The sequence below is a fragment of the Laedolimicola sp. genome, assembly GCF_051972735.1.
Taxonomy (GTDB): Bacteria; Bacillota; Clostridia; order Lachnospirales; family Lachnospiraceae; genus Laedolimicola; species Laedolimicola intestinihominis.
The window spans coordinates 1-47,027 of record NZ_JBOKYU010000015.1; the positions used below are offsets into that span (position 1 = coordinate 1).

The 47,027-nt window shown below is 49.3% G+C and carries 45 protein-coding genes, 3 pseudogenes and 1 riboswitch; of the genes and pseudogenes, 19 read left to right on the forward strand and 29 right to left on the reverse strand.

The genetic code is table 11. The features are described from left to right. From ACTRC3_RS05365 to ACTRC3_RS05380, 4 genes and pseudogenes are all read left to right on the forward strand, one after another. Window positions 1–316 (forward strand): TetR-like C-terminal domain-containing protein (locus tag ACTRC3_RS05365; protein ID WP_440322095.1); only part of this gene is annotated, 316 nt, incomplete at its 5' end. Window positions 317–439: 123 nt separating this feature from the next. After that, window positions 440–535, forward strand: a pseudogene (locus ACTRC3_RS05370) (class B sortase); the annotation flags it as partial. A gap of 102 nt (window positions 536–637) precedes the next feature. Next, the gene (locus ACTRC3_RS05375) at window positions 638–1,078 is read left to right on the forward strand and encodes a helix-turn-helix domain-containing protein (protein ID WP_440322097.1); all 441 of its coding nucleotides are present in this window, start codon (window positions 638–640) and stop codon (window positions 1,076–1,078) included. 16 nt (window positions 1,079–1,094) lie between these two features. After that, the gene (locus tag ACTRC3_RS05380; RefSeq protein WP_440322098.1) at window positions 1,095–1,310 is read left to right on the forward strand and encodes a PF20097 family protein; all 216 of its coding nucleotides are present in this window, start codon (window positions 1,095–1,097) and stop codon (window positions 1,308–1,310) included. A gap of 122 nt (window positions 1,311–1,432) precedes the next feature. Here ACTRC3_RS05380 and ACTRC3_RS05385 read toward each other — a convergent pair. Further along, window positions 1,433–1,546: pseudogene (locus ACTRC3_RS05385) on the reverse strand (sporulation transcriptional regulator SpoIIID); the annotation flags it as partial. A gap of 111 nt (window positions 1,547–1,657) precedes the next feature. Beyond that, window positions 1,658–1,754: riboswitch (purine riboswitch) on the forward strand. 21 nt (window positions 1,755–1,775) lie between these two features. Here ACTRC3_RS05385 and ACTRC3_RS05390 point away from each other — a divergent pair. After that, the gene (locus ACTRC3_RS05390; protein ID WP_178038243.1) at window positions 1,776–3,143 is read left to right on the forward strand and encodes an NAD(P)/FAD-dependent oxidoreductase; all 1,368 of its coding nucleotides are present in this window, start codon (window positions 1,776–1,778) and stop codon (window positions 3,141–3,143) included. 26 nt (window positions 3,144–3,169) lie between these two features. Further along, on the forward strand, window positions 3,170–3,913 hold the full coding sequence (locus tag ACTRC3_RS05395; protein ID WP_440322101.1) for a TraX family protein: 744 nt from the start codon (window positions 3,170–3,172) through the stop codon (window positions 3,911–3,913). A gap of 48 nt (window positions 3,914–3,961) precedes the next feature. Here ACTRC3_RS05395 and ACTRC3_RS05400 read toward each other — a convergent pair whose 3' ends face one another. The 4 genes from ACTRC3_RS05400 to cls form a co-directional block, all read right to left on the reverse strand. Beyond that, window positions 3,962–5,107, reverse strand: a complete 1,146-nt coding sequence (locus tag ACTRC3_RS05400; protein WP_440322103.1) for an MFS transporter — start codon at window positions 5,105–5,107, stop codon at window positions 3,962–3,964. A gap of 45 nt (window positions 5,108–5,152) precedes the next feature. Next, entirely contained in the window at window positions 5,153–7,492 is a 2,340-nt protein-coding gene (gene feoB, locus ACTRC3_RS05405) for a ferrous iron transport protein B (protein ID WP_440322104.1), read from the reverse strand. 178 nt (window positions 7,493–7,670) lie between these two features. Beyond that, complete coding sequence (gene tig / locus ACTRC3_RS05410) at window positions 7,671–8,738, reverse strand: trigger factor (RefSeq protein ID WP_440322106.1); 1,068 nt, start codon at window positions 8,736–8,738, stop codon at window positions 7,671–7,673. A gap of 140 nt (window positions 8,739–8,878) precedes the next feature. After that, window positions 8,879–10,360, reverse strand: coding sequence for a cardiolipin synthase (gene cls, locus ACTRC3_RS05415; RefSeq protein WP_440322108.1), 1,482 nt, complete (start codon window positions 10,358–10,360; stop codon window positions 8,879–8,881). 137 nt (window positions 10,361–10,497) lie between these two features. On the opposite strand from cls, the gene ACTRC3_RS05420 reads away from it, so the two are divergent. Further along, on the forward strand, window positions 10,498–10,941 hold the full coding sequence (locus tag ACTRC3_RS05420; RefSeq protein ID WP_178038249.1) for a hypothetical protein: 444 nt from the start codon (window positions 10,498–10,500) through the stop codon (window positions 10,939–10,941). 47 nt (window positions 10,942–10,988) lie between these two features. Here ACTRC3_RS05420 and ACTRC3_RS05425 read toward each other — a convergent pair whose 3' ends face one another. The 7 genes from ACTRC3_RS05425 to ACTRC3_RS05455 all read right to left on the reverse strand — a co-directional run bounded on the left by ACTRC3_RS05425 (window position 10,989) and on the right by ACTRC3_RS05455 (window position 16,489). Then, window positions 10,989–11,444, reverse strand: a complete 456-nt coding sequence (locus tag ACTRC3_RS05425) for a DUF1934 domain-containing protein (protein WP_440322110.1) — start codon at window positions 11,442–11,444, stop codon at window positions 10,989–10,991. Between the two features lie 19 nt (window positions 11,445–11,463). Further along, window positions 11,464–12,288: a glutamate racemase gene (murI, locus tag ACTRC3_RS05430; RefSeq protein ID WP_440322112.1), complete on the reverse strand. Its 825-nt coding sequence runs from the start codon at window positions 12,286–12,288 to the stop codon at window positions 11,464–11,466. Next, window positions 12,281–12,589 carry a hypothetical protein gene (locus tag ACTRC3_RS05435; RefSeq protein ID WP_178038252.1) on the reverse strand — a complete coding sequence of 103 codons (309 nt, stop codon included), beginning with the start codon at window positions 12,587–12,589 and terminating at the stop codon, window positions 12,281–12,283. Before ACTRC3_RS05435 ends, murI begins: the two co-directional genes overlap by 8 nt. Before the next feature lie 61 nt (window positions 12,590–12,650). Next, the gene (locus tag ACTRC3_RS05440; protein WP_178038253.1) at window positions 12,651–13,346 is read right to left on the reverse strand and encodes an FCD domain-containing protein; all 696 of its coding nucleotides are present in this window, start codon (window positions 13,344–13,346) and stop codon (window positions 12,651–12,653) included. After that, on the reverse strand, window positions 13,346–14,239 hold the full coding sequence (ispE, locus tag ACTRC3_RS05445) for a 4-(cytidine 5'-diphospho)-2-C-methyl-D-erythritol kinase (RefSeq protein WP_349163869.1): 894 nt from the start codon (window positions 14,237–14,239) through the stop codon (window positions 13,346–13,348). The genes ACTRC3_RS05440 and ispE overlap by 1 nt, the downstream gene beginning before the upstream one ends. Window positions 14,240–14,469: 230 nt before the next feature. After that, the gene (locus tag ACTRC3_RS05450; RefSeq protein WP_349163870.1) at window positions 14,470–16,029 is read right to left on the reverse strand and encodes a DUF3794 and LysM peptidoglycan-binding domain-containing protein; all 1,560 of its coding nucleotides are present in this window, start codon (window positions 16,027–16,029) and stop codon (window positions 14,470–14,472) included. A 46-nt stretch (window positions 16,030–16,075) separates the two neighbouring features. Beyond that, window positions 16,076–16,489 (reverse strand): protease complex subunit PrcB family protein, encoded by a 414-nt coding sequence (locus tag ACTRC3_RS05455; RefSeq protein WP_440322114.1) that lies wholly within the window; start codon window positions 16,487–16,489, stop codon window positions 16,076–16,078. A 187-nt stretch (window positions 16,490–16,676) separates the two neighbouring features. Here ACTRC3_RS05455 and malQ point away from each other — a divergent pair, with 187 nt between their 5' ends. From malQ to ACTRC3_RS05475, 4 genes are read left to right on the forward strand one after another with little or no spacing between them, the layout of a single operon-like run. After that, a complete protein-coding gene (gene malQ / locus ACTRC3_RS05460) occupies window positions 16,677–18,200 on the forward strand; it encodes a 4-alpha-glucanotransferase (protein WP_440322115.1) in 1,524 nt (507 codons plus the stop codon). Window positions 18,201–18,209: 9 nt separating this feature from the next. Continuing rightward, window positions 18,210–18,941, forward strand: a complete 732-nt coding sequence (locus tag ACTRC3_RS05465) for a lysophospholipid acyltransferase family protein (RefSeq protein WP_440322117.1) — start codon at window positions 18,210–18,212, stop codon at window positions 18,939–18,941. 13 nt (window positions 18,942–18,954) lie between these two features. Beyond that, window positions 18,955–20,004, forward strand: coding sequence for a D-alanine--D-alanine ligase (locus ACTRC3_RS05470; protein WP_178038258.1), 1,050 nt, complete (start codon window positions 18,955–18,957; stop codon window positions 20,002–20,004). A gap of 3 nt (window positions 20,005–20,007) precedes the next feature. Next, window positions 20,008–21,387 carry a UDP-N-acetylmuramoyl-tripeptide--D-alanyl-D-alanine ligase gene (locus tag ACTRC3_RS05475; RefSeq protein WP_440322152.1) on the forward strand — a complete coding sequence of 460 codons (1,380 nt, stop codon included), beginning with the start codon at window positions 20,008–20,010 and terminating at the stop codon, window positions 21,385–21,387. A gap of 151 nt (window positions 21,388–21,538) precedes the next feature. Here the strand turns inward: ACTRC3_RS05475 and ACTRC3_RS05480 are convergent, their stop codons facing one another. Next, on the reverse strand, window positions 21,539–22,540 hold the full coding sequence (locus ACTRC3_RS05480; protein ID WP_178038259.1) for a type I asparaginase: 1,002 nt from the start codon (window positions 22,538–22,540) through the stop codon (window positions 21,539–21,541). Window positions 22,541–22,751: 211 nt separating this feature from the next. Here ACTRC3_RS05480 and ACTRC3_RS05485 point away from each other — a divergent pair, with 211 nt between their 5' ends. Further along, window positions 22,752–23,393 carry an FCD domain-containing protein gene (locus tag ACTRC3_RS05485; RefSeq protein WP_178038260.1) on the forward strand — a complete coding sequence of 214 codons (642 nt, stop codon included), beginning with the start codon at window positions 22,752–22,754 and terminating at the stop codon, window positions 23,391–23,393. A 164-nt stretch (window positions 23,394–23,557) separates the two neighbouring features. Here ACTRC3_RS05485 and ACTRC3_RS05490 read toward each other — a convergent pair whose 3' ends face one another. From ACTRC3_RS05490 to ACTRC3_RS05505, 4 genes are all read right to left on the reverse strand, one after another. Next, complete coding sequence (locus ACTRC3_RS05490) at window positions 23,558–24,505, reverse strand: DUF3298 domain-containing protein (RefSeq protein ID WP_440322120.1); 948 nt, start codon at window positions 24,503–24,505, stop codon at window positions 23,558–23,560. Further along, complete coding sequence (locus tag ACTRC3_RS05495; RefSeq protein ID WP_440322122.1) at window positions 24,495–24,989, reverse strand: sigma-70 family RNA polymerase sigma factor; 495 nt, start codon at window positions 24,987–24,989, stop codon at window positions 24,495–24,497. The genes ACTRC3_RS05490 and ACTRC3_RS05495 overlap by 11 nt, the downstream gene beginning before the upstream one ends. Before the next feature lie 175 nt (window positions 24,990–25,164). Continuing rightward, window positions 25,165–26,094 (reverse strand): hypothetical protein, encoded by a 930-nt coding sequence (locus tag ACTRC3_RS05500; RefSeq protein ID WP_440322123.1) that lies wholly within the window; start codon window positions 26,092–26,094, stop codon window positions 25,165–25,167. Beyond that, a complete protein-coding gene (locus ACTRC3_RS05505) occupies window positions 26,087–27,679 on the reverse strand; it encodes a hypothetical protein (RefSeq protein ID WP_349165406.1) in 1,593 nt (530 codons plus the stop codon). Before ACTRC3_RS05505 ends, ACTRC3_RS05500 begins: the two co-directional genes overlap by 8 nt. A gap of 168 nt (window positions 27,680–27,847) precedes the next feature. Here ACTRC3_RS05505 and ACTRC3_RS05510 point away from each other — a divergent pair, with 168 nt between their 5' ends. Together ACTRC3_RS05510 and ACTRC3_RS05515 are read left to right on the forward strand one after the other, a co-directional pair. Beyond that, entirely contained in the window at window positions 27,848–29,203 is a 1,356-nt protein-coding gene (locus tag ACTRC3_RS05510) for an alanine/glycine:cation symporter family protein (RefSeq protein WP_440322125.1), read from the forward strand. 463 nt (window positions 29,204–29,666) lie between these two features. Next, window positions 29,667–30,578, forward strand: a complete 912-nt coding sequence (locus tag ACTRC3_RS05515) for a LysR family transcriptional regulator (protein ID WP_440322127.1) — start codon at window positions 29,667–29,669, stop codon at window positions 30,576–30,578. Here the strand turns inward: ACTRC3_RS05515 and ACTRC3_RS05520 are convergent. The 4 genes and pseudogenes from ACTRC3_RS05520 to ACTRC3_RS05535 form a co-directional block, all read right to left on the reverse strand. Next, window positions 30,523–31,902, reverse strand: a complete 1,380-nt coding sequence (locus tag ACTRC3_RS05520; RefSeq protein ID WP_440322128.1) for an MATE family efflux transporter — start codon at window positions 31,900–31,902, stop codon at window positions 30,523–30,525. The genes ACTRC3_RS05515 and ACTRC3_RS05520 overlap by 56 nt on opposite strands. 49 nt (window positions 31,903–31,951) lie before the next feature. Beyond that, window positions 31,952–33,766, reverse strand: a complete 1,815-nt coding sequence (locus ACTRC3_RS05525; protein ID WP_440322130.1) for a PEP/pyruvate-binding domain-containing protein — start codon at window positions 33,764–33,766, stop codon at window positions 31,952–31,954. A gap of 67 nt (window positions 33,767–33,833) precedes the next feature. After that, window positions 33,834–35,096, reverse strand: a complete 1,263-nt coding sequence (locus ACTRC3_RS05530) for a Glu/Leu/Phe/Val family dehydrogenase (RefSeq protein WP_349165411.1) — start codon at window positions 35,094–35,096, stop codon at window positions 33,834–33,836. A gap of 15 nt (window positions 35,097–35,111) precedes the next feature. Continuing rightward, a pseudogene (locus ACTRC3_RS05535) lies at window positions 35,112–35,601 on the reverse strand (aminotransferase); the annotation flags it as partial. Window positions 35,602–35,831: 230 nt separating this feature from the next. On the opposite strand from ACTRC3_RS05535, the gene ACTRC3_RS05540 reads away from it, so the two are divergent. Further along, window positions 35,832–36,773 carry a LysR family transcriptional regulator gene (locus ACTRC3_RS05540; RefSeq protein ID WP_440322132.1) on the forward strand — a complete coding sequence of 314 codons (942 nt, stop codon included), beginning with the start codon at window positions 35,832–35,834 and terminating at the stop codon, window positions 36,771–36,773. Between the two features lie 4 nt (window positions 36,774–36,777). Here the strand turns inward: ACTRC3_RS05540 and ACTRC3_RS05545 are convergent, their stop codons facing one another. Together ACTRC3_RS05545 and ACTRC3_RS05550 are read right to left on the reverse strand one after the other, a co-directional pair. Beyond that, on the reverse strand, window positions 36,778–37,491 hold the full coding sequence (locus ACTRC3_RS05545) for a DUF554 domain-containing protein (RefSeq protein ID WP_440322134.1): 714 nt from the start codon (window positions 37,489–37,491) through the stop codon (window positions 36,778–36,780). 114 nt (window positions 37,492–37,605) lie between these two features. Next, window positions 37,606–38,307: an HAD family hydrolase gene (locus tag ACTRC3_RS05550; RefSeq protein WP_440322135.1), complete on the reverse strand. Its 702-nt coding sequence runs from the start codon at window positions 38,305–38,307 to the stop codon at window positions 37,606–37,608. Window positions 38,308–38,568: 261 nt separating this feature from the next. Here ACTRC3_RS05550 and ACTRC3_RS05555 point away from each other — a divergent pair, with 261 nt between their 5' ends. Further along, a complete protein-coding gene (locus ACTRC3_RS05555; RefSeq protein ID WP_440322137.1) occupies window positions 38,569–39,849 on the forward strand; it encodes an amidohydrolase family protein in 1,281 nt (426 codons plus the stop codon). A gap of 99 nt (window positions 39,850–39,948) precedes the next feature. Here the strand turns inward: ACTRC3_RS05555 and ACTRC3_RS05560 are convergent, their stop codons facing one another. The 3 genes from ACTRC3_RS05560 to pdxR all read right to left on the reverse strand — a co-directional run bounded on the left by ACTRC3_RS05560 (window position 39,949) and on the right by pdxR (window position 43,093). Further along, the gene (locus ACTRC3_RS05560) at window positions 39,949–41,124 is read right to left on the reverse strand and encodes a pyridoxal phosphate-dependent aminotransferase (RefSeq protein WP_440322139.1); all 1,176 of its coding nucleotides are present in this window, start codon (window positions 41,122–41,124) and stop codon (window positions 39,949–39,951) included. Window positions 41,125–41,163: 39 nt separating this feature from the next. Beyond that, window positions 41,164–41,415: a winged helix-turn-helix transcriptional regulator gene (locus ACTRC3_RS05565; RefSeq protein ID WP_349165396.1), complete on the reverse strand. Its 252-nt coding sequence runs from the start codon at window positions 41,413–41,415 to the stop codon at window positions 41,164–41,166. Between the two features lie 274 nt (window positions 41,416–41,689). Then, entirely contained in the window at window positions 41,690–43,093 is a 1,404-nt protein-coding gene (gene pdxR / locus ACTRC3_RS05570; RefSeq protein ID WP_440322141.1) for a MocR-like pyridoxine biosynthesis transcription factor PdxR, read from the reverse strand. 133 nt (window positions 43,094–43,226) lie between these two features. Here pdxR and ACTRC3_RS05575 point away from each other — a divergent pair, with 133 nt between their 5' ends. Both ACTRC3_RS05575 and ACTRC3_RS05580 read left to right on the forward strand, forming a co-directional pair. Continuing rightward, window positions 43,227–44,009, forward strand: a complete 783-nt coding sequence (locus ACTRC3_RS05575) for an arylamine N-acetyltransferase family protein (protein ID WP_440322143.1) — start codon at window positions 43,227–43,229, stop codon at window positions 44,007–44,009. A gap of 98 nt (window positions 44,010–44,107) precedes the next feature. Continuing rightward, window positions 44,108–44,584, forward strand: coding sequence for a pyridoxamine 5'-phosphate oxidase family protein (locus tag ACTRC3_RS05580; protein ID WP_440322145.1), 477 nt, complete (start codon window positions 44,108–44,110; stop codon window positions 44,582–44,584). A gap of 108 nt (window positions 44,585–44,692) precedes the next feature. On the opposite strand, the gene ACTRC3_RS05585 is transcribed toward ACTRC3_RS05580, so the two are convergent. Further along, complete coding sequence (locus ACTRC3_RS05585) at window positions 44,693–45,070, reverse strand: TnpV protein (RefSeq protein ID WP_440322147.1); 378 nt, start codon at window positions 45,068–45,070, stop codon at window positions 44,693–44,695. Between the two features lie 204 nt (window positions 45,071–45,274). Here ACTRC3_RS05585 and ACTRC3_RS05590 point away from each other — a divergent pair, with 204 nt between their 5' ends. After that, on the forward strand, window positions 45,275–45,595 hold the full coding sequence (locus ACTRC3_RS05590; protein WP_440322148.1) for a hypothetical protein: 321 nt from the start codon (window positions 45,275–45,277) through the stop codon (window positions 45,593–45,595). 454 nt (window positions 45,596–46,049) lie between these two features. On the opposite strand, the gene cptIN is transcribed toward ACTRC3_RS05590, so the two are convergent. Beyond that, on the reverse strand, window positions 46,050–46,520 hold the full coding sequence (gene cptIN / locus ACTRC3_RS05595) for a type III toxin-antitoxin system CptIN family toxin (RefSeq protein WP_440322149.1): 471 nt from the start codon (window positions 46,518–46,520) through the stop codon (window positions 46,050–46,052). Between the two features lie 251 nt (window positions 46,521–46,771). After that, on the reverse strand, window positions 46,772–47,027 hold a 256-nt coding region (locus tag ACTRC3_RS05600), incomplete at its 5' end, for a hypothetical protein (RefSeq protein ID WP_440322150.1).

Consider the following 47,027-nt stretch of genomic DNA (forward strand, 5'->3'; position numbering starts at 1 on the left):
GGATTATTTAACACCTTACCTCAGCTACATTAAGAATAACAAGCGACTGTTTCGCACAGCAACAGAAAATGCGGCGGTGTTGGGGATGGATAAAAGCTATGATAGGATGTTCCGTCATGTGTTTACGCCGATTCTCGACCGCTACGGTGTACTACAGCAAGATCGACCTTATATCATGGCCTTTTATATTCGGGGACTAATGGCAATTATCTCAGAATGGCTCAAGAACGACTGCACCGATTCCATTACGTATGTTACAGGTGTGATTCAGCAGTGTGTAAAAATGCCACAAAGCGAAACAACGAACGCTGTTTGACAACTTCTAGTTTTTCAACTTGCCCTTTGAGAGAGAAGAAATCCTTTTCTCAAAGGGCTTTTTTATTTATACGGATATTCGCAAACTACAAGATAAAGCCAAAACTTCATATGCTCTAATGCGGCAGAGTATGGCGACAAGCTGATTTCTCTTTTTACTTGTGAATATTCAAGAAACAATGACAGGCTTGTTGTTGTCGCTAAGAAGATATCTGAGTAATGCAGGTGAAATTAACATTAAAAATACTTTTCTGACAAGTTTATATGGTGGAAAGTGTACTTTTTCGGACGTATAATATTAGTAGACGAGGAGGTGAAGTAAGTGTTGGCAGATAACCTGATATTTCTTCGTAATATCAAAGGACTGACGCAAGAACAGGTCGCAGAAGTGATAGGAATTTCCAGACAGTCCTATTCTAAATGGGAACAGGGAGAGACTTATCCTGATATTGATAAGTGTGACAAGCTTGCAAAATACTATGGTGTTACGATAGATTCACTTGTTCATCAGGACAATAAAGTTGATGATATAAAAATTGCTCCTGCCCCGATAGGTAAGCATTTATGGGGGACAGTCACTATCGGTAGCAAAGGTCAGATTGTAATACCGAAAGTGGCAAGGGAAACATTTGAACTAAATGAAGGCGACAGATTAGTTGTTCTCGGAGATGATACAGAAGGCATTGCTCTTGTTAAGGCAGATGTCTTTGAACAGCGAGTGCAAGAAGCATTAAAATTGAGTAGGCAAATGACAAATGAATGAAACGGAGGTGCATACAATGAAATGCCCTGAATGTGGTAAAGAGATGCGTGACGGATACTTGTTTTGCAGTAAGGATGGTGCTTTTAGCTTTGCAAATAAAGTACCGGGAATATTTGAAAATGCGAAAAATGCAGAGGGCTTTGTGAAAATCACAGAGCTTAAACCAAGTCATAGAACAAGGGTAGCTGCTTCCATTTGTGAAGAGTGCAAAACAGTTATATTTAAGTATTAAGCAGTCACAATTCAATAAAGAAATTATGAGATAGGGCTGCTGTAAATACAGCCCTTTCCTTTTATATCGCTATTCCAGCCAATACACCACTCTGGTTTGTCGTTCTATTTCATCACCACTATATGTACCGTACTTTTACTAATTCCAAACTTCTTCGCCGTCTGACGCACTGTCGCATTGTTTTCTATGATATAATTCGCAATGTTTACCGCGCGTTCTTCGATATAATCCTTCAAGGTTTTCCCCCATAAGAACGTTTTTTACATCTTATGAAGGGAGAACTGCGGTTATACCCTGCCGGAAACAGATTCTCTATAGAAGCAAAACCCGGTATTGAAACCATACCTCTTTTCAGGTATAATAAATTGGGTATAAGTCTGCAAAATGGGCAGACGTTTCTACCAACCGCCAAACTGGTTGACTACCCTATTGGTAGTCATTTTTTTATTTCAGGAGGTAACGGAAATGTATGATGTATTGATTGTAGGCGCAGGGCCGGGAGGCATCTTCACCGCATATGAATTATTGGAAAAAAGACCGGATTTACGGATTGCTGTTTTTGAAATGGGAAATGAATTAAAAAAACGTCACTGTCCCATTGACGGGGATAAAATCAAATCCTGTATTCACTGCAAAAACTGTTCTATTATGAGCGGCTTTGGCGGCGCAGGGGCATTCTCAGACGGAAAATACAATATCACCAACGATTTTGGCGGTACCTTGTATGAGTATATCGGGAAAAAATCCGCCCTGGAATTGATGGAATATGTAGATAAGATTAATCTGGCCTTCGGCGGCGAGGGCACAAAGCTGTATACCACTGCCGGTTCCAGTCTGAAAACCAGCTGTATGCAAAATGGCCTGCATCTTTTGGACGCTTCTGTCCGACACCTGGGAACGGATATTAACTATATCGTTCTGGAGCATTTATATGATCATCTGAAAAAGAACGTGGATTTTCATTTTAACTGCTTTATCAATAAGGTTGAAAAGCTGGAGCAGGGATATCGGATCTATCACGGAGATTCCTGTTATGAGGGAAAAGAATGTGTAATTTCCGCAGGACGGAGCGGCAGCAAATGGATGGAGCAGGTATGTCGTGATCTGAATATCCATACCAATTCCAACCGCGTGGATATCGGCGTGCGTGTGGAGCTTCCTGCCGGAATTTTCTCCCATCTGACAGACGAATTATACGAAAGCAAGATTGTGTACCGTACCTCCAAATACGAGGATCTGGTGCGTACCTTCTGTATGAATCCCAAGGGAGAAGTCGTAAACGAGAACACCAACGGAATTGTCACCGTAAACGGACACAGCTATGAGGATCCGGCCAAGCAGACCAATAATACCAACTTCGCGTTACTGGTCGCAAAGCATTTCTCAGAGCCCTTCAAGGATTCCAACGGATACGGAGAAAGTATCGCGAGATTAAGCAATATGCTGGGCGGCGGAGTCATTGTCCAGCGCTTCGGCGATCTGATCCGGGGCCGCAGAAGCACTCCGGAAAGAATCAGCGAATCCTTTACTGTGCCCACCTTGAACGCCGCGGCGGGAGACTTAAGTCTGGTTCTTCCGAAACGAATCCTGGACGGTATTATCGAAATGATTTACGCGTTGGATAAGATTGCGCCCGGAACCGCCAACGACGATACCCTGCTGTATGGCGTAGAAGTAAAGTTCTACAATATGGAGGTCGAGCTGGATCACAATCTTATGACCTGTCACGAGGGCTTATATATCATCGGCGACGGAAGCGGTATTACCCATTCCCTGTCCCACGCTTCCGCAAGCGGAGTCTACGTGGCCAGACAGATTGCCGCCAGATTATAAAATTTCCAATCATTCTGAGGTAGTAAATGAAAAAAAATCACGACGTAAGCGCCACGGCGCTGCATATCCTTGCCATGACGCTGATGCTGATGGATCATCTCTGGGCTACGCTTCTCCCGTCCCTGGACTGGCTGACCTGCGCCGGAAGACTGGCCTTTCCCATCTTTGCGTTTATGGCGGTAGAAGGATATTTTCACACCCACAGTTTTAAAAAATACGCCCAGCGTCTGCTGTTATTCGCGGTTCTCTCTGAGATCCCCTTTGATCTGATGTACGGCGGAACCTGGTTTTATCCGGTTCACCAGAACGTAATCTGGACGCTGCTTCTGGCTCTTCTCGGTGTCCGTCTGATGGAGACTGTACGCAAAAAGCAGAAAACCTGGCTGTACCTGCTTATGGCAGCCCTGGTCACGGTAATCTGGACGCTGCTGGGAACCCTGGGCATGGTTGACTACTATGGCGCAGGTATCCTGACGGTATTTATTTTCTATTTTTTCCGGGGACGGAAATGGTGGTGCCTGCTGGGACAGTTCCTTGCGCTTTACTGGGTCAATGTGGAGATGCTGGGTGGTCTGATGTATCCCATTCACCTGTTTGGGAACGAATTTGAGATCTGTCAGCAGGGACTGGCGCTGTTGGCGCTGATTCCTATCTGGCTATACCGCGGACGGCAGGGCTACCACAGCAAGCCCTTCCAGTATCTGTGCTATGGATTTTATCCGGTGCATATGTTGGCGCTGGCAACGATTCTTAATTATGTAAACCGCTAAGCAAAGGGGCTGCCGCACGAATTTAAGTTTCGTGCGGCAGCCCCTTTCTTATTTCTTATTCAACAATTCATACATTACTCCCATAATTACAAGAAAAAGCAGCAAATATAGAGGAAGTATCCGGATCGATATGTGATTTGCAAGCAGACCAAAGAAGGGTGGCATCAGACATATGCCGACATAGGCGCTTGCCATCTGGACTCCTATCATGGCCTGCGAACGTTCTGCTCCAAAATATTCCGGTGTAGAGTGGATAATACAGGGATATATAGGCGCGCAACCCAGACCAACCAGGGAAAATCCAATCAGGGACGCAAGATTTCCCAGGGGCAGCAGCATTACCAGAATTCCCATCAGTATCATACCCTCGCCCATACGAACCATCTGTTCATCCTTCCATTTCATGGCTATAAAACCGTTGATTCCACGTCCGACGGTAATCCCAATACAAAACATTCCGGCAAAGGAAGCAGCTGTTTTGGCGTCAATTCCTTTTGCAAGATTCAAGTAGCTGCTTGCCCAAAGCATCGTTGTCTGCTCGACAGCGCAATAGCAGAAGAAACAAAGCATGATTGCCTTTGCCCCCGGAATGGAAATAATTTCCCTGAAGGTGAGCGGTTTCCCACCCCTTGTTTCTTCTCCCGCAGGATTCTCTTCCTTCCACCTGGGGAGACTGACGATCAAAACTACAGTAAGTACAATCTGCAAAAGCGATATAACCCGATATCCCTTATTCCACGCGGCTCCGCCGGTAAGTACCGCTCCCATGATGTAGGGGCCCAGCGTCGTTCCCACTCCCCACATACAATGCAGCCAGCTCATATGCTTGCTGGCGTAATGCAGCGCCACATAATTATTCAGGGAAGCGTCGACGCTTCCTGCTCCCAGTCCATAGGGAATCGCCCATAAACACAGCTGGAGAAAGCTGTGGCTGACGGAAAAGCCCCACAGCGCCAGGGCGGTAATCCCCACACTCGCCGCCGTCACCTTACCCGTTCCAAAGCGTCTGGTGAGGCGATCGCTTTGCAGGCTGGACAAAATCGTTCCAAACGCAATGATCATGGAAATCATACCTGCGTAGGACACCGGAACCTGAAACTCCGGATACATATTCGGCCATGCCGAACCCAGCAGGGCGTCCGGCAGTCCCAGACTGATAAAAGAAAGATAGATAATACCCAATAAAAAACTCATATTTTATTTTTCTCCCAGGGGAATGATAGTACATTGTATACAACATTACAGCAGCATCCCCACCGTGTGTACCGCAAACGCCGCTATCCATGCGATGACGCACTGGAGAATCACAACTGCCACGGCCCATTTTCCGCCAAGCTCCCGCTTAATGGAAGCAATGGCTGCCACACAGGGCGTATAAAGCAGGCAGAAGGTCAAAAGGCTTACCGCTGCCAGCGGAGTCAGGGCATTCAGTAACGCTCCGGTTCCGCCAAACAGGATGGACAGGGTAGATACCACGCTCTCCTTGGCCAGGAAGCCCGTAATCAGTGCTGTGGAGATCCGCCAGTCGCCGAAGCCCATGGGCTTGAAGATCGGCGCAATCACACCGGCTACATGGGCCAGGATACTGTTCTGGGAATCCGTTACCTGGGTCAGATGCAGATCGAAGGTCTGCAGAAACCAGATTACCAGCGTCGCCATGAAGATAACGGTAAATGCACGCTGCAGGAAATCCTTTGCCTTATCCCATAAAAGATGTCCCACGTTCTTTGCGCCCGGAAGCCGGTAGTTGGGCAGCTCCATAACAAAGGGGACCGCCTCGCCGCTGAACATGGTGTGACGCAGCAGCAGCGCCATCAGGATTCCCATCACGATTCCGCCAAAATACAGGGCAATCATCACCAGAGCCGCTTTTCCCGGGAAAAAGGCCGCCGCAAAGAAGCCATAGATTGGAAGCTTCGCCGAGCAGCTCATAAAGGGCGTCAACAGAATGGTCATTTTCCGGTCACGCTCAGAGGGCAGGGTACGGCTGGCCATGACGCCCGGCACCGTACAGCCGAAGCCCACCAGCATAGGCACGATGCTTCGTCCGGACAGACCGATTTTACGCAGCAGCTTGTCCATAACGAAGGCTACGCGGGCCATATAACCGCTGTCCTCCAGCAGAGACAGGAAGAAAAACAGGGTGACAATGATCGGCAGAAAGCTCAACACACTGCCCACGCCGTTAAAGATACCATCGCTCACAAGAGAATGGATGACGTCGCTGGCACCGCCTACCGTCAGCCAGTGATCTACAGCGGTTCCAAGCGCAGTAATGCCCTGATCCAGCAGATCCGACAAAAATGCGCCGATGACACCGAAGGTCAGATAAAAGACCAGGCCCATAATTCCCACAAAGCAGGGAATGGCTGTATATTTGCCCGTCAGAATCCGGTCAATTTTGACGCTGCGCAGATGCTCCTTACTCTCGTGAGGCTTTACCACCGTCTCATCGCAGACACTCTCGATAAAATCAAAACGCATGTGGGCAATGGCCGCCGCCCGATCCAGGCCACGTTCGGTCTCCATCTGGGTTACGATATGCTCCAGCATCTCTTTTTCATTCTGATCCAGATGCAGCGCTTCCAGAATCAGCTTGTCGCCCTCTGCCAGCTTGGACGCCGCGAACCGCACCGGAATCTGCGCTTCCCTGGCGTGATCCTCGATCAGATGCATAATGGCGTGCAGGCAGCGATGTACCGCGCCGCCGTCCTCATTGGCGTCGCAATAGTCGATTTCCTGGGGGCGCTCCTGATATTTGGCCACATGGAGGGCATGAGACACCAGCTCGTCAATACCCTCATTTTTCGCGGCTGAAATGGGAACCACCGGGATACCCAGCATCTCCTCCATGCGGTTGATGAGAATGGAGCCTCCGTTTTCCCGGACCTCATCCATCATATTTAAAGCCAGAACCATGGGAATATCCAGCTCCATGAGCTGCATGGTCAGATACAGATTCCGCTCAATATTCGTGGCGTCCACGATATTGATGATTCCCTTCGGATGCTCATTCAGCACGAAATTTCGGGTTACAATCTCCTCACTGGAATAGGGGGACATGGAATAGATACCCGGTAAATCCGTCACCAGGGTATTTTCTTTTCCGCGGATAGCGCCATCCTTTCGGTCTACGGTAACGCCAGGGAAGTTACCCACATGTTGATTGGAACCGGTCAGCTGGTTGAACAGGGTGGTCTTTCCGCAGTTCTGATTGCCTGCCAGCGCAAAGGTCAGCAGCGTTCCCTCCGGAAGGGGATTTTCTGTCTCTTTAAAATGATACTTTCCACCTTCGCCGAGACCCGGATGATCGATAGCTTCCCGTTTTACTTTGGGCTTCTGTTCTTTCGCGTCCCGGATATTTTCAATCTCGATTTTCTCCGCGTCCGCCAGACGCAGGGTCAGCTCATAGCTGTGAATCCGAAGCTCCATGGGATCTCCCATGGGGGCCAGCTTCACCATGGTCACCTCGCCCTGGGGAATCAATCCCATATCCAGAAAATGCTGCCGCAGCTCTCCCTCTCCGCCTACTGAAACGACGGTGGCGGTCTTCCCGATCGGTAATTCTCTTAATGTCATACTCTGCCTCTTTTACTTTTATCTTATTGAGAAATATTATCATTTATCTTCTCCTGTAAAGGTATGACAGATGAGCGCATTTGTCAAGTTATTTATGACAAACTTCTGCATTTCCTGACACAAAAATAAGACGCCCCCGATATTCGGAAGCGCCTTACATTCTCTGACATTTTCTGCTTTATTTTACGACTGCCTGGTCTACCACATAATCCATGATCTTATCATACAGAATACTGTTTTCGACGTCCTCTTTGCCGTACTGCTCCTCAAAGGCCTCGCCGGACTCTGCGCCGTACTGGCTTGCCAGTTCCTCCAGGCCGCTCTGGTACTCCTCGTCGGATACGGTCATGTTCTCAGCCTTACCGATGGCGTCGATGGCCAGGGTGCAGCCGATCTGGAACCTTGCGTTCTCCTTCAGCTTCTCATCGGTCATGCCGCTGTTGCTCAGAAAATCATCCAGGCTCATACCAAAATAGGACGCGTACTGCTCATACTGCTGCTTCTGCGTGTCCACCAGCGCCTGTACATCTGAATCCGCATATTCAAACTCGGAATCATTTACAATGGCTTCCATCACGTAGTAAGCCTTATCGGAATCCTTCTGCTGCTGCAGGCTCTCCTTCGTGGCTGCCACATACTCGTCCACAGTCTCATAATCAGTGTTCTTCTGCACGAAGGCATCGTTCCACTCCGCATCCACCTGCTCCTCGATGGCATTGATCGTCACATCAAATACCACGTCCTGACCGGCCAGATCCGGGTTCGGCGTGTAAGTATCCGGGAAGGTCAGCGGAAGCTCGAAGCTGTCACCCACATTTTTACCAATCAGACCGTCCTCAAAGCCGTCGATGAAGGAGCCGGAACCAATCAGAAGATCATATCCGCCCTCACTGGAGGAACCGCCTTCGAAAGCCTCGCCGTCCTTCTTACCCACGAAATCGATATTGACCCAGTCGCCGTCCTCTACCGTTGTCTTGTCCAGCTTCTGATATTCCGGATAGGAAGCCAGCAGGTTATCGATCTCAGACTGCACCTCATCGTCGCTTACCTCCACGTTCTCCTTCGCAATCTCCACGCCCTTATAATTGCCAAGCTTTGTAATCTTACTGTCCGGATACTGTCCCGCAATGCCGGAAGCCGTACTGTCTGTACTGCTATTGTCTGCTTCTGCGTTCTTGCTTTTTCCACAGCCGCCGGTCAGTACCAGGGTACACACCAGTGCAGCCGTAATCCATTTCTTTCTCATTGTATATTCTCCTCTTATTCTTTGTCCGAATCCGAAGTCAAACTCCCCTCTGTCTATCTGAACACGGATACCGTTTTTCCTACCATATCATATTTTCTGCCCACGGGCAAGAAAAGGCTTCTTAAGCCTTTCTTAAATCCTTATAAAACCGGCGAAAACAGTCTGGAAAACTGTTCCTTGATCCGCACCAGACAAGAACGCTTTCCGTAGAGATATTCTGTCACCTGCGTGCAGACCTTCAGATCTTCCCGAAAAATCTCCTCCATCCGGCGGGCTATTCTGATACTGTAAATGACTGCGTTGACTTCGAAATTCAGCTTGAAGCTTCGGATATCCATATTAGCGGTGCCGTAGCAGCTGACCAGGCCGTCCACCACCATGCCCTTGGCGTGCAGAAAGCCGTTATCATACGTATAGCATTTGACCCCGGCTGCCAGCAGATCACCGATATAGGAGTAGGTCGCCCAGTACACAAAGGGATGATCAGGCTTACAGGGAATCATCACCCGCACATCCACGCCCGACATGGCCGCGATCCGCAGGGCGTCCAGCACTGCGTTATCCGGAATGAAATAAGGAGTCTGAATGTAGATACTCTTTCGGGCCTTGCTGATCATTTTCAGGTAGACGTTGCGGATATTCTGCCACTTGGAGTCCGGTCCGCTGGAAATAATCTGGATGGCTTCGCTGCCCGGCTTTTCCTCTGGCCGGTAAGTGAAATAGCTGTCACGGGCAAACAGATTCTGCTTTGTCGCGTAATTCCAGTCCAGAATGAACCGGATATGCAAAGCCAGCACCGCGCTTCCACGGATGCGCAGATGGGTGTCGCGCCAGTATCCGAATTTCGGCGACAGTCCGATATATTCCCGTCCGATATTGAAGCCCCCAACAAAGGCCGTTTTCCCATCAATTACTACGATTTTCCGATGATTTCGATAGTTTACACGAAGCTGCAGGCTTCCGAGAATAGCCGGAAAAAACTCGCCCACATGAATACCCAGAGATCGAATCCGCCTCCAGTCCGAGTGCTTCATACTCCGACAGCCCATGCTGTCATAGAGGATGCGGACTTCTACGCCTTCTTTTACTTTTCGCGCCAACAGTTCCTCAAAAGGCTTCCAGAGTTCGTCATTTCGGATAATATAGTACTGAATATGAATAAATTTCTCTGCCTTTTCAATCTCTTCATAGAGCGCCCGGAACTTCTCTTTGCCGTCGGTGTATATCTCCACATCGTTGTCCGCTGTGTAGACCGCGTCCGCCGCCTCCAGATTCATCAGTACTGTGTCCGAGAACTTCCGAAGACGCGGATCGCTGGGCGCGAACTCGTCCCGAAAGATGCTTTCCTCCTGCCCCCTTACCGCCGAACACATGGCGTCCTCGATTTCCTTTGTCCGGAACATCTGTCTCTTATGAAAATCATAACCGATAATAAAATACAGGAAGATGCCCAGAATCGGGATAAAATACAGCACCAGCAGCCAGGTCCACACGGTCTTCGGATCTCGGCGCTCGAAAAATACAATGACAATCGACAGTATAATATTAATAAAAATCAGATGCTCCATCCAGAAATTTGCCATCCGGATGAGAAACTGTCCCAGCCAAATCAGAATTTCCATACACTCATCTCCTGTTACGACTTTCCTGTCTTCAGGCTGTATTGAACTGTTACCTGCATTCTACCATTTTTCCTTGCACTTTACCATAAAAACTGCTATAATATCACTCATGTGAATGACCCAGGAGGAATAAGTTTATGTCAAAGCTTACCATCGCATTAATCGTGATTCTGCTGGTGCTGGTTGTGGCGCTGGTGGTTCTCTATTTTGTAGGAAGAAAAGCGCAGCGCCGTCAGATCGCCCAGAAGGAGCAGATGGACGCAGTAGCACAGACCGTCAGCATGCTGATCATCGACAAGAAAAAGCTGAGGCTGTCCCAGTCAGGCCTGCCGGAGCAGGTCATTGAGCAGACCCCGAAGCTTCTTCGCCGGAACAAGATGCCCATCGTTAAAGCCAAGGTTGGTCCCAGGATCATGACCCTTGCCTGCGACGCGCAGGTATTTGAACTGCTTCCGGTTAAAAAGGAAGTCAAGGTCGTAGTCAGCGGTATCTACATCACCGAGATTAAGAGCGCCCGCGGCGGACTGGAAGTGCCGGAGAAGAAGAAAAAAGGCTTCTTCAAGCGTCTGTTTAACAAGTAAATAATGCGAAAAGCAAAGCAGGAGTTCCGATTCAGAACTCCTGTTTTTTATGCTTCCGGCGTCTGGAGACTTAAGTTTCCCGCCTCCCGGGGCCGGATATTCATTTTAATATTGCATTCAGCCAGATGCTCATCATTGACCTCCAGCACATAATCCACCGCCACGTCAATGGCATCCTCCGTCTCTTCCACCTTTACATCTCTGGCCAGAATGCTAAGATCCAGAATTCCATAAGGCGTCTGATAACGGGTTAAAGTCTTCTTTCCCTTTTCAAATATCATCCGGGTATTCGTCAGTCCCCGCTTCATAACCTCCAGGGAATTGTCCCCAATTTTAATGGTGTTGCTGATATGACCGCTTAAGCCTTCCACAACCTCATCGTAGACCACGTAATGCTTGCCGTTCCGGTTATAATAATCCCCGGCTGTAACGACCTCCACATTACCGTCCTCTTCCTCTATCATATGAAGACCTGCAATACTCAGCAGAATCTCTTTTTTCACCTCTGATACACCTCTGTTTCTAATATTCCTCGATCGGAACCTGCTTCGCCGTTGTAATATCAATGGGCAGAATGGAATCCGCGAAGGTCCGGAACTTTTCCGCCTGATCACTGACAAAGAATTCATAGGGATTCTCCTCGATCTTACTGCCGCCGCAATTCTCTATATTCTCCCGTCTAAGAAGCTGCTTCAGCTCCATCGCCGTCTCATAGGCCGGGTTCACCAGCACCACATCCGGTCCCATAATGTCTGCCACCATGGAACGCAGAAGCGGATAATGGGTGCAGCCTAAAATCAGCGTATCAATCTTTCGTTCCTTCATTTCCTGCAGATAGCGCTCCGCCACTATACGGGTCACCGGATCCTTGCGCCAGCCCTCTTCCACCAGGGGTACAAACAGGGGACAGGCCTTTTCAAACACCTGTGCCTCAGGACGCAGGCTCTGTATGTATTTCTGATAAATATGACTTCCCACGGTAGCCGCCGTACCGATGACGCCGATATTACCGCCGATGCTCTCTCTGGCTGCCACGCGGGCTCCCGGACGCACCACGCCGATCACCGGGATATCCATCTCCTGCTGCAGTGCCTCCAGCGCGTAGGCGCTGGCTGTATTGCAGGCCACCACGATGACCTTCACGCCTCTGGTCTTCAGAAAGCGGGCAATCTGACAGGAATAGCGGATAATCGTCTTACCGCTTTTACTTCCATAGGGAACCCGCGCCGTATCTCCGAAGTACACGATCCGCTCCTCCGGAATCTGACGCATAATCTCCCGCGCCACCGTCAGGCCGCCGATTCCGGAATCGAAGACGCCGATGGGGGCCTCTCTTAAATCATTCATCTGTTTCTCCTATATAAGCCTCCGGCTCTTTCTGGTTCAAAAATGTGAGATATCGAAACCGGATCCGCACTTCTTTTTCCGCCGCCCCCGGCATACAGTAATCCGGGTACAGGCCGCCCCACCAGGCTGTCTGCTCTACGCGGACAGGCTTCGACTTCTGTACATATCCGGCGTACAGGCAGGTTCCCGCCGCTCCCAGAAGCAGCGATAAGATAAGCAATGCAAGCTCCCCATGCCTTCTGACATAAGTTTCGATATCTTTTTTCCATTTATTTTCAAGTATTTGTTTTATTATATTCATGGCTCCTCCTGAAAATCATTTTCCAGAGGATACCCTGTTTTTTGCTTTTTATGCGAAGCTTTTATGCCTTCTCCGCTTTCTTTTTCTCATTTTCCCGGATGGCGGCCAGAATTGCTTCTTTCTGGTTATCGATATGCTGTCCTACCATGGTACACACGGCTTCCTTATCACCGTTCCTGATATTCTCAAAGATGGCCTGATGCTCGCCGTCCAGCTTCTCATGGCTGTGCGTATCCTTTAAGTACTCCAGACGGTAACGGTACATCTGCTCCCGCAGATTGTTTAGAATACTGATCAGGCGTTGATTGTCCGTAGCCGCGTAAATGATATCGTGGAACTTCACGTCCGCCGCCGCCAGGCTGGTGTAATCGTCGGAATCCTTCAGCTTGCGGAATTCCTCACCGGCCTCGGCAAGCTCATCAAGAAGCTCCGGCGTAATCCGGTCGCAGGCGATCTCCGCCGCCATTACTTCCAGTGTGCGCCGCACCTCCAGCACATCCTTCAAATCCTTTTCCGTAATGCTGGCCACGATGGCTCCCCGTCTCGGAATCATCACAACCAGACCTTCCAGCTCCAGTTTCCTTATGGCCTCACGGATCGGCGTACGGCTTACGCCCAGACGGTCTGCCAGATGGATCTCCATCAGACGTTCGCCCGGTTCCAGCTCGCCTCTTAAAATCGCCTGCCGCAGGGTCTGAAATACCACATCCCGCAGCGGAAGATATTCATTCATAGTTGCGTTAATTTCCTGACTCATCAGCCATTCCTCCTGTTGTTATTATACGGTGTGGTCAGAAACAGCTGCTTCGCCAGGCGGCTTTTGCGAATGGCCGCCATCGCTCTGCGGGCCTGCATCCGATCTTCATAAATACCGAATACGGTGGGGCCGCTGCCGCTCATCAGGGCTACAGCCGCTCCGTTCTCTTCCATAGTCTCTTTCAGCTTTCCAATGACCGGGTAGGCGCTCGCGGTCACTGTTTCCAGTACATTGCCGTCCCGTAAGGCCTCTGCCATACCCCGGAGATCCTGCTTTTTCAGGGCGTCCAGAATGCCGTCGATATCCGGATGCTGCTCCGGTCTTAAATCATTGGCATGCAGGTTCTCATAGACATATTTGGTCGATACGCTGATACCTGGCTTGGCCACCAGAATGTTGCAGGGCGGCATGGGCGGTAAGGAAGTCAGCCTCTCTCCGATACCCTCAGCCAGGGCGGTTCCGCGCATGATACAATAGGGTACGTCGGCGCCGATCTTCACACCGCGCTCCATGAGCTGCTCCTGGGACAGGCCCAGACCGTACATGCGGTTCAGGCCGTAGAGAACAGCCGCCGCGTCGGAGCTTCCGCCTGCCATACCTGCTGCTACCGGGATATATTTCTTCAAATCAATGGAAAGTCCGCCCGGAATGTCAAACTCCTCAAATAGCAGATTCGCAGCCTTATATACCAGATTATTTTCATTGGCGGGCAGATAGTAGAGATTCGTTCTGACCCGGATTCCTTCTTTGTCCTGCTTCACCAGCGCAAGACGATCAAAAATACGCACTGTCTGCATAATCATCCGTACGTCGTGATATCCGTCTTCCCTTTTCCGGAGCACGTCCAGGCCCAGATTGATCTTTGCCAGTGCTTTTAACTGCATCTTATCCATAGTATTGTACTTCCTGTGTTTTTTGTATACACAGTATAGCAAAAATGGGGGTAAAATGCAAGAAATCTTTACCCCCATCTCTTTCCATTTTCTTGTATTTCGTAACTGTTCAGTACCTGACCAGTTACGAATGCAAAATCCATGGAAATCGGCTTCGCCGATGGGATTTTGCACTCCCAAATCATGTTCATACGCCCTCAGCAGCTAGTGCTTCGGGCTGTTCTGAATAGTTACCGCACTTCTTTTATCAGAATCAGCTTCTTTCCGGGCCGGATCTCCTCCGGCGCGCAGCCGTTGATTTCACAGATGCGCTCTCCCGTGCTGCGACAGCTTTTCGCGATCTCCCATAGCGTATCGCCGGGCTGTACCGCATAAAGCACAAAAGCAGGCAGCGCTTTCAGAGCCGTCAGATCCAGCGGCTCCTCTGTCACGGACACCACATGCTCCGCCCGCTCCTTTGCCAGCACCAGGATCTGCAGCAGTACCACACCCTTCACATCCATCTCCGTCCCGCTGACCATATCCACCGCAAGCTGGTCGAGGATAGCATCCAGATACCAGACGCTGTCCTTTGTCATGCCCGGCACCTCGATAAGCTGCTCAAATGGAATCGCTTCTTTCCGACATAGAATCGGATGGCTGTCATCCGAGGTGATGTAAAGCACTTCCACCTGTACGGCGCCTTCTACCCGAAGTCCCTGCTCCACAGCCGTACAGTCATCCAGCTTCACCTCCCCGCTGCTGTGACAAATCTGCAGAATCTGCATATCCGTCTGCTCCGTGGTCATCCTGCCCGATACCCGGCACCTGGAAGCACTGTTAATCAGAAGGCGCTCGTAGTCCGTCTCCGCCTTTTCCGGAATCAGCTCTTTTTTCAGGCTGTATACATCAGCCACCAGATCGACGCCTTCCTCCTCATACATGCGGATATCCAGGTTCAACACCGCGTCCACATGAAGCACCCGCAGCTCACCGTCGTAATCCGGCTTCACCTCCAGCTCCGCCCCTGCCAGCACAGCTCCCAGACTGGCCGCAATGCCCTCCCTGCTGCCATGAACATCAATATGGCTGTTAAAGGGAACGCTCTGCTCCAGCCATCCGGTTTTCTGCTCCGTTTCCTCGCTCTCATAGAGTACGAATACCCCCAGCTCACCCTTGATCAGGATTTCATCCTCACCGGGTCGAAGCTCCATGCCGCGTAAGGCCACGTCCTGCCAGATGAGTTCCCGGATATTGGGCTTATTGGCCGGAAGAATGATTTCATCCTTAATGCGGCAGGTATCTTTCTTCTGCACCGTCAGAGCCGCAGCCGTCCGGTGCTCGGTCCGGATTTCCGCCTGTTCCCCGCCCTCCAGGGCTGTGGTCAGGGCTTCCTCCGCCAGCTCCTCCACAGTCAACTCCAGGGTTCCCACAGCCTTGATTCCCATTTTCCGGGAATTGATGAGAACTGCAAAGAGATCCTCCAGGATGCCGTTCAGCTTCAGGCTGTCGCCGTCTTTCGCCCCCTCCACATTCATATTTTCCTCAAATGGAATCTGTCCTTTGACGCTATGTAGACCACCCTCATCTGAATCGTCAAGATAAAGGACATAAAAACGCAGATTTCCGCGTATCAGCGCCCGGCCATTTTCCACCCGGACTTCCCCGATCTCCAGATCGCCTTTCTCCTGTACAATCATACTCACATCCGGCATGGTCTCCGGAATATTATAATCATCGTCCAGCGTCATCTGACTGACCGCTTTTCCCTTCTGTCTGGTCATACGGATGGTTCTGCGGACAAGCTCCATAAATTTCTGCCTCCTTATTTTCCTTTTATCTAATCTATGCCCGGTTTTACTGAAATACCACCGGTTTATCCAGATAAGCGATTCGCACCGTAAGATACGGAAAGCTTTTCTCCTTCCCGGCTCCTTCCTCCGGTCCCGGACCGATGAGACTGGTGTCGAAATAGATGGCATTTTCCGTCAGGTACAGGTCATTTACTGCGATGCTGTAGCCGCCGGTCTCCTGCTGTCCGTATCCCACGCACAGATACAGCCCGTCGTTTTCCTCATAAGTCAGTTTAAAGCTTTCGGTTTTCTTTTCCTCCAGAATATCGTAAAGTTCATCCGGCAGCTCCCGTCCCGATACGATGGTGTAATCCAGATCGGAAAGCTTTTTTGTGGCATTGGTCTGCATTTTACAGCCGATAAAGCTTAAGGAAAGCAACAGCATAAAACTTGCCGCTATCATCCGTTTTCCTGTCATTTTCTTTTTACCGCCTCCCTGTCTTTATCTATATCTATGGCGCCCGGGCACGTCCCATTCCCTTTTCTGTCCCGCCTGTGCCTTCCCGGCGACTGATATTTTAGGGAAATCCCCCGTAATCCTTGTTTTTTCATGGCTTTTTTATTATAATAGCGGAAGGTGAAGCTTCACCCCAAGGAGGAGAATTATGCGTTTAAAAATGACTACCGCCGAGGATCCGACCAATTACCGGTACAGCGGCGTTCTGGCACACCCAACTTCCTTCCCGTCCCCCTACGGAATCGGTGATTTTGGAAAGGGCGCCTATGATTTCATAGATTTTCTGGCCGAGAGCGGGCAACATCTGTGGCAGATTCTGCCCATGGTACCCATCACCTCATTCGGCAACTCACCCTATCAGGGCTATTCCGTGTTTGCGGGCGAACCGCTTCTCATCAGCCCTGAGCTGCTTCTGAAGGCCGGACTACTGGATCAGGGCGACCTGCAGAATATTCCGAATTTCGACCCGGGTCGGGTGGATTATGACCGGGTACGCGAATACAAGTATCCCCTTTATAAGAAGGCCTTTGAGTGCTTCGAAAAGTCTGAGGATTCGGATCTTCAGAAAAACTACGATGAATTCTGCCAGAAAAATGAGGACTGGCTCGCCGATTACTGCCTCTACATGGCCCTGAAGGAGGAGCAGGACAATCTCCCCTGGACCAAATGGCCTGAGGCCCTGCGGAATCTGGATAAGCAGAACCGGGCATTCTGGGAGGAGAAACTGAAAATGGGCATCCATTATCAGGCTTTCCTGCAGTTTATGTTCGATACCCAGTGGTATGCGCTGAAAAAATATGCCAACGACAAAGGCATTGCCATCGTAGGCGATATTCCCATCTTCGTATCCCCCGACGGCGCCGACGTATGGGCCAACCGGAAGCTGTTCCAGGTGGATACCAAGGGTTATCCGTCCGCAGTGGCAGGCGTTCCGCCCGACTATTTCAGCGCTACCGGCCAGAAGTGGGGCAATCCGCTCTACGACTGGAAGGAACATAAAAAAGAGGGCTACCGTTGGTGGATCGACCGGGTAAAGCATCAGCTTGACCAGGTGGATTATGTACGCATCGACCATTTCCGGGGCTTCGAGGCCTATTGGGAGGTTCCGGTGGACGCTGAGACAGCCATGACCGGCGAGTGGAAAAAGGGACCGGGCGCGGATCTGTTTCTGGCCATCCAGAAAGAGCTGGGCGACGACCTTCCCATTTTCGCAGAGGATCTGGGCCTGATTACGCCCGAAGTGGTAGCGCTTCGCGACCAGTTTAACTTCCCCGGAATGCGGATTCTGCAGTTCGCCTTTGAGGGCGGCGAGAGTACTTTCCTGCCCCACCAGTTCGATACCCGCAACTGCATCTGCTACACTGGAACCCATGATAATGACACCACCGTGGGCTGGTATCAGCACACATCCGAATATGCCCGTGACAAGGTACGCCGCTATATGAACACCGACGCTTCCAGCGTCAGCTGGGATTTCATCCGGATCTGCCTGGGCACCGTTGCCCGCTACGCCATTTTCCCGGTACAGGATCTTCTAAAGGTGGGCAGCGACTGTCGCATGAACACGCCGGGAACTGCAGAACACAACTGGGAATGGCGTTTCCGCGAAGGCGAACTGAACCCCGGCATGGCCGGCGGACTGCGCCAGATGACGGAATTGTTCGGACGATAGGAGGCTGCCATGATACGTTTAATACTTGTAGCAATTGTGCTTTTTGGCTTTCTGATTCTTGGAATTCCGCTTCTGCTCATTGAGTGGGTAATTGGAAAATTTAATCAGAAATGGAAGGACTACAGTTCTCTTCGCCTGGTGCAGGGTGCGTTTAAGCTAATCATGTTCATGACCGGCGTAAAGCTCACAGTCATCGGCGAAGAAAATGTGCCAAAGGACAAAGCGGTGCTCTATGTGGGCAACCACCGCAGCTATTTCGACGTGGTGATGACCTACGCCCGCTGTCCGGGGCTTACCGGCTATGTGGCCAAAATCGAAATGCTGCGCTATCCGCTCTTACGGGACTGGATGAAGAATCTCTACTGCCTGTTCCTGGATCGGGATGACATTAAGGCCGGACTGAAAACGATTCTCAAGGGAATAGAATACATTAAAAATGGAATCTCCATCTGCATTTTCCCGGAGGGAACAAGAAATCACCACGATGAGCTGCTTCCCTTTAAGGAAGGCAGCATGAAGATGGCTGAGAAGACCGGCTGTCCGATTATTCCCATGGCCATTACCAATTCCGCGGAGATTTTCGAGGATCACATCCCGTTTATCCACCGTTGTCATGTGATTCTGGAGTACGGCGAGCCGATTCTGGTCTCCGAGCTCTCCAAAGAAGAGAAAAAATTCCTGGGTGCTTATACCCAGCAGAAGATTCAGACAATGTTGGATAAGAATAAGGCATTGTTATAATTAGGAGGATATTATGAAAATCGTAGTTTTAGCCGGAGGAACCAGCACCGAGCGTGATGTATCCCTGATTTCCGGAAGCAATATTTACCGCGCACTGAAAAAGAAAGGCCATGATGCCATTCTGGTTGATCTGTATCTGGGCTATGAAGGTGACCTGGCTATCAATGAAGATATTTTTAAGGCAAATGTGGAATGGGATAAGGATGTAACCGCCATCTCTGCAGAACAGCCGGATCTGTCTCATCTGAAGGAGCTCCGCAAGGACGGCGGCAAGAGCCTGTTCGGTCCCAATGTGCTGGCGCTCTGCGATATGGCTGACATTGTATTTCTGGGACTTCACGGAGCCAACGGCGAAGATGGCCGCGTACAAGCCACCTTCGATCTGATGGGCATTCCCTATACCGGAACCGATTATCTGAGCAGCGCTATCGCCATGGATAAGAGCCTGTCCAAGCAGATGTTCCGTGCGGCAGGAATCCCGACCCCGAAGGGAATCACCGCTAAGAACGGTCAGAAGATTGACCCGTCCACTGTCCCCTATCCCTGCATGGTAAAGACCACCTGCGGTGGATCCAGCGTGGGAACCTACCGGGTGGAGAAGCCCGAGGAGCTGCAGAAGGCTCTTGACGATGCTTATTCCTTCGGCGACGACGTCATCATTGAACAGTTCGTCTCCGGCCGCGAGTTCTCTGTGGGCGTAGTAGACGGCAAGGCTTACCCGATTATCGAGATTGCGCCGATTCACGGCTTCTATGATTATAAAAACAAATACCAGGCCGGAAGTACCATCGAGACCTGCCCGGCAGATCTGCCCAAAGAGCTGACTCAGAAAATGCAGCACTACGCAGAGATGGTATTTGAAGCACTTGGCATGCGCTCCTATGCCCGCATGGACTTCATGCTGGATACAGAAACCCTAGAAATGTACTGCCTGGAAGCCAACACGCTGCCGGGTATGACGCCCACCAGCCTGCTACCCCAGGAGGCTGCTGCTTTGGGCATGTCCTTCGAGGATCTGTGCGAAAAGCTGATTCAGGTTTCCCTGAAAAATCAAGAGGTATAAATGATGAAGCATATGTCTTTAGCAGAAATTGCAACAGCCTGCGGCGGTACCTATGTGGGCGATGACAGCTTAAAAACTGTCGAGGTAAACGGCGTGGTCATTGACAGCCGCAAAGTAGAGCCCGGCTATCTCTTCGTGGCCGTAAAAGGCGAGCGGGTTGACGGCCATACCTTCATTCCGTCCGTCTTCGACAAGGGCGCAGCCTGCGTCCTCTGTGAGGACGCGCCGGAGCAGCCTGCCGGACCCTATATCCAGGTTTCTTCCACACTGGAAGCCATCAAGGCCATCGCAGCCTGCTACCGCAGCACTCTGACCATTCCGGTGGTGGGGATCTCCGGCAGCGTAGGCAAGACCAGCACAAAAGAAATGATTGCCTCGATTCTCGGACAGCATTTTCACGTACTGAAGACCGAAGGCAATTTCAATAACGAAATCGGCCTGCCGCTGACCATCTTCCGCATCCGAGAAGAACACGAAGCGGCAGTCCTGGAAATGGGAATCAGCGACTTTGGAGAAATGACTACGCTTGCCAGCATGGCAAAGCCGACTGTCTGCGTTCTCACCAATATCGGTCTCTGCCACCTGGAAAACCTGAAAACCCGGGACGGAATCCTGAAGGCTAAAACCGAAATGTTCGACCAGGCCATGCCAGGCGCGCAGATCATTGTAAATGGCGACGACGATAAACTTATCACACTAAAAAGCCGAACCCCGCAGCCGACCTTCTTCGGCCTGGATCCTTCTCTGGATCTCTACGCCGAAAACGTGGAAAACTTAGGGCTGGCCGGTAGCCGCTGCGACTTCGTAACCAAAGCAGGCCGCTTCACCGCCACCATTCCGATACCCGGCCACCACATGGTCTACAACGCCCTGGCCGGCACAGCCGTAGGTCTGGCGCTGGGTCTGACCCTGGACGAGATCCGGGCCGGAATCGAGACTCTGAAGCCCGTCAGCGGTCGAAACCATCTGATCCATACGGACAAATGGGATATCCTCGACGACTGTTATAACGCCAACCCAGTCTCCATGGCCGCGTCCCTGGACGTGCTGACCAACGCACTGGGCCGTAAAGTAGCAATCCTCGGCGATATGGGCGAGCTGGGTGAAAACGAAAAGCTACTCCATTACAACGTAGGCTGCCACGCCGCCGACAACCAGATCGACGCCATCTTCGCCGTAGGCGAGCTGTCCAAAGAGCTAGTAAAAGGCGTACATGCAAAAGATCCGGACGGTAAGCTTATCTGTAAACACTTTGATACAAAAGAGGCTCTCTTCGAGGCGCTGCCGCTGCTGCTGATGCAGGGTGACTCCATTCTGGTAAAAGCTTCCCATTTCATGGAGTTCCCGGAGATCGTAAAGTGGCTCGAAGATCACGGCAACTAAGACAGCCGGAGACCAAGCGAAAATTTTCCACACACAAGTATACTATTGAGAACCAGGGCAGGGACTTTGTAGTTCTCCAGTGTCCGATAAACGCTGTACACCGGAAAACAACAAAGCCCCTGCCCGTCCGTCTTCACATACCATTATTTAATTATTGCCCCCGCAACAGATCATTCGCCACCGGCCTGTAAAACTCCCTCTGAAAGGTATCAAAATCATACCCCTTCCCCAGCAGCCACATCAGCTTCGCCACCAGCGCCTCCGTCGTCATATCATAAGCCTGCAACAGATGATAGCGCGACATCGCCTTAAAGCCCACCTCGTAGAGCTCCACATCACTGCCCTCCAGCATAACCTGCGTCGCAATCACCACAATACAATTTTTCCGTGTCAGGCTTTCCAGCTTATCCAGAAAATTCCGCTCATCCGCAAAGGGAATGCCGCCTACGCCGTAACTCTCAATGATAACCGCATCATAATTATCCCCAATGTAATCCAGAATATCCGGTTTGATACCCGGTACCAGCTTCAATAAGAAAACCTTCGGTGCCAGCTTCTGTGAGAAGCTGACCGGCTTATCTTCGCCCTTCAGCTCCACGTAACGCACCACCCGGTCATTGTCCACGAAAGCCGCTATCGGGTAGTTGATGCTGTCAAAGGCATTGAAGCTCTTAGACCGGACCTTACGGGCCCTGGTCCCCAGAATCACTTCGCCGTTAAATACCAGATAGACACCATTGACATTTTCCTCGCAGGCAAAGCGGAAGCTGTCCCTCAAATTCTTGCGCGCATCGGTGATGGTTTTCACCAGCGGTTTTTGAGAACCTGTGATCACGATGGGCTTATGCGGATTCTGAATCATGTAGGACAGAGCCGCAGCCGTATATGCCATGGTATCCGTCCCGTGTGTGATTACAAAACCATCATAATTGTCAAAGTTTTCTTCTACAGCCTTTTCAATCATCTGCCAGTGCTCCGGCTGAATATTGGTGCTGTCCACGTTCAGCAACGGAAGAATCTCAATCTCGCAGAAATCCGTGATCTCCGCAAGACTTTTCCGGAGATCTTCCGGGGTAATCCCCGGGCGGAGACCCTCGTCCGTATCTACCGACGCAATAGTTCCGCCTGTCAGAATCAGTAATATTCGTTTCATTAAAATTATCCCTTTCTTCTACTATAAAAACCCCTCTACATAAGCCTGTGATTTCGTTTGTATATATGTATATCACATGTATATCACAGAAATACATAATGGTCAATAGGTTTTCTGAAATTTTCCGTTCTCCCATTGATACTTGTCTGAAATACCTTTATAATAAATTTAAATTCATCTGTTTATTAAAGAATTTAGGAGAAGTAGAGCTATGGCATTGACTTTGAATCAGAAAAATCTTTCCGCCACGGAGACGATTCTGGAACAGCTTCGAAATGACATTAATAATTTTGTTTATGACGAGCATTTTATTACAGAAGCAGAAGTTTCCGCACACTTTCAGGTAAGTCGGACCCCTGCAAGGGAAGCATTAAATACCCTGTGCCAGGAAGGAATCCTCGATAAGATTCCAAGAAAGGGCTATCTCATCCGCAAGCTTTCGTTCTCCGAGCTGCAGCAGCTCTGCCAGTACCGCTCCATTCTGGAATGCGGGGCCGTGGAATACGCGATACGATTTGCTTCCGACTCTGAACTGGACAAAATCTCTGAACTGGCCAATCAGAAAATCGATCCGGACGATCCGGATTTCTATAACCAATATCATGCGCTGAACCTGACTTTTCATCTTTCTATCGCCAGGCTCACAAAAAATGTATATCTCATCTCCGCCCTTGAAAATGTATTTAACCGGCTTCGCAGAGATCTCCTGATAGACGGACGTTCTAATCTGGAGAATTCTCTCGATATGCATATTCAGCTTGCGGCTGCCATGAAGAAACGGGATCTGGAACAGGCGCATCGTATCACCGCCGACCAGATCGATTTTGTAGAAAAACGACTTTATCTGCATTGAACCTCCATTCTGTCATCTCATCTCTAAAATGTAATTATTTTATATTTTCGAAAGTGCATGAGTATAAAAAAGAATGTGCCGTTGGCACATTCTCGCGCCGAGGCGCGGTTGCTTCAGCAACCATCTACCACTGCGCCGAGTGCGATAATATTTTTTATACTCTTTTACTGCACGAACCCATCCTGCACAATATCCTGAATCACCTCGGTGGGAATCACAAATTCCACGCTGCCCATGCTCATGGGAGCCACTTCTCCTTCGTCAAATACGATAACCAGCCTGCCCTCCTCGTTGATGTAGAAGGTGGTGTCCGCTGTAACAGACTTGAAATCCCATTCCGGAATATCGCTGTCCAGCCAGTAAGTGACATTCTCATCGGCAGCCATCTGCTCCTTCATCTGCTCCTTAATATTCGCTGTAATCGGATCGATGAAGTTGGTGCCTTTTTTGAAGATACCGCTTAAGTTAATCATCTTACCGGTCTGCTTGTCGATATGGTATATTTTTACTGTTTCTTCGCCGCTGGCCATGACTACCAGCTTGTCAAAGCGGATAGAGAAAAGGCGGTCCGAATCGGTAATCACCTGATAATCCAGATCCACTGCCTGATATCCCTGGCCATCTGCGGCCTCCACGTCTGCCTGATACTGGGCAATGATCTCGTCGGTGTATTCCTGGATGCTCTGGTTGATGGCGTTGGTGCTTTCCTGATTGACGGTGCCGTCTTCATTTTTCACCTCTACCTCCGGCACCTTAACGTCGGCGTACATCTGATTGGTGCTGTCCTGATATTCCCGGAAGGTGACAACCTCCGCGATAGCTCCGATGACCGGTATTTTCGCCATGGCGTGGGCGATGCTTGCTCCGGAATTGGCCATAACTGTGATGGCGAGCAGTGCGGCTGCGGTCGCTCCTCCGACGGTTTTTGCAAAGGTAATCATTTTATTATTTTTCTTTTTCATGGGCTTCTTCCTTTCTATGGCGGTCTGTCGTTCCGTTTCCATATCTTTTTTTGCTTCCCGGATGCCTGTCTCTACGCGCTGTCTCAGCTCTGCGGGAATGAAAGTCTCATGGTATTCCTGATTCATTTTATCTAACCTCTCATCCTTCATAGCGCAGCTCTCCTTCCGTTAATTGAACCCGGAGCTTCTTCAGGCTCCGATACAATATGGTTTTGACGGTATTCGTATTTTCGTGCAGAATACGGGCGATGTCGTCCAGCTTCTGATCTTCGAAAAACCTTAAGATCACCACTGCTTTTTCCCGCTCATCCAGAATTTTCAAGGCCTCCAGGGTATCGAAGTCCTGATAGGTATCCTCTTTGCCGGTCTCGCCTGCCGCATCAAGTTCTGTCTCATTTTTCCGGCTGCGGATGTAATCCACGGCTGTATTCATCACAATGCGCCAGAGCCAGGTGCGGATGTAGCTCTCCTGCTGTACCTTGGACGCATTTTTTATGGCTTTATATACACTTTCCTGTACGATGTCCAGGGCGTCTTCTTCGTTTCTTACGTAAGTGTAGGCCAGCCGGTACATGGCTTCGTAGCTGTCCAGGATCTGGTCTTCCACTTTTTGCTGTAAAGACGGTGTGTTCATCTTTCGTTACGCTCTCCTTCTTATTTCTTCACTTCTATCTATTAGACGGCACGCTTTTATAAAAAGTTTTGAGAATTTTATCTTTTTCATTTTCTGCTATAAAAATTACCCTGAAGAAAAGCCTGTGTCAACCGGCATTTTCTGTCAAGGTAATTTCAAATTCTCTCTATCGCTTTTAGAAGCTGTGTCCGCCTCCGGAGCTGCCTCCGGAATCGCCTCCTCCGGAACTGCCTCCTCCGCCGCTGAAGCCGCCACCGCCGCCGGATCCAGAGCTTTCGGATTCGGTATAGGTGTAGGTGCGTATACACTCTTTCGTGGTCTTCAGGGTGAATTTATTGGTTTCGAAGGGCTTCACGTTCCATTTTTCTTTGCTCGCCGTCATGCTCCGCGATATGCGCAGGTACAGATAATTGATCAGAAAGCCCAGGATAATCGCCAGGAACAGGTTGTTGATACGCTGCATGGGCCGCCGGATACTGCTGCCGGTGAGAAGACTCTGACACTGCTCGAAGGCTCCGATGGCGCAGTCATCGTAGCGTCTGGCACTGGCCAGGCGGTAGATATTATCCGTAATGGAGTTGGCGTCCCGGTTGCGAATAATGTGGCGGGTGGGGCCGGTACAGTACAGATAGATTTCCCGGTTATACATGTCGATGGCGAACATGACCACCGGCGCTTTCTTGGAGCTGCCATAGTAACCCGCGCAGATCTTCTCGCAGACCGTCGCCGTGTCGGAAGCTTCATATTCGTCCGTGGTATAGAAAATGACGTTAGCGTACTCGGAGATAGGCTCCATACTGGCCAGAACCGCCTCCTTTTCGTCGTCTCCCACCAATTCTGCCTTGTCCCGGTAAATGACGTCGTAACCCAGGCCGTCATAATATTCCGGCTCGTCGGGATTACGGGTGGAGCCGGTACCGTCTGTAGCTGTTAAGGATGGGATCTGCTTTTCTGTCACCTCTGCCTTAGACGTCTGCGCCTGTTTCACAGCTGTTTCCGCCGAAATTCTTTCCACGAAAAAACTGCCCAGACCGACGCCCAAAATCACCGCGCACACAATCCCTGTTTTACAAAGAAGGCGCTTTTTCTCTCTCCTTCTACTCACGGTTATGCCCTCCTTTGTATAGCTCGAACTGCGGCATGGGCCGGGAACAGCTCAGGTTGTAGTCTCGGATGATTTCCAATAGCATCAGAATATCTACGCCGAAAGCCGCCATAATCGCTCCGTAATACCACAGATCCTCCACCGGGTTTACATAAGCTGTCACCCCAAGCAGCAGCGTCACAAACAGGCAAATCCAGTCTGCCGGAAGGGTCCGGGTCCGATTTTTCCAGAGCTTCGTCCGCTTCGGCATATCCTTCAGCAAAATTATCAGCTGAAACGCCGCCGATACCAGCGCCAAAAATATCTTCAGTGACTTGCTGCTCTCTATGTAGGCGGTATCGCTGAAAATGACTATGATAAAGGCAAGCAGGAAAATTGCGATGGGCGCTCCGATAATGCAGGCCACCACAACCAGAGCTATCCGCCATTTATCGTTGTTCAGATGCTTTTTCCGATGCTTCTTCTTTACTTTATATTCCCGCTCAATCTCACGCCGGTACAGCTTTTGAATATTGGAATGCCAGAGCAGGCACAACACCATGTTAAACAGTGCCGTAATACCCAGCATGGTCTTCGCCGTAAACATCAGATCCTGAAACAGGCTGAACACCACGAACAGTACGGCTGCAATAATCAGAGATACTTTCGTAAATTTCTTCTGATCTACCGGCACGTCGCAGCTGATATTTTTATTCCGGCCCTCGATGGCTGCGTAAGCCACACGTCCACCGTTCCGGTAGGACATGAACCAGACCGGCTTCAACACGTCGCCTGCATGCCGGATATGAAGAATCGGCTCACAGGTGGCACGGGTAGCTTCCATACCGGCCAGATTATCATTGAGCTGATTTTCCAGCTGCTGGCCCGCCACCGCCCGGGCGTAGGGCTCGTAGACCTCCGGCGGCACATCGGCGGTATCCGCGTAGAAACCGCAGAGAAAGCCCGGCGCGAAAAGCCGTCCGCCACCCCGGTCTATTCCGTCCTGAATCCACTCGCTCTGCTCATCCGGGAAGGATGAGGACGCCGCATGGGTGATATCGCTCACTTTACCCGAGGCTTCGACGTTCATATTCCATTCCTTTACCGTATAGTGCCGCTTTCCTTTTTTCTTACCGGTATAGGTGGTGGTCTTTCCCTTCAGCTGATACGCGCCCCCTGCCTCCGCCTCGTAGGAATGACTGGGCACATAGATACCGCGAAATTCATGTTCGGCCTCCGGATTCTTGTATTCCTCCGGCACATAAGAGCACTTGGCGATAAATTCCCGGAACCGTTTCCGGCAGTCCTTCTTATCCACAGTAAATGGGAAAATGCGGAACGGAACCTTGATCTGCTCCGTCCTCTGCTGCAACACCGCAGACGCGCCGCAATAGCTGCAAAAGCCCGCGATGGTATGATCATTGGTGTAGATTTCACCGCCGCACTGGGGGCAGCGAAAGGCCTGGATCTCGTACAGATCTTGTTCTGCGTCCTTCTCGCGCTTGATTGAGTCCACGTCAAAGCTGCTGCGACAGCTTCCGCATTTCAGCCTGCCAAGCTTAATATCATACAGCAGCTCGCTGCCGCAGTTTGGGCATCCGTACATGGGGTTCACCTCCGTATTTTCGAAACTGGAATTTTACAAATTGCCTCGAACTTATCCCTATTGTATCAAATTTCGCAGCCTGATGTATAGGATAAGTTGCCACATTTTCGCATAATTTTTCCGGCTATTCATATAATACATCAGATCTTTTCTTCGGGTATCTATCTTATGTCAACTTTCTATGCGATTGTGGAGGCTTTGAACAACTGCCTCTGGGGGATCCCTATGCTTCTGCTTTTATTCGGGACGCACCTTTTTCTGACCTGGAAGACGGGACTGATTCAGCGGAAGCTTCCGCTGGCTATCCGGCTGTCGCTGACGCCGGACGCCGCAGTGGGCGCGGAGACGGGAAATGGCGACGGCGGGCTTTCGCCCTTTGCTTCCCTGACCACGGCTCTGGCCTCCAGTCTGGGCGTCGGAAATATCGTCGGCATGGGGACGGCTGTGGCGCTCGGCGGACCCGGGGCGGTGTTCTGGTGCTGGATCACCGGTTTCTTCGGGATAGCAACCACCTATGGGGAGGCGCTGCTCTCTCTTAAGTTCCGGGTGTACACTCCGGACGGGCAGCCTGCGGGCGGGCCCATGTATGTTCTGGAGTACGGGCTGCGCCGGAAATTTGCCGCCGTCCTGTTCGCGGTCTGCGGCGTGCTGGCTTCCTTTGGTATCGGCTGCGCGGTGCAGGTGCACGCCATGGCAGATACGCTTCCGATTCCGCCCATTATCACAGGATTGGCGGTCGGACTTCTCACCTGCTTTGTAATCTTTGGCGGCAACCAGGCTATTTCCCGGGTCTGCGAGAAGCTGGTGCCCTTTATGACCCTGTTTTATCTGCTGGGCTGCCTTATGATTCTTGTGGCAAATCGGGCTTTCCTGCTGCCAGCCTGCCGCCTGATTCTGAAATGTGCCTTCGCGCCCCGGGCTGTCTCAGGCGGCATGGCAGGCTCCGGCCTGTTGTTGGCAGCCCGCTACGGGGTAGCCCGGGGTCTTTTCACCAACGAGGCCGGAATGGGAAGCGCGCCCCTGGCCGCTGCAGCCGCCCGCTGTTCCGATCCGGTGCGGCAGGCCCTGGTGGCCTCCACGGCCACCTTCTGGGACACGTTGGTGGTCTGCCTGATCACGGGACTAGTCATTGTAAGCCATCTGCTGGCTCGGGAGCCTGCCCTTTTGGCTTCCGGCGTGGCCCTTTCCGGCAGCAGCTTTACCTGGCGGGCCTTTTCTGCCATTCCTTGTCTTGGGCAGCCAGTGCTCTTATTCAGTATCGTGACCTTCGCCTATGCTACGATTCTCGGATGGTCCTTTTACGGGGAGCGTTGTCTTACATATCTGTTCGGGCCGAAAGCATTGTTCCCGTATCGGCTCTGCTGGATTTTTACGCTGGTGTTTGCACCGATGCTGGAGCTTACGATGATTTTCGAGATTTCAGATCTGCTGAATGCGTTGATGGCGCTGCCGAATCTGCTGGGGCTTCTGCTGCTGGCGGATGTAATCCGGGACGAGACCAGAATCTATTTTTCCGGGAAATAAAGTTTCGCACGGGCAGATATAGGAAACACCCTAAGGGTGTCCCTGGATGCCCGTAGAACATGGGCAAATATAGGAAAAGGGACTGTCATCTTCTTCCATGTGCTTCGCGCTCACCTCAGAAGGACAGTCCCTTTTGATTATTGTCTATACTGTTCGTTTCCATATTCAATTTTCCTCGGCCTCTTTATAATACCGGCTCCTCTGCAAAGCTTGCGTAATACTCCTTAAAAAACTCATTTACCAGCGCTAAAATCTTCTTCATAAGTCATTCCATCCTTTCTTTAAAATGCCCATGTTCTAAGGGCATCCAGGGATACCCTTAGGGTATTTCTGTGCTGAATGTCTTCGGGATTTTTAATCCCTTGTTTCTTGTTGTCTTTACTATAACACCTTGCAATTCACTTGTGAAATACATATAATAAAAGCATCTTGATACTCAAAAAGTATAACGCAGGAGGCACCCATGGAACTCAGACACATTCGATATTTTAAGGCCGTCGCAGACGAAAAGAACTTTACCCGGGCAGCGGAGAAGCTGAATATTGCCCAGCCTCCCTTAAGCCGTCAGATTCAGGATCTGGAAAAGGAGCTGGATACGAAACTGTTTTTGCGCAGCCCCCACAGTATTTCCCTCACCGAAGAGGGCGAACTGTTTCTTCAGTACGCCAACCAAATTCTCGACCTGGTCAATAAATCTGCAGAGGAAGTCCGGGAAGTGAAGGAAGGCCTGCAGGGTATGCTCTACATTGCCTCCGTCGAGGGCTGCTGCCCCCACCTCTTTTCCGCGTGGATTGCGTCCTTCCAGAAACGCTATCCCCATGTACAGTACAATCTCTGGAACGGCAATTCCGACGACGTTAATACCCGCGTCTCCAAAGGTCTCTGTGAGATCGCTATGATTACCGCCCCCTACAATAAAGAAGGCTTTGAGGTTCTTCCTGTCTGCCGGGAGCCCTGGGTGGCTCTGCTTCCCCATGATCACCCGCTGGCCGCCCTGCCCGGAGATTCTATTACACCGGAACAGCTTCTACCCTACGACCTTCTGATTCCTTCCCGGGAATCCCGTAAGCAGGAGATCGATCGGTGGTTTCTCGGAACTGGCCGGAAGCCCGTCATCCGCGGACGTATCGCCCATATGGTCAATGCCTATGAGCTCAGTCTCCACGGCGTCGGCGTCTCCATTTACCCGGCCTCCATTTCTTCCCTGATTCGAAGCGACGAACTCTGCGTAAAAAAAATCGACCACCCGGACGCCTATGCTTCCTATGCTCTCATCTGGAGCAAGAATCATCAGCTGTCACACGTGGCCGAAGAATTTATTATGCATGTAGAGAATCAGCTTGCGCAGGAGTCTCCGACTGAATCAATTTTGTAACTTTTTTCATACAGTACAGACAGGTCGGGAAAATATAACAACAGGCAGATACCCAGGCCGTCTGATCCGCAAAACAGATGGCCGTATAGCCAAAGGTCCCCACAAAGCCCACGCTGACGATGATCCGGGCAATCATTTCCGTCACGCCAGAGAAAAAGGCACGTCCGGAAAAGCCCAGTCCCTGGGTCACCATGCGGGACACGTTCAGGATACCCAGACTCCAGTAGAAGAATCCCATGCACCGCAAGTATTTAGCGGAAGCGTCCAACACCTCCACGTTATCCCTGCTCAGGAACATCATGGACAAGGAGCGCCCAAACACAATCAGTACCAAACCTGCAAATATACCGTAGCCCACGGCCACAGCCATTCCCTGGAATAACCCCTGGCGGATACGCTTCGCCTGACCCGCACCCAGATTCTGACTGCAAAATACAGAAACCGCAGTCGCCATGGCGTCAAAGGGACACAACGCAAACTGTTTGATCTTTACCGCCGCTGTAAAGCCCGACACATAGATGCTTCCCAGACTGTTATTGGCAGACTGCATGACCATACTGCCAATGGCGGTAATAGAAAACTGCAGACCGGTAGGCAGCCCCATCATCAGCAATTCCTTCACAGCTTCTCCATCCATCTTTTGGTTTTCCCGGCTCATCCGCATCAGTTTCACCCGGCGGATGATAAATCCCAGACATAAAAGTCCGCTGACAGCCTGTGCAGTAATCGTCGCAATGGCCGCTCCGGCGCAGCCCCATTTCAGAACTATGATACAAAACAGATCCAGAAAGATATTTAAGATAGCCGAAAATGCCAGGAACAGAAACGGCGTCCGGCTGTCTCCTACCGCACGCAGAATACTGGAAAGATAATTATACAGAAGTGTAAATGGCAGGCCGATAAAGATCACCAGCAGATATGCATACGCATTTGCGAAAATGTCCCCCGGCACGGACAGAATCTGTAAAATCCAGTTACACAGAGACATACAGAGCACTGTCACGATCGCCGCAATCATCGCCGTCAGAACGCCGCCATTGAAGATATAGCGCCGCATGGTATCATACTTTTCCGCGCCGAAATACTTCGCAATCGGAATGCCGAAGCCCGCGCAGCTTCCCATACAAAAGCCCAGTACCAGAAACTGTACACTGCTGCTGGATCCCACTGCCGCCAACGCCTCCGCGCCCAGGGTCTGGCCTACGATGGCTGCGTCGATGATATTATAGGTCTGCTGCAGAAGATTACCCACCAGAAGGGGCAGGGCGAACTGCAGCATGGATTTTAAGGGATTGTCTTTGATCATGGATGCTGCTGATGACATACTTTTACCTCTTAACTAAAAAACACAATTCAGATACTCTAATGGTTTACTACTTCTCGGTCTTTCTGTCAACAGTTTTCTTTATCCTGCATACCGCGCGCCCTTCTTTGGCGTCCAGTAAAAGCCTTGCATGGTTCTCCGATACGTCAAACACCCGTATCATGTTTCCGAATTCCGCCTTATCCGGCCAGATTTCCCCGAACACATCGTGGAAGGTGTTCAGATAATCCGGACGGTAAATCTTCGTCTTGCTATTTTCATTGATGGCGCCGTAGTAGATGTCCGCCTCCACCAGCTCCTGAAACATGTGGCTGCCGTAGGACAGGGACGGATTGTAACCAGCCTTGCTGTAGGCCACCTCGCAGATGGCAGAAAAGCAGCTCACATCGGAATACTTCACCGGCACGCCAAGCTCCGGGGACGACGTACCGCAGCGTCCCGGCACCAGCAGCATCATATGCCTGCCCTGCTGGCTGAAATACTGGTTGATGACGCCGATCATATGGGCCGCGTCCGGCTTTTTCGCATATGGATACTCGTAATATTTCTGGGGATCCACCCAGACGATGATATCCAGCTTCTCCTCCTTGGAGCGCCACATGGAGGTTCTTCTGACGTCAAATAAAACCTCCTCCTCGTTGCCCTCCGGCATCACGAATTTCTGCTCGGTCACCTGGCGGAGCGGCCTGCACTGGAACAGATTCAGGTGAATCTTTCCGTCTCCGCCCTCCTCCATGGCAAACTCAATATCCACAGGGCGGCCATATTCACTCTCCAGCATTTTCAGAATCCGCTGCATCATGTTCATAAAATCACTGTCATGGGCGATACCCTGACAATCCGCGAACAGCACCGGGCGGTACCGGCCCATCTCCTGGAGCCGCTGTTCCGCATCGGTGTCATGGCTTAATACCAGCTTCTTCCCACGCTCCGGCAAAAGGGGTATCAGCTCCTCCAGCCAGATTGTCTTATGCGCGGCATTTTCCAGATCAAGCACATCCACCTGACGCTGGGAGTACTTGTGGCGCTCGCCCGCGGAAGCATACAAACTGCCCCGCGCGCGATCCAGATCAATCAGTCTCGGATAGTCGCCGGGGGTACGTTCCACCGCTCTGGTTCCCAAACCCAGTACGATACGCAGCATACCGGCCTCGGGATTCATCTGCTCCATCCATTTGTAAGGATTATAGGAGCAGCCCATACCGGCCGCCAGCGGAAGGTAATAGCTTCCCATGCGCATTCCTTCCACCCGCTGAACCAATAAAGCCATTCGTTCATCTGTATGAGTCAGGCCGCGGGTTCTGCGGTATTCTACCGCAGATTCATTCCAGACACTTTTGTATACACGGAACACCGCCACCTTTAATTCTTCAATTCGCTCGTCTTTCTTTCCCTGATTGGTACAGAAGACAGATTCGTATTTTCCGGTAAATGCGTGGTCAAAGCCATCCTCCAGGGTGCTGCTGGAACGAACCACATAAGGATCGTCGCCCAGATGGGCCAGCAGGTCCCCGAATTCCCGTTTCGTTCGCTCGGAGAAGGTCTCCTCCCAGAGATATTCCGCAAATACGTCAGATCCGATAAACCAGGAATGGTGCGGGAGCAGCAGTGACTCATATTCGGGAAGCTTCTCTTTTATCAGCTTTCTGGCAAGCAGTACGCCGCAGGCCTTTCCTCCGATGACTCCGTCGCCGACCTTGTGGCGCAGGACCGTCCGGTAGTCTTCCTCATCAAACCATTTCACAATCAGCTTCTCCATCCGCGGCTCGCGGGTCATCAGCTCATTGCAAAGCAGTCTCTTTTCCTGAAATTCCAGCGTCTGCCCGCTTTCCAGCTTTTCCCTTACTTTTTTCAATTCACTCACTCTGCTCTCCAAGCTACTCACTCCATTCGCAGCCGCTCCGCGATGCGCAGTGGCTGCTATATTTTTTCTACGGCCAGATCGCTCTCGCTTTCTTAGCCTTTACTACACGGTCCACCGCGATCAGATACGCGCCTGTACGCAGGGGAACCTTCTTTTCCTGTGCAATATTGTATACAGCTTCGAAGGAGTTGTTCATAATACGCTCCAGCTTCGCGTTGACCTCTTCCTCGGTCCAGCTGACAGACTGGATATTCTGTACCCACTCAAAATAAGATACGACCACGCCGCCCGCGTTGGACAGGATGTCCGGTACGATGACGACGCCCTTTTCGTTCAGAATCGGGTCTGCCTCTGCGGCGGTCGGACCATTGGCTGCCTCTACGATAAGCTTCGCCTGAATCTTATCCGCGTTGGTTCCGTTGATCTGATTCTCCAGCGCAGCCGGTACCAGAACAGTGACAGGCAGCTCCAGCAGCTCCTCGTTGGTGATGCGGGTCATACCATCTTCCTCATAGCCGGACAGCAGGTTCTTACGATCCTTGCCCAGATATGCCAGGATAGCCGGAATATCCAGACCCTCTTTCTTATAGATGCCGCCGGATACATCGCTGACAGCAACTACCTTCATGCCTTCCTGATGGAGTAGCTTGGCTGTAATGCTTCCCACGTTACCCATACCCTGTACGGCTACGTCGGTGCCCTTCATCTCCATGCCCATTTTCTTCATGATATTTCTTGTGGTGAACATAACGCCGCGTCCGGTGGCCTCATTTCGTCCCAGCGCTCCGCCCAGCTCGATGGGCTTTCCTGTAACGACGCCGTGTACGCAGTGTCCCTTCAGCATACTGTAGGTATCCATCATCCAACCCATAACAGCTGCATTGCTTCCTACGTCCGGAGCCGGGATGTCCTGATCCGGTCCGATCAGAGGCATGATGGCTGCGGTAAATCTTCTGGTGATGGCCCGAAGCTCACGCTCGGAAAGCTCATGCGGATCGCAGACCACGCCGCCCTTGCCGCCGCCGTAAGGAATATTTACAACTGCGCACTTGAAGGTCATCCATGCTGCCAGCGCCTTGACTTCGTCGTTATTTACCGCCGGATGGAAACGGATACCTCCCTTGGCCGGTCCGCGGGATGTGGAATGCTGGATGCGGTAGCCCTCAAATACGCGGGTGCTTCCGTCGTCCATCACCACCGGAACCGATACCTTCAGCTCGCGCTCCGGATACTTCAGCGGCTCGATATCACTCTCACTGTAGCCCAGGATCTGTGCCGCCTCATCCATAACCTTCAATACGTTTTCATAAGGATTGTATGCCATAATGATTTCTCCTTCTCTATTTTACCCCAAAATTTTCTCAATTGCAGCTATTTTTACACATAAAACAAAAATATCCATGGCCTTGGAAAGCTCGTCCTCCGTCGGATAGGACGGCGCGATTCGGACTGCTTCAGGTAGCGTAAGAGGTGTCCCCCAACCCCTCCGTAAGCTTATTCAGCACGATATCGAATTTCTGTCTTAACAGATCCGCCAGCCTCTTCATATGAAGTCTTATGTTCTCCGGCGTCTGGAAATACTGTACGTGACGCAGCTGATTCAGCTTGTCATGGCTGATGGTCTGCGCCGACATATGCTTCCGAAGCTCCGCAATATTGCGGCTGCTGGAAGATATCATATGGTGTACGCCGTAGGCATTGTCCCAGAAGATACGGAAATCGTCCGCCGCCGTCTCCATGGACGCCAGAGCGTCTACCACCGCGTCGCTGTAGCATACGCCGCTGGGATTGGAATGAAGTGGTACGCACCACATACCCTTTACCAGGGGATCCTGCACCAGCTTCTTTGACCGCTCGTCTACCTTTCTCATAAGTGCCTCCTTTTTTCTTTTTTGGTAGTCTTTTTTCCTTGTATTTATTATAAAATCGCGGTATGATATTAGCAAATATCTATATTTATATGTTATATATAATTATTCATCTATGACTATACCGTATTTTCTGCTTAAAAAGCGCATTTTATCTGTCATTTTTATCATCGTTATATAATTAACAGGTGGATTTTATGTTTAGTGGTATCAATTATGTCTATGAGGTATATAGGACGCAGAGTTTTTCCAAAGCGGCGAAGAATCTCTACATTTCTCAGCCGTCTCTGAGCGCCATGATTAAGAAAATAGAAGCGAAGGTGGGTGCGCCGCTTTTCGACCGCAGCACCAATCCCATCCAGCTGACCGAGTACGGAGAACAGTATATCCGGATTGCGGAAAAGATTATGGATTTGGAAGATGAATTTGCCTATTATACGGATAATCTGAATGAATTGAAGACGGGGCATCTATCCATCGGGACTACATCCTTCTTCGCCTCCTATATTCTGCCGAAATATATCTCGCAGTTTTCGGCGGCTTATCCCCATGTGAAGGTAAATCTTTACGAGGCCGATTCCCAGACCCTGGCACAGAAGGCCTCCGTCAATGAGGTGGACATGGTCATCGACAATTTTCACACCAGCGACGACATCTACTGTCACCGGGTTCTGATGAAGGAATACCTGCTGCTGGCAGTCCCGGCTTCCTTCCCGTCCAACCGGCGGGCCACCCGTTATCAGCTGACCTGGGAGGACGTAAACCTGGATACGCACCTGAATCCTTCTTTCCCGGGGGTCCCGCTGGAGAAGTTTGCCGAAGAACCCTTCGTGACCCTGCGGCTGCCCAACGATACCCGCAAGCGCATGGAAAATATCTGCCAGAACGCAGGCGTAAAGCTGAATACCATCCTGAAGCTGGATCAGCTGCTGACCACCTATCACCTGACGGAAAATGGCATGGGCGCTTCCTTTGTCAGCGATACCGTGGTGAAGAAATTATCGCCAAACCAGAATATTATCTACTATAAGTTAGACGATCCGAACGCGGTACGAAATGTGACGCTGTATTATCGGAATCATAAATATCTGACACGAAGCATGTCGGAGTTTATCAAGATCGTACTGGCTAATCAGTAAAGCTTTATGCCATCAGCACTGCCACAATCAGCGCCGGCAAAAGATTCGCCACCTTAATGGTCTTCGGCCAGACCAGATTCACGCCCACGCAGAAAATCAGGATATTTCCCACCATGGACAGGCTGTTCAGCACCGGAGCGGTCATATACCCGGACAGCACCACGGCCAGGGCGGTAATCAGTCCCTGCCAGGCTGCCACCGGAATAAAGGAAAAGATACAGCCCTTCCCCATGGAAGAAGCCATAATCAACACAATGACAAAGTCCAGTATGGCCTTCGCCACCAGCGTAGTATGGTCGCCGTAGATACCGTCCTGAATGGCTCCCATGATACCCATGGCGCCAATGCTGACCGTCAGGGACGCCGTCACAAAGCCGTTGATAAACTGATTATCCCCGTCGCTTCCTGTCTTGTGTTTCAGCCAGCTTCCGAATCGCTCAAACTGATGATCCAAATCGATGATTTCTCCTGCAAACGCTCCGATCACCATGGAAAGCACAATGGTCATGGAGCCTGTCGTATCCAGCGGCAGCCCGCTCTTAGTCGTCACCAGCATTTTTGAAAATGTACCGCCTGCGCCGAGAAACATCACAGAAAACCCGGTCGCTTTCATAATCGTTTCCTGATATCTCTCTTTGATCAGCTTTTTACAGCAGATGCCGGCGATACCGCCAGCGATGATCGCCAGGGCGTTGATTAGTGTTCCCAAACCACTCATTTTATGTCATTCTCCTTCGTATATCATTTTCTGCAATACCTGTTCTAACAGCTCTTTCAGCTTCTCCAGCTCTATGGGCATCCTTTTATAATCAAGTGTTTCATTGAAAATTTATCAATCTGCACACTGTTTTTCCAGTAATGCAATCAGCTCCTGTTCTGAACGTACCTCATAATCCGGCATCACCTCTCCCGTGGCCTGACGCCCTCTGTGATTAAACCAGACGGCTTTCCAGCCCGCGCCCTTGGCTCCCAGAATATCATGTCCGTAAGCGTCTCCCACAAAGCAAAGTTCCTCAGGCTTCAGTCCCAGCTTTTCCCGGGCTGCCTCAAAAATCTCTTTATGGGGCTTTCCCACGCCCAGATCCCCGGAAATCCAGATCCGCTCCATGGGAATCCACCGCTCCACACCCAATGCGCGCACCTTATCGCGCTGATGCTCCGACGGGCCGTTAGTAATAATTCCCAGTGTCATTTTTCTTGACAGCTCCTCCAGCATCCGTTCCATCTCTTCTGTCATCCGGATCTCATGCTGACGCTTCTCATATACACTCTGAAACTGCAGCGCCGTGGGCCCGTCGATGATTTTCCCATAATCCCGGAACGCATTTCCCAGGCGGTAGATGTACATCTCCGCCATGGAAATCTCCCCGCTTAAAGACCGATCGTAGATCAGATCGCTATACTTTCGGCTGGCCAGAAAAGCTCCCTCCAGATCCATCTTTTCCCCGGGAAAGAACTCCAGGAAAGCCTCCTTAAATGGGATGGATAAATCATATAACGTATCATCGATATCAAATAAAATTGCCTTAAGCATATGCGCTCCGCCTTTCCGGAATTGGATTTTTATTCTAAAGGCAGTTTAGCATAAATAGGAGATTTTGACCAGTTGCTTAATTAAATTCCCAAGGATAAGCCAGGCACGATCTTATCCCCTGAAAATGAATCATTTTTCTGTTCTACCGGTTCAAAACCGGAGAAATCACCGGCAGCCCTGCGCATAGGTTTTTCCGCTTGCCAAGCCCATTACCACCGGTGTATAGTGAAGGTAATCAATTCGTGAAATTGGGGGATTACTATGAACTACTCATTTACAAACGGAAAGCTTCTGGACGGAAACCGGGACATGCAGGTGCAGACCGGGCTTTGTATTTTGGTGAAGGATGGGTTGATCTCGGATATCGTGCCGGATACGGCGGATGTGACGGGATATCGGAGGGTGGATCTGCATGGGCATTACATTCTGCCGGGCCTTATTAACATGCACGTGCATCTGGCCGGAAATGGCAAGCCGCAGAAGAAGCAGCGGGACAATGAAAAACTGGTAAAACGGATCATGAGCACCAGGCTCACTCGAACGATTGCTTACAAAATGGTCTGTGGCTTCGCAAATGACGAACTCTTAGGCGGCGTCACCACCATCCGGACGGTCGGCGGTCTGGGCGATTTCGACACCCGCCTGCGAGATGAGATCACGGCCGGTTCCAGGGTTGGCCCCCGCATTCTCGCCTCCAATCAGGGAATCTCTGTCCCCGGAGGACACATGGCCGGTTCGGTGGCTGTGGCAGCGGCGAACATTCCCGAAGCCCTGGCGCAGCTGGAAAAGGCCCGGTCGGAAAAGGTCGATCTCATCAAACTCATGATCACCGGCGGCGTTCTGGACGCCAAAGAAAAGGGCGTGCCCGGCGAGCTGAAGATGCCGCCTGAGATGGTGCGCGCGGTCTGCGACAAGGCCCATTCCTACGGCTATCTGGCAGCAGCCCACGTGGAATCTCCGGAAGGCGTCCGCATGGCCCTGGAAAATGGCGTGGATTCCATTGAACATGGCGCGAAAATGGACGCGGACATGATACGCCTCTTCAAAGAACGGGGCGCCTTCCTCTGCACTACCATTTCCCCGGCTCTGCCCTACGCCCTATTTGATCGCTCCATCACCAACGCCACCGAGGTGGAGCAGTACAACGGAAATGTGGTCTTCGAGGGTATCATCGACTGCGCTAAGGCGGCCCTGGCCAACGATATTCCGGTGGTTCTCGGCAACGACGTGGGCTGTCCCTGGATTACCCAGTATGACTTCTGGCGAGAGCTCTATTATTTCCACAAATATGTGGGTGTCTCCAACGCCTTCGCCCTCTACACCGCCACCAAGCGCAGCGCCGAGCTGGCCGGTATCGGGCATCTGACCGGCTCCATTGAGAAAGGCAAGGCAGCGGATCTTATCGTTACTGCGGAGAATCCGCTGGAAGATCTGCGGGCATTGCGGAATCTGGAGCTGGTAGTCGCACGGGGCAATGTAATCGAACACCCTGTGATTAAAAAGAGGAAACAGGTTGAAGCTGAGCTGGATAAGTTCTTATAATCTGAAACATATTGTGCCAACTTATCTATGTAATATTATATAGACACGTTTTAAAGTGAAAGGCTTCCTGACTCTCCGTGCGGTCCCATGTCAGGATTTTTATTTCAGTTCTTTCAGCTTTTCCAGCCGTCCAAGCGCTTCGTCCAGAGTCTCCTTTTCCCGGGCGAAATGCAGGCGGATCAGGTTGTTGACCTCTTCCCTGAAAAAGCTGGATCCAGGAACGGCGGCCACGCCAATCTCTTTGATCATCCACTCGCAGAATTCCAGATCCGTAAAGCCCCGGAACTGCGGCAGCTCCAGAAACTCGGAGATATCAATCAGTACAAAATAGGTCCCCTGGGGCACGTTATGTTTCAGCCCGATCCGATCCAGTCCCGCCAGAAAATAATTCCGTTTTTCCGTGTAAGTCTCCAGCAGCTTTTCGTAATAATCCTCCGAATACTTAAGGCCCACTGTCGCCGCCTCCTGTAAGGGCGCGGCCGCTCCCACGGTCAGGAAATCATGCACCTTCTTGGCCGCCTCAATCACATAAGCCGGTCCAATCAGATAGCCCAGTCTCCAGCCTGTAATGGAGTAGGTCTTTGACAGAGAATTGCAGGTGATCGTATGCCCGTACATGCCCGGCAGGGAAGCCATACAAATATGCCGGTTTGGCGCGTACACCATATGCTCGTACACCTCGTCGGTCACCACAAAGGCGTCATATTGGACAGCCAGCTTCCCGATGGCCACAAGCTCCTCCTCGCGGAACACCTTTCCGCAGGGGTTGGATGGATTGCAGACAATGATAGCCTTCGCTCCGTCCCGGAAGCCCTGCTCCACCAGCCGGATATCAAACTCATATTCCGGCGGAACCAGCGGAATGTAGATGGGCTCCGCCCCGGACAGAATGGCGTCGGCACCGTAATTCTCGTAAAACGGGGAAAATACCATCACCTTATCCCCGGGATTACAGATGGTCATCATGGCACACATCATCGCCTCGGTTCCGCCGCAGGTCACCACGATCTCTGTGTTTGGATCGATGATTCTGTGGATAGCCTTTCCCTGCTTTACAGCCAGCGCTTCCCGGAAATTCTGGGCTCCGTAGGTTATAGAATACTGATGCGGCCCCTCATAGGCGGCCTTCGCCAATGCGTCCATGATTTCCTTTGGCGGGTCAAAATCAGGAAAGCCCTGTGACAGATTGATGGCTCCATATTGATTGCTGATACGTGTCATTCTGCGGATAACAGAATCCGTAAAGTTTCCAACCCGTTGGCTTAATTCCGGCATATTTTTATCTCCTTTACAAATATCAATTTCTATGAAATCTCATCTGCGATGATCGCACTTCTGGTACTGTGTCATGGTGTTTTCGCTGTCTTCTTTATAAAAAATATCTGACCACTCACAGATGCCCCGCAGGATGGGCACGACGGATTTTCCTTTCTCCGTCAGGAATAATTTCACCGGGGGCGGAATTTCATCGTAAGATTTCCGATCAATAATACCATCTTCAAACAAATCTTTCAAGGTTGCCGCCAGCACTGCGTCGGTAATAAAAAATGAAATTGTGAATTCCACTCTCCCTAGGCAATACTTGAACATATCTACAAATCCATTCCTTGTGTATGCTCATCCACAGCCTCTCTGATTCATAACTTAGAATCCTTATTTATTTTTGCTAAAATCTCTGGTAAAATCAATGATAAATCGTCGTCAACCCCAATTGATTTCTCCTGAATTTGTTGTGGAATATAAAGCCATATTTAAAATGTCCGCTTCCGAAGCATATGTATATGCCATACAGTCTTGCTTTCTGAACATATAATGACTACTCACACTTCTCAGTGCATTTTTACTTGTGTTGGGTATAGATTACTTCCGACAAACATTCCATTGCATCTGGAAGCTGCTTCATCGGTATTGTACTAAAACCAAGTAAAAGCTGATTAGATGGACAAAGAGCTTTATTGATCCAAAAAGGTTCCGTAGGATAAATTTGAATTTTATTTCGAGCAAATGCGTCTATCAATTCTGTCTGGTTACTTTTAGTTTGTATAGAAAGAACAAAATGCAATCCAGAATCTTCACCAAGAAGAGTAGCTTGGTCTGAGAGATAATCTGCGACATATTTCCTTATATAGTCATGCTTTTTTCTATAATGAGTTCGCATAGCATTTAGGTGACGCTGATATTCTCCACTTTCCATGTATTTTGCAAGCGTTAGTTGGAACAATGTGGGAACAGTGCAGTTTGCATATAAATATTTTTCTCGATAGGAAGCCAACAAGGGCATTGGGAGTACGATATAAGCGATTCTCAAATCAGGAGAGAGTGATTTTGAAAAGGTTCCAAGGTAAATCGTTCGATTGCCGGAATCAATGGACTGCAAGGATGGAATTGGACGATTATGATAGCGTAGTTCACTGTCATAATCGTCTTCTATGATATATCCATTATTCTTTTCTGCCCATTCTAATAGCTGCAGCCGTTTCGTAATCGATAAAACACTGCCCATAGGAAATTGGTGTGATGGCGTAACATAGAGTAAAGTTTGAAAAAGCTTCTGAACCTCCTTGATTGAAATTCCATCATTTTCTACAGGTACAGGTGTTATATGAAAATGATTCTGCTTCATTGTATTCCTAGTTCCGTTGTAGCCGGGATCCTCCATAGCAAAATTCCAATCAGTATAAGAAAACAGATTTGCTATAATGTTCAAGGATTGTTGATGACCACTTGTAAATATAATCTGTTCTGCTGAACATCTTACTCCACGAGACAGATATAGATAACTGCCGAGAATACAACGCAGATTAAAAATGCCTTGAGGTTCCTCATAGGCTGCATTCTCTTTTAAAGAAAGTGCGTCGTAGGCATCCAGCATACATTTTCTCCAGGCCTTGGAATTGTAGCAATTATAATCCAAGTCGCCATAGGAAAATATATAGTCATAGGTCATATCGGTCGATTCTGAATCATGGGGAACGAAAGTTGGTTTCTGGATAGACACTTTGGCTGGTGGAAGATGCTCCACATAATACCCTGAACCGGTGACCGGTTTGATATACCCCTCTATTTCTAACTGATAATATGCATTGATTACCGTATTTCTGCTTATTTGATATTCTGTGGCAAGCTCACGGGTAGCAGGCAGCCGTTGGCCGGCAACCATATTCCCAGAAAGAATTTGTTGCTTTAATTGTTCGTATAATTGCTCATATAAAGAAATATCTGATTTTCTATTAAGAATAAACATTTATCAAAATCCCCTCTTAATTGGTTCTATGAAATAAGTTAAAATCGGAACTATAAAAAGAACCAATTTAATGATACTATAATCAAAATGTTTGTAAAAAGCAAGGGAAACAGGAAATGAGGTGAATTTTATTATGTTGGAAGATGTACAAATAAAACAATATTTTGAGCGAATTGGATATTGTCAGGCGGTTGATACAACTTTGGAAACGCTGTCCGGACTTCAATGGGCACATATCACCCATATTCCATACGAAAATCTTGACATACTGGCTGGCATTCCACTGTCTTTAAAAGTAGAGAATTTGTTTCAGAAAATCATAGTAAGAAAGCGAGGTGGATTTTGTTTTGAACTTCAAGGACTCTATAAAGAACTACTTGAAAGCATTGGATTTCGCATGGTGCAATATTCTGCAAGATTTATGGATGAACCAGGAATTGTACAGATGAGAAGGCACAGGGTTTTGGTCGTTCAGATTGGAAATAGACGATATCTCACCGATGTAGGAATCAGGAGTGAATCTCCACGGATGCCAATCGAACTTGTATATGACACATTGCAGTCAGATGGCGTATGCGAATATAGATTTCAGCGAGATGACTTTTATGGATGGGTACTCTGTCAGAAAGAATACGAAAAATCATGGAAACCATTGTATGGATTTACGGAAGAACCGCAGATTGATGATGATTTTATCATGCCCTGTTTTTACTGCGAAAAACACCCGGATTCTACATTTAATAAATTTATGAAGATATCCATTTTTAGCAGGGAGAGCAATTTTACTTTAGTAGACGGAATATTCCAAGAATACCGGAATGCAAAAGTACAATATAGAAAGAAACTTACAAGCCAATCCGAAACCAGTAATATTCTAAAAATATATTTTGGATTATTAAGCCAGAACTTAGGATGAGCACACAGATGAATGTTTTGGAAATTATTGTATCTTATCGATAGAAATGCCTAATTGGAAGTTAACAGTGCAGTATAATAAAGTAAGGAGAGATCAATATGTTCAGAGAAATGAGAAGATTTAAGCAGCAGACTACAACAGAAGAATGTAAAAAGGTACTGAAAGAGGAAAAGCGGGCCGCATTTTCGGTGATTGGTGATGATGGATACCCATATACAATCCCGATCAATTTCTATTATGATGAGACAGACAACAACATTTATTTTCACGGAGCAAAAGAAGGACATAAGGTTGATGCAATGAACCGATGCGATAAAATTTGTCTGACTGTCTGGAATCAGGGATTCAAAAACGAAGGGCATTGGGAATGGAATCCAACAAGCGTTGTTGTGTTCGGAAAAGTGAAGCCGGTGACAGAAAAAAACATCTTTGAGGATCGGTTGAGAAAGCTGGCGGCAAAGTATTATCCAACCACAGAGGAGATTGAAAAAGAGATGGTGCGTTCTGCAACACGGGCACAGCTGTTTGCCATAAAAATCGAACATATGACAGGCAAACTTGTAAATGAAAAATAACATTCAATATTATTGACGGGGTGAAATTTTTTCTGTAAATTCAGATCATATTATTGCAAATTGAAAAAGCAAGCCATTTTCGGCTTGCTTTTCCCCATAACACTTCTCTTACTGGTAAATGATTTCTCTCTCCACAATCTCCCTCGCACACGCCTGTATGTTGTTCATTCTGCCTACCCATTCCAATGCATTATCTGCCTTAAACTGCTCCGTGATTCCCTGTACCTGTTTCATCTGCTCTATTAGCCTTTCAAATCGCTCCTGTGCCTGTTCTTCTATATCTGCCAAATAGCTGTTTAGTCCGCCGCTCACAAGCAGTTCCAGATACACATTCCTGCGGTATTCCTTCAAATACCGCAAATGTCTTTGTCCCCATACCCCAACAAATCTCGGTTTTTCTTCCTCCGACAAAGCAAGGCGGGGGATAAAATAATCCCCACATCTTACATAAATGCCGCCCATTTCTTCAAAAATTGTTTTCTTCATAATCTATTCCACCTTTCTTATCTCTCCATAGCTAAACATATTCCTACCGTAACTGATGCTGCCAAAGAAGGTGCATCCAAAGCTATTGACTTTGTTCGATTACACCAAAAAGAAACCTTTATAATAAGCGGTGTCCTTGTCGTAGGCGGTACTGTTGCTGGTACTGTTGGTTACATCGCACATCGTAAGCAAAGAAAACTTGACATGCAATTTGGATTAGCTTTACAGGAGTACTTAGATTCTGCCCGTAACGGAGCTTTAAATATTGACATTTTGAATAATCTTATTAACTCCATCGAAGCAATCGAAAAAAACAATCCAAAGAAGTCTATTAACCTCAATATTTCTGCCGCTCAATTCAGTGACTTGATAAATTGCATATTTGATTTCACCAAACGTTTGACAGAAGCTAACAATATTAGTACACGCTCCATAAACCCACCAAAATATTTTCATAAAAAAACCTCTGCTGATTTAAAATACTATTTGAATATGCAAAAACAAATTTTTGAACAGGCTGCATAAAGACGACAAAAAGCCCTTAGCTATGAGTTACTACCCACAGCTAAGGGCTTTTTATAATATGGACTCGTTCAAGATATGGCTCTGAACGATAGACCAGCTGCACAACCACCATTCCAATCATTCTCCAACTCTAAAACCACTGGATTACAAGAATAATGGCTTTCATGCAGCTGTTATCAAATTGTTATCAAAAGACTTCTGAAAATGCCGGACCCCCGCATAAACGCTGGATTTACTAAGCATTTTTGTTTATTCAAACTCCCTGTAACCATAACATAATCGTTAAATATATAAATGTCTTTTGCAGATTTTTATATTCATAATATCCAAATTTCACGCTTTATTCATAGTTTCCGATCAAACAGGTATCATACGGGTATCACGAATATTTCTCCTTAATTGCTCTATCTACATGGTGCTAGCACCATGTAATTATTACACCAATAAGGAAAAGCTATCGGCGCTCCCTCAACTTCTCTAATATCGCCATAACGTCCGGCTGCGTTGGAGTAAACTTAATACCTCGCTTCAACATCCCCATAACTTTTCTCGCTTTTTGCTCAATCTCTCTGGCGGTATGCTCACTCGTCAACATCAGATGATTTCCGGCGATTGTATATTCCCGTTCTATGTATTCTTCTGTTATCGGAAACATATCTTGTATCAGAAATGCGCTCTCCCGGCTGTCGTCCAGTTTGACGATATGAAGAATGTCGCAAGATTTCCCGGTTTTTTCTTTTTTCTCCATAATCCGTCTGTATTTGTCAATGCGGCTAGACAATGGTATCATCCAATATATCCCGGTACTTGTATCTTCAAGGCAGTAATAATGTGGTCTGTTTCCTGCCTTATTTCCTTTGAGATACGGATCTGGCATATCTTCAAAAAATTTATCCTTGATAATGTAAAAGCCTGTTTTCTTCATTTGCCTGTCCTCATTACGGAAAAGTCCCTCGCCTTGCGGCGAAGGACTATACTTTCGACCCAACCATTTATATACCGCATATCGGTCAGCGGTAAACTTTCAACCCGACCATTTATATACCACATATCGGTCAGTGGTAAACTTTCTTTGTACCTACATTCTAGCAAGCGCAAAGAGGAAAGTCAATAGAGCTTTCCATTAAAATTATATGCTAAGGACCACTAATATATACTTATCCCACAGTAAAAAAATTACCGTCTTTTATTACCTGCTGTATTCATGCCTTGCGAAATTTGTCTTTTTACCTCTGGCATCTTCATCGCCTCAGAGATAAGCGTATTCATCATATCACTACCTAATTGATTTTCAAACTGTTTTTGTTGCAACTCTAACTGATTCTTATGTTCTAACTGCAATTTATCAATTTCCATTTTATGCTTTTCTTTTTCCTTTTCCAAGTCCAACTCATAAGTCTTTTCAAGTTTTTTAATATCCTCTCTGCTCTGC

What these genes read in the sequence shown, in the direction of transcription:
- ACTRC3_RS05380 (WP_440322098.1), top strand. Translation starts at nt 1,095, where the DNA reads ATGAAATGCCCTGAATGTGGTAAAGAGATGCGTGACGGATACTTGTTT.
- ACTRC3_RS05390 (WP_178038243.1), top strand. Translation starts at nt 1,776, where the DNA reads ATGTATGATGTATTGATTGTAGGCGCAGGGCCGGGAGGCATCTTCACC.
- ACTRC3_RS05395 (WP_440322101.1), top strand. Translation starts at nt 3,170, where the DNA reads ATGAAAAAAAATCACGACGTAAGCGCCACGGCGCTGCATATCCTTGCC.
- ACTRC3_RS05400 (WP_440322103.1), bottom strand. Translation starts at nt 5,107, where the DNA reads ATGAGTTTTTTATTGGGTATTATCTATCTTTCTTTTATCAGTCTGGGA.
- feoB (WP_440322104.1), bottom strand. Translation starts at nt 7,492, where the DNA reads ATGACATTAAGAGAATTACCGATCGGGAAGACCGCCACCGTCGTTTCA.
- tig (WP_440322106.1), bottom strand. Translation starts at nt 8,738, where the DNA reads ATGAGAAAGAAATGGATTACGGCTGCACTGGTGTGTACCCTGGTACTG.
- cls (WP_440322108.1), bottom strand. Translation starts at nt 10,360, where the DNA reads ATGGAAATTCTGATTTGGCTGGGACAGTTTCTCATCCGGATGGCAAAT.
- ACTRC3_RS05420 (WP_178038249.1), top strand. Translation starts at nt 10,498, where the DNA reads ATGTCAAAGCTTACCATCGCATTAATCGTGATTCTGCTGGTGCTGGTT.
- murI (WP_440322112.1), bottom strand. Translation starts at nt 12,288, where the DNA reads ATGAATGATTTAAGAGAGGCCCCCATCGGCGTCTTCGATTCCGGAATC.
- ACTRC3_RS05435 (WP_178038252.1), bottom strand. Translation starts at nt 12,589, where the DNA reads ATGAATATAATAAAACAAATACTTGAAAATAAATGGAAAAAAGATATC.
- ACTRC3_RS05440 (WP_178038253.1), bottom strand. Translation starts at nt 13,346, where the DNA reads ATGAGTCAGGAAATTAACGCAACTATGAATGAATATCTTCCGCTGCGG.
- ispE (WP_349163869.1), bottom strand. Translation starts at nt 14,239, where the DNA reads ATGGATAAGATGCAGTTAAAAGCACTGGCAAAGATCAATCTGGGCCTG.
- ACTRC3_RS05450 (WP_349163870.1), bottom strand. Translation starts at nt 16,029, where the DNA reads ATGGAGCTTGTCCGCAGAACCATCCGTATGACCAGACAGAAGGGAAAA.
- ACTRC3_RS05455 (WP_440322114.1), bottom strand. Translation starts at nt 16,489, where the DNA reads ATGACAGGAAAACGGATGATAGCGGCAAGTTTTATGCTGTTGCTTTCC.
- malQ (WP_440322115.1), top strand. Translation starts at nt 16,677, where the DNA reads ATGCGTTTAAAAATGACTACCGCCGAGGATCCGACCAATTACCGGTAC.
- ACTRC3_RS05465 (WP_440322117.1), top strand. Translation starts at nt 18,210, where the DNA reads ATGATACGTTTAATACTTGTAGCAATTGTGCTTTTTGGCTTTCTGATT.
- ACTRC3_RS05470 (WP_178038258.1), top strand. Translation starts at nt 18,955, where the DNA reads ATGAAAATCGTAGTTTTAGCCGGAGGAACCAGCACCGAGCGTGATGTA.
- ACTRC3_RS05475 (WP_440322152.1), top strand. Translation starts at nt 20,008, where the DNA reads ATGAAGCATATGTCTTTAGCAGAAATTGCAACAGCCTGCGGCGGTACC.
- ACTRC3_RS05480 (WP_178038259.1), bottom strand. Translation starts at nt 22,540, where the DNA reads ATGAAACGAATATTACTGATTCTGACAGGCGGAACTATTGCGTCGGTA.
- ACTRC3_RS05485 (WP_178038260.1), top strand. Translation starts at nt 22,752, where the DNA reads ATGGCATTGACTTTGAATCAGAAAAATCTTTCCGCCACGGAGACGATT.
- ACTRC3_RS05490 (WP_440322120.1), bottom strand. Translation starts at nt 24,505, where the DNA reads ATGAAGGATGAGAGGTTAGATAAAATGAATCAGGAATACCATGAGACT.
- ACTRC3_RS05495 (WP_440322122.1), bottom strand. Translation starts at nt 24,989, where the DNA reads ATGAACACACCGTCTTTACAGCAAAAAGTGGAAGACCAGATCCTGGAC.
- ACTRC3_RS05505 (WP_349165406.1), bottom strand. Translation starts at nt 27,679, where the DNA reads ATGTACGGATGCCCAAACTGCGGCAGCGAGCTGCTGTATGATATTAAG.
- ACTRC3_RS05510 (WP_440322125.1), top strand. Translation starts at nt 27,848, where the DNA reads ATGTCAACTTTCTATGCGATTGTGGAGGCTTTGAACAACTGCCTCTGG.
- ACTRC3_RS05515 (WP_440322127.1), top strand. Translation starts at nt 29,667, where the DNA reads ATGGAACTCAGACACATTCGATATTTTAAGGCCGTCGCAGACGAAAAG.
- ACTRC3_RS05520 (WP_440322128.1), bottom strand. Translation starts at nt 31,902, where the DNA reads ATGTCATCAGCAGCATCCATGATCAAAGACAATCCCTTAAAATCCATG.
- ACTRC3_RS05540 (WP_440322132.1), top strand. Translation starts at nt 35,832, where the DNA reads ATGTTTAGTGGTATCAATTATGTCTATGAGGTATATAGGACGCAGAGT.
- ACTRC3_RS05545 (WP_440322134.1), bottom strand. Translation starts at nt 37,491, where the DNA reads ATGAGTGGTTTGGGAACACTAATCAACGCCCTGGCGATCATCGCTGGC.
- ACTRC3_RS05550 (WP_440322135.1), bottom strand. Translation starts at nt 38,307, where the DNA reads ATGCTTAAGGCAATTTTATTTGATATCGATGATACGTTATATGATTTA.
- ACTRC3_RS05555 (WP_440322137.1), top strand. Translation starts at nt 38,569, where the DNA reads ATGAACTACTCATTTACAAACGGAAAGCTTCTGGACGGAAACCGGGAC.
- ACTRC3_RS05560 (WP_440322139.1), bottom strand. Translation starts at nt 41,124, where the DNA reads ATGCCGGAATTAAGCCAACGGGTTGGAAACTTTACGGATTCTGTTATC.
- pdxR (WP_440322141.1), bottom strand. Translation starts at nt 43,093, where the DNA reads ATGTTTATTCTTAATAGAAAATCAGATATTTCTTTATATGAGCAATTA.
- ACTRC3_RS05575 (WP_440322143.1), top strand. Translation starts at nt 43,227, where the DNA reads ATGTTGGAAGATGTACAAATAAAACAATATTTTGAGCGAATTGGATAT.
- ACTRC3_RS05580 (WP_440322145.1), top strand. Translation starts at nt 44,108, where the DNA reads ATGTTCAGAGAAATGAGAAGATTTAAGCAGCAGACTACAACAGAAGAA.
- ACTRC3_RS05585 (WP_440322147.1), bottom strand. Translation starts at nt 45,070, where the DNA reads ATGAAGAAAACAATTTTTGAAGAAATGGGCGGCATTTATGTAAGATGT.
- ACTRC3_RS05590 (WP_440322148.1), top strand. Translation starts at nt 45,275, where the DNA reads ATGCAATTTGGATTAGCTTTACAGGAGTACTTAGATTCTGCCCGTAAC.
- cptIN (WP_440322149.1), bottom strand. Translation starts at nt 46,520, where the DNA reads ATGAAGAAAACAGGCTTTTACATTATCAAGGATAAATTTTTTGAAGAT.